This is a genomic window from Hymenobacter monticola (assembly GCF_022811645.1).
Classification (GTDB): Bacteria; Bacteroidota; Bacteroidia; order Cytophagales; family Hymenobacteraceae; genus Hymenobacter; species Hymenobacter monticola.
In genome coordinates, this window is record NZ_CP094534.1 from 4,423,565 (window position 1) to 4,481,235 (window position 57,671).

General features: G+C 63.3%; 46 protein-coding genes (1 of these 46 cut by a window edge). 27 read left to right on the top strand and 19 right to left on the bottom strand.

Features of this window, described 5'->3' with window-relative positions:
- Positions 1-91: 91 nt before the first annotated feature.
- Positions 92-1,351: an exonuclease subunit SbcD gene (gene sbcD, locus MTP16_RS18380; protein ID WP_243512715.1), complete on the top strand. Its 1,260-nt coding sequence runs from the start codon at positions 92-94 to the stop codon at positions 1,349-1,351.
- A gap of 81 nt (positions 1,352-1,432) precedes the next feature.
- On the opposite strand, the gene MTP16_RS18385 is transcribed toward sbcD, so the two are convergent.
- Positions 1,433-2,365, bottom strand: a complete 933-nt coding sequence (locus MTP16_RS18385; protein ID WP_243512717.1) for an alpha/beta fold hydrolase — start codon at positions 2,363-2,365, stop codon at positions 1,433-1,435.
- Positions 2,366-2,582: 217 nt separating this feature from the next.
- On the opposite strand from MTP16_RS18385, the gene MTP16_RS25925 reads away from it, so the two are divergent.
- Positions 2,583-6,299: an AAA family ATPase gene (locus MTP16_RS25925; RefSeq protein ID WP_262922643.1), complete on the top strand. Its 3,717-nt coding sequence runs from the start codon at positions 2,583-2,585 to the stop codon at positions 6,297-6,299.
- Positions 6,300-6,302: 3 nt separating this feature from the next.
- Here MTP16_RS25925 and MTP16_RS18400 read toward each other — a convergent pair whose 3' ends face one another.
- Positions 6,303-6,632, bottom strand: a complete 330-nt coding sequence (locus tag MTP16_RS18400) for an HNH endonuclease (RefSeq protein WP_243512723.1) — start codon at positions 6,630-6,632, stop codon at positions 6,303-6,305.
- A gap of 177 nt (positions 6,633-6,809) precedes the next feature.
- Between MTP16_RS18400 and MTP16_RS18405 the strand changes: the two genes are divergently transcribed.
- The 5 genes from MTP16_RS18405 to MTP16_RS18425 all read left to right on the top strand — a co-directional run bounded on the left by MTP16_RS18405 (position 6,810) and on the right by MTP16_RS18425 (position 11,518).
- The gene (locus MTP16_RS18405) at positions 6,810-7,259 is read left to right on the top strand and encodes a hypothetical protein (RefSeq protein ID WP_243512726.1); all 450 of its coding nucleotides are present in this window, start codon (positions 6,810-6,812) and stop codon (positions 7,257-7,259) included.
- A gap of 101 nt (positions 7,260-7,360) precedes the next feature.
- The gene (trxA, locus tag MTP16_RS18410; protein ID WP_243512729.1) at positions 7,361-7,690 is read left to right on the top strand and encodes a thioredoxin; all 330 of its coding nucleotides are present in this window, start codon (positions 7,361-7,363) and stop codon (positions 7,688-7,690) included.
- Positions 7,691-7,767: 77 nt separating this feature from the next.
- Positions 7,768-10,125: a TonB-dependent receptor gene (locus tag MTP16_RS18415; RefSeq protein ID WP_243512732.1), complete on the top strand. Its 2,358-nt coding sequence runs from the start codon at positions 7,768-7,770 to the stop codon at positions 10,123-10,125.
- A 2-nt stretch (positions 10,126-10,127) separates the two neighbouring features.
- On the top strand, positions 10,128-10,988 hold the full coding sequence (locus MTP16_RS18420) for a DUF4249 domain-containing protein (protein ID WP_243512735.1): 861 nt from the start codon (positions 10,128-10,130) through the stop codon (positions 10,986-10,988).
- 89 nt (positions 10,989-11,077) lie between these two features.
- A complete protein-coding gene (locus MTP16_RS18425; RefSeq protein ID WP_243512736.1) occupies positions 11,078-11,518 on the top strand; it encodes a lipocalin family protein in 441 nt (146 codons plus the stop codon).
- A gap of 75 nt (positions 11,519-11,593) precedes the next feature.
- Here the strand turns inward: MTP16_RS18425 and MTP16_RS18430 are convergent, their stop codons facing one another.
- Positions 11,594-12,433 carry a purine-nucleoside phosphorylase gene (locus tag MTP16_RS18430; protein WP_243512738.1) on the bottom strand — a complete coding sequence of 280 codons (840 nt, stop codon included), beginning with the start codon at positions 12,431-12,433 and terminating at the stop codon, positions 11,594-11,596.
- 279 nt (positions 12,434-12,712) lie between these two features.
- Here MTP16_RS18430 and MTP16_RS18435 point away from each other — a divergent pair, with 279 nt between their 5' ends.
- A complete protein-coding gene (locus MTP16_RS18435) occupies positions 12,713-13,414 on the top strand; it encodes a PKD domain-containing protein (RefSeq protein WP_243512739.1) in 702 nt (233 codons plus the stop codon).
- Positions 13,415-13,482: 68 nt separating this feature from the next.
- Here MTP16_RS18435 and sppA read toward each other — a convergent pair whose 3' ends face one another.
- A complete protein-coding gene (gene sppA, locus MTP16_RS18440) occupies positions 13,483-15,258 on the bottom strand; it encodes a signal peptide peptidase SppA (RefSeq protein WP_243512740.1) in 1,776 nt (591 codons plus the stop codon).
- A 195-nt stretch (positions 15,259-15,453) separates the two neighbouring features.
- Positions 15,454-16,782, bottom strand: coding sequence for a replication-associated recombination protein A (locus MTP16_RS18445; RefSeq protein WP_243512741.1), 1,329 nt, complete (start codon positions 16,780-16,782; stop codon positions 15,454-15,456).
- Between the two features lie 124 nt (positions 16,783-16,906).
- On the opposite strand from MTP16_RS18445, the gene MTP16_RS18450 reads away from it, so the two are divergent.
- Positions 16,907-17,836 carry a DMT family transporter gene (locus MTP16_RS18450; RefSeq protein WP_243512742.1) on the top strand — a complete coding sequence of 310 codons (930 nt, stop codon included), beginning with the start codon at positions 16,907-16,909 and terminating at the stop codon, positions 17,834-17,836.
- A 46-nt stretch (positions 17,837-17,882) separates the two neighbouring features.
- Positions 17,883-18,506: a hypothetical protein gene (locus tag MTP16_RS18455; protein WP_243512743.1), complete on the top strand. Its 624-nt coding sequence runs from the start codon at positions 17,883-17,885 to the stop codon at positions 18,504-18,506.
- Between the two features lie 64 nt (positions 18,507-18,570).
- Here the strand turns inward: MTP16_RS18455 and lpdA are convergent, their stop codons facing one another.
- Complete coding sequence (gene lpdA, locus MTP16_RS18460; RefSeq protein WP_243512745.1) at positions 18,571-19,965, bottom strand: dihydrolipoyl dehydrogenase; 1,395 nt, start codon at positions 19,963-19,965, stop codon at positions 18,571-18,573.
- Between the two features lie 223 nt (positions 19,966-20,188).
- On the opposite strand from lpdA, the gene MTP16_RS18465 reads away from it, so the two are divergent.
- Positions 20,189-21,142 carry a tetratricopeptide repeat protein gene (locus MTP16_RS18465; protein WP_243512748.1) on the top strand — a complete coding sequence of 318 codons (954 nt, stop codon included), beginning with the start codon at positions 20,189-20,191 and terminating at the stop codon, positions 21,140-21,142.
- Positions 21,143-21,325: 183 nt separating this feature from the next.
- Here MTP16_RS18465 and MTP16_RS18470 read toward each other — a convergent pair whose 3' ends face one another.
- Complete coding sequence (locus MTP16_RS18470; RefSeq protein ID WP_243512750.1) at positions 21,326-22,570, bottom strand: geranylgeranyl reductase family protein; 1,245 nt, start codon at positions 22,568-22,570, stop codon at positions 21,326-21,328.
- A 135-nt stretch (positions 22,571-22,705) separates the two neighbouring features.
- Here MTP16_RS18470 and fabG point away from each other — a divergent pair, with 135 nt between their 5' ends.
- On the top strand, positions 22,706-23,455 hold the full coding sequence (gene fabG, locus MTP16_RS18475) for a 3-oxoacyl-[acyl-carrier-protein] reductase (protein ID WP_243512751.1): 750 nt from the start codon (positions 22,706-22,708) through the stop codon (positions 23,453-23,455).
- 15 nt (positions 23,456-23,470) lie between these two features.
- Here the strand turns inward: fabG and MTP16_RS18480 are convergent, their stop codons facing one another.
- The gene (locus tag MTP16_RS18480; protein ID WP_243512752.1) at positions 23,471-24,001 is read right to left on the bottom strand and encodes a hypothetical protein; all 531 of its coding nucleotides are present in this window, start codon (positions 23,999-24,001) and stop codon (positions 23,471-23,473) included.
- A 224-nt stretch (positions 24,002-24,225) separates the two neighbouring features.
- Between MTP16_RS18480 and MTP16_RS18485 the strand changes: the two genes are divergently transcribed.
- The 6 genes from MTP16_RS18485 (at position 24,226) to MTP16_RS18510 (ending at position 30,816) form a co-directional block, all read left to right on the top strand.
- Positions 24,226-24,894 carry a YiiX family permuted papain-like enzyme gene (locus MTP16_RS18485; RefSeq protein WP_243512753.1) on the top strand — a complete coding sequence of 223 codons (669 nt, stop codon included), beginning with the start codon at positions 24,226-24,228 and terminating at the stop codon, positions 24,892-24,894.
- A gap of 67 nt (positions 24,895-24,961) precedes the next feature.
- The gene (locus MTP16_RS18490; protein WP_243512754.1) at positions 24,962-27,043 is read left to right on the top strand and encodes a VWA domain-containing protein; all 2,082 of its coding nucleotides are present in this window, start codon (positions 24,962-24,964) and stop codon (positions 27,041-27,043) included.
- Positions 27,044-27,222: 179 nt separating this feature from the next.
- Positions 27,223-27,915 carry an NAD-dependent epimerase/dehydratase family protein gene (locus MTP16_RS18495; RefSeq protein WP_243512755.1) on the top strand — a complete coding sequence of 231 codons (693 nt, stop codon included), beginning with the start codon at positions 27,223-27,225 and terminating at the stop codon, positions 27,913-27,915.
- A 116-nt stretch (positions 27,916-28,031) separates the two neighbouring features.
- Positions 28,032-29,162 (top strand): MBL fold metallo-hydrolase, encoded by a 1,131-nt coding sequence (locus tag MTP16_RS18500; protein ID WP_243512756.1) that lies wholly within the window; start codon positions 28,032-28,034, stop codon positions 29,160-29,162.
- Between the two features lie 84 nt (positions 29,163-29,246).
- Positions 29,247-29,834 (top strand): pseudouridine synthase, encoded by a 588-nt coding sequence (locus MTP16_RS18505; protein WP_243512757.1) that lies wholly within the window; start codon positions 29,247-29,249, stop codon positions 29,832-29,834.
- 67 nt (positions 29,835-29,901) lie between these two features.
- On the top strand, positions 29,902-30,816 hold the full coding sequence (locus tag MTP16_RS18510; RefSeq protein WP_243512759.1) for an alpha/beta hydrolase: 915 nt from the start codon (positions 29,902-29,904) through the stop codon (positions 30,814-30,816).
- Here MTP16_RS18510 and MTP16_RS18515 read toward each other — a convergent pair.
- Positions 30,813-31,466, bottom strand: a complete 654-nt coding sequence (locus MTP16_RS18515; protein WP_243512761.1) for a hypothetical protein — start codon at positions 31,464-31,466, stop codon at positions 30,813-30,815. The genes MTP16_RS18510 and MTP16_RS18515 overlap by 4 nt on opposite strands.
- Before the next feature lie 152 nt (positions 31,467-31,618).
- Between MTP16_RS18515 and dnaK the strand changes: the two genes are divergently transcribed.
- From dnaK to MTP16_RS18530, 3 genes are all read left to right on the top strand, one after another.
- On the top strand, positions 31,619-33,556 hold the full coding sequence (dnaK, locus tag MTP16_RS18520; protein ID WP_243512763.1) for a molecular chaperone DnaK: 1,938 nt from the start codon (positions 31,619-31,621) through the stop codon (positions 33,554-33,556).
- Positions 33,557-33,753: 197 nt separating this feature from the next.
- Positions 33,754-34,416 carry a hypothetical protein gene (locus MTP16_RS18525; protein ID WP_243512764.1) on the top strand — a complete coding sequence of 221 codons (663 nt, stop codon included), beginning with the start codon at positions 33,754-33,756 and terminating at the stop codon, positions 34,414-34,416.
- A 146-nt stretch (positions 34,417-34,562) separates the two neighbouring features.
- Positions 34,563-35,411, top strand: coding sequence for a bifunctional transcriptional activator/DNA repair enzyme AdaA (locus MTP16_RS18530; RefSeq protein ID WP_243512765.1), 849 nt, complete (start codon positions 34,563-34,565; stop codon positions 35,409-35,411).
- Here the strand turns inward: MTP16_RS18530 and MTP16_RS18535 are convergent.
- The 7 genes from MTP16_RS18535 to MTP16_RS18565 form a co-directional block, all read right to left on the bottom strand.
- Positions 35,408-37,159, bottom strand: coding sequence for an FG-GAP-like repeat-containing protein (locus MTP16_RS18535; RefSeq protein WP_243512766.1), 1,752 nt, complete (start codon positions 37,157-37,159; stop codon positions 35,408-35,410). The two genes, MTP16_RS18530 and MTP16_RS18535, sit on opposite strands and share 4 nt — an antisense overlap.
- A gap of 128 nt (positions 37,160-37,287) precedes the next feature.
- The gene (locus MTP16_RS18540) at positions 37,288-38,268 is read right to left on the bottom strand and encodes an acyl-ACP desaturase (RefSeq protein ID WP_243512767.1); all 981 of its coding nucleotides are present in this window, start codon (positions 38,266-38,268) and stop codon (positions 37,288-37,290) included.
- A gap of 189 nt (positions 38,269-38,457) precedes the next feature.
- On the bottom strand, positions 38,458-40,074 hold the full coding sequence (locus tag MTP16_RS18545) for a hypothetical protein (RefSeq protein WP_243512768.1): 1,617 nt from the start codon (positions 40,072-40,074) through the stop codon (positions 38,458-38,460).
- A gap of 141 nt (positions 40,075-40,215) precedes the next feature.
- On the bottom strand, positions 40,216-41,154 hold the full coding sequence (locus MTP16_RS18550) for a glycosyltransferase family 2 protein (protein WP_243512769.1): 939 nt from the start codon (positions 41,152-41,154) through the stop codon (positions 40,216-40,218).
- Between the two features lie 51 nt (positions 41,155-41,205).
- The gene (locus MTP16_RS18555; RefSeq protein ID WP_243512770.1) at positions 41,206-42,480 is read right to left on the bottom strand and encodes an MATE family efflux transporter; all 1,275 of its coding nucleotides are present in this window, start codon (positions 42,478-42,480) and stop codon (positions 41,206-41,208) included.
- Between the two features lie 48 nt (positions 42,481-42,528).
- Complete coding sequence (locus MTP16_RS18560; protein WP_243512771.1) at positions 42,529-43,230, bottom strand: hypothetical protein; 702 nt, start codon at positions 43,228-43,230, stop codon at positions 42,529-42,531.
- Positions 43,231-43,279: 49 nt separating this feature from the next.
- Positions 43,280-44,314 (bottom strand): hypothetical protein, encoded by a 1,035-nt coding sequence (locus tag MTP16_RS18565; protein WP_243512772.1) that lies wholly within the window; start codon positions 44,312-44,314, stop codon positions 43,280-43,282.
- Positions 44,315-44,458: 144 nt separating this feature from the next.
- Between MTP16_RS18565 and corA the strand changes: the two genes are divergently transcribed.
- The 3 genes from corA to MTP16_RS18580 all read left to right on the top strand — a co-directional run bounded on the left by corA (position 44,459) and on the right by MTP16_RS18580 (position 50,588).
- Positions 44,459-45,664, top strand: coding sequence for a magnesium/cobalt transporter CorA (gene corA, locus MTP16_RS18570; protein ID WP_243512773.1), 1,206 nt, complete (start codon positions 44,459-44,461; stop codon positions 45,662-45,664).
- Between the two features lie 106 nt (positions 45,665-45,770).
- Entirely contained in the window at positions 45,771-49,691 is a 3,921-nt protein-coding gene (locus tag MTP16_RS18575) for a T9SS type A sorting domain-containing protein (RefSeq protein WP_243512774.1), read from the top strand.
- Between the two features lie 228 nt (positions 49,692-49,919).
- Positions 49,920-50,588, top strand: a complete 669-nt coding sequence (locus tag MTP16_RS18580; protein WP_243512775.1) for a helix-turn-helix transcriptional regulator — start codon at positions 49,920-49,922, stop codon at positions 50,586-50,588.
- Between the two features lie 31 nt (positions 50,589-50,619).
- Here MTP16_RS18580 and MTP16_RS18585 read toward each other — a convergent pair whose 3' ends face one another.
- The gene (locus tag MTP16_RS18585; RefSeq protein ID WP_243512776.1) at positions 50,620-51,663 is read right to left on the bottom strand and encodes an AAA family ATPase; all 1,044 of its coding nucleotides are present in this window, start codon (positions 51,661-51,663) and stop codon (positions 50,620-50,622) included.
- Positions 51,664-51,707: 44 nt separating this feature from the next.
- Positions 51,708-54,473 carry a hypothetical protein gene (locus tag MTP16_RS18590; RefSeq protein ID WP_243512777.1) on the bottom strand — a complete coding sequence of 922 codons (2,766 nt, stop codon included), beginning with the start codon at positions 54,471-54,473 and terminating at the stop codon, positions 51,708-51,710.
- Positions 54,474-54,577: 104 nt separating this feature from the next.
- Between MTP16_RS18590 and MTP16_RS18595 the strand changes: the two genes are divergently transcribed.
- The 3 genes from MTP16_RS18595 (at position 54,578) to MTP16_RS18605 (ending at position 57,408) form a co-directional block, all read left to right on the top strand.
- Complete coding sequence (locus tag MTP16_RS18595) at positions 54,578-55,183, top strand: hypothetical protein (RefSeq protein ID WP_243512778.1); 606 nt, start codon at positions 54,578-54,580, stop codon at positions 55,181-55,183.
- Between the two features lie 111 nt (positions 55,184-55,294).
- Positions 55,295-55,831: a hypothetical protein gene (locus MTP16_RS18600; RefSeq protein ID WP_243512779.1), complete on the top strand. Its 537-nt coding sequence runs from the start codon at positions 55,295-55,297 to the stop codon at positions 55,829-55,831.
- A gap of 83 nt (positions 55,832-55,914) precedes the next feature.
- Entirely contained in the window at positions 55,915-57,408 is a 1,494-nt protein-coding gene (locus tag MTP16_RS18605) for an APC family permease (protein ID WP_243512780.1), read from the top strand.
- A gap of 107 nt (positions 57,409-57,515) precedes the next feature.
- Here the strand turns inward: MTP16_RS18605 and MTP16_RS18610 are convergent, their stop codons facing one another.
- Positions 57,516-57,671, bottom strand: the end of a protein-coding gene (locus tag MTP16_RS18610; RefSeq protein ID WP_243512781.1) for a carboxypeptidase-like regulatory domain-containing protein. Its footprint extends 570 nt past the window's final position; the window shows 156 of its 726 coding nt (coding positions 571-726); the start codon falls outside the window, past its right edge — the gene reads right to left on this strand; it ends in the stop codon at positions 57,516-57,518.

Below are 57,671 nucleotides of genomic sequence, written 5' to 3' on the forward strand. Positions count from 1 at the left end.
TGGATGACGCACTTTTACGGGGCTTGCAGGTGCCTGGCCGCGACAAACGCAATCCTCGCCGCGGGGGTATCTTTGAGATTCACTCTACCTTATGCGCGTCCTTCACACCGCCGACTGGCACCTCGGCCAGCACTTCCTCACCGGCCAGGAACGCACCACCGAGCAGCAGGCTTTTCTCGATTGGCTGCTGCGCACGGTGCAGGCCCAGGCCGTCGACGTGCTGGTCATTGCCGGCGACATTTTCGATACCCAATCGCCTTCTTACACGGCGCAGGAGCTGTATTATACCTTTCTGGTGAAGATGCAGGCCACCGGCTGCCGCGACATCGTGGTGGTGGGCGGTAACCACGACTCGCCAACCATGCTCAACGCCTCGCGGCAGCTGCTGCGGCGCCTGCGCATTCACGTAGTGGGCGGCGTACCCACCGACCCCGCCGAGCAGATTCTGTCGCTGAGCGCGGCCGACGGCCGGCCCGGGCTGGTGGTGTGCGCCGTGCCCTTTTTGCGCGACCGCGACATCCGGCTGGCCGTGCCCGGCGAAACCCTCGACGACCGCCAGCTCCGCATCCGCCAGAGCATTGCCGACCACTACGCCGCCCTGGCCGCCCACGACGCCGTGCTGCGCCTGCGCGAGCAGGACGTGCCCGTATTGGCCACCGGCCACCTCTACGCGGCCGGCGGCGAAGCCCGCGAGGGCGCCGAGCGCGACGTGCACATCGGCGGGCTCGGGCTGGTGGGGGCCGAGCATTTCCCGGCGGCATTCGACTACGTGGCCCTGGGCCACCTGCACCGACCGCAGCTGGTGGGCGGGCGGGCGCACATCCGCTACTCGGGCTCGCCGGTGCCCCTGTCCTTCACCGAAGCCAACGACAAGCAGCAGGTGCTGCTGCTGGAGTTTGAAGGGGCCGGCGCGCCCGTCATCACCCCCATTCCGGTGCCCGTGACGCGGCGCCTGCAGCGCTTCCACGGCACGCTGGAGGAAGTGGAGGCCGACATTCTGGCCTACGACAACGCCGCTTTCGAGCACGTGGCCTGGGCCGATGTGCTGGTGCGCTCCGACGAAACACCCGCCGAGGTGCAGCGCCGGGTGCAGGCCGTGCTGCAGCTGCAAAAGCAGCAGGTCATTGCCCCTAAAGGGGTGCGCCACCAGCGCGCCACCGAGGTTCCGGACTTGGCCGAAGCCGCCATTCCGCTGGCCCTGCTGCACGAGCTGACCGTGGACGAAGTCTTCGGCCGGCGCGTGGCGGGCCTGCCCCCCGAGCGGGCGGCGGCCCTCACCGCCACTTTCCGCGAGCTGCGCCAGTTGCTGGGCGAGGGCGACCCGCAGGCGTGGAACGGCGAAGCGTCGTAAAATAAGCTAGTTTATCAAGCTACTTCATAATAAAGAAAAACGTCCTGTCCAGCGCAGGTGGAACAGGACGCTTTGTTTAATTCAGTTCCTTTCCGCCCTCTTCATCGCCAGCAGCCATAGGCCGCCCAGCACCAGGGCACCCACTCCTGCTGCGACGGCTACCATCAAAACCGGCTTTTGCGTTGCCCCAACGGGCTGCTGCGCAATATCAGCGTCGCGAAAATCTTGTCCGGCAGTGACGGCCAGAATCAGCCGGACGGTTTCGGCGGGCTGGTCCCATTGCGGAAAGTGGCCGCAGTTTTCAAACCAATAGAGGCGGGCGTCGGGAAATTTTTTAAGGGCCCGCGAGGCCTGGCGTGGGAAGCACACCCGGTCCTGTCGCCCCCATCCAATCACCAGCGGCGCGCCAATGCTGCCGGCGGGCGCGCCCTGCTGCACTTCGCCATAGGCCAGATTATCCAGCAGCTCACTAAACGAAGGCGCGTGGGCAAAGCTGCGCATCTCATCGAGGGCCACGTGGGCCGGCAGCCGCCACGGGTGGGCCGAAAACTGGGCAAACAGCGCCGTGCGCGTGGCAGCATTGCCGGTGAGGAAGGGCATGGCGGGCTGCAGGGCCCGCACCAGCTGCGTGGAAATGGCCACGCTGTGAAAGAACACCGGCACTTCCCAACCCTGCCAGAACCCACCCGGGTCGAGCGATACCACCGCTCCCAGTACGCCGCCCCGCCGGGCCAGCTCCAGCACCAGCCGGGCGCCCATGGAGCTGCCCACGGCGTCGATGCCGAGCAAGTGCTGTTCGCGCAGGAATTCGGTCATGGCATCGGCCAGGGTGGCGATGGTGACGGGGCCGGCCAGCGGCGGCGTGCTGCCGAAGCCCGGCAAATCGACGGCAATGACCTCGCGCTCGGCGGCCAGGTCCTCAAGGATGGTTTGCCAGGAGCGCCAGCTGCCGCCGATGCCGTGCAGCAACAGCAACGGCCGGCCCGCGCCGCGCCGGATGTAATTCATAGTCATGGCCTTTCTTTTGGTTTACACGTGAGCCTTCCGCTTGCGGACGCCGGGGGCGCGCAAGGAGCATTTAAGGGCAACGGCTAGGCACGGAGCGGAGTTGTGCCCGCACCTGGGGCAGGCCATTGGTTTGCGGGAACCCAAACCGGCCAAATGGCCTTTCCCAGGCCGCTGCTGCCGCAGGCCGCCGTACCTTCGGGAAGTATTTTGGGAAAGAATTCGCATGAAAATTATTAGCGTCCGCTTCGCTAACCTGAACTCGCTGCCGGGGCCGTTCCTGATTCGCTTCGACGAGACGCCCCTGGCCGACACAGGACTGTTTGCCATCACGGGCCCCACCGGCGCGGGCAAAAGCACGCTGCTCGACGCCATTGCCGTGGGCCTCTACGGCCGGGTGCCGCGCCACGACCGCCAGGTGGGCGAAATGGTGAGCCGCCACGCCAAGGACGCTTTCTCGGAGGTAGAATTTGAAGTGCACGAAACCAACGCCGACACCGGCGCCGTGGACCGCGTGCGCTACCGCTCGCGCTGGGAAGTGAAGCGCAAAGTGCGCGGCGAGGACAAGGGCGCCCTCAACCCCGACGCCATGACGCTGGTGCTCAGCCCCTCCAACGTGGCCGTGGTGAGCGGCAAAGAGGCCGTGCCGAAGCGCGTCAGCGAAGTATCAGGGCTCGATTTTGGGCAGTTTGAGCAGTCGGTGCTGCTGAGCCAGGGCAAGTTTGCCCGCTTCCTGCACGCCCCCGAGAAAGAGCGCAGCGCCCTGCTCGAAAAAATGACCAACGTGGGCATCTACTCGCGGCTGAGCGTGGCCGCGTTTGAGAAAGCCAAAGAGGAAGAACTGAAAACCAAGCTTCTGCGCGCCAAACTGGACGCCACCCGCCTGCTCAGCGAGGAAGAGCGTGCCGACCTGGAACGCCAGCTCGACGTGCTGCACCAGCAGGCCGAGCAACACTACGAGGAGCAGCAGGACCTAACCATTTGCCTGACCTGGCGCACCATTCTCGACCAGCTCGACCGGCAGCTGGCCGATGCCGCCCGCGAGGCCGAGCGCCTACAACGCGATGACGAGCAGCTGCAGCCCGAGTTTGTTCGGCTCGAAGGCCACCTGCGCGCCGCCGCCGTCGACAAACCCCTGGAGCTGGCCGAGGCCGCCGAGAAGGAAGTGGCCAGCGACGAAAAGCAGCTGCGCGAGCTGGCCGAAGCCCTGCCCCAGCTAGCCACCGCCGCCGAAACGGCCGCCACTGCTCACATGGCCGCCACGGCCGCCCACGCCACCGCGCTAGCCGAGGAAGACCGCCTGCGCCCGCTGCTGAGCCAGGCCCAGGAGCAGGACGCGGCCATTGCCGCCGCGCGGCACCAACTGCAGCTGCAGCGCGATGCCCACGCCCGGCAGCAACTGGAGCACCAGCAAGCAGCCGACGAGCTGAGCCGCGAAGCGCAGGATATCAAGGCCCTGCAAGGCCAGAACGAAACGCTCGACCGCTGGCTTATCGAGCACAGCGCCGAGATTGAGCTGAAAAACCAGGTGCTGGCCCTGGACCGCGAAATCATCGACTTGCAAGGCGCGCAAAAGGAAACGGCCCGCATAGAGGCTGGCCGGACCGAGTTGCGCAAAGTGCAGGACCAGACCGCCGCCGACCTGCGCCGTCAGCAAACCCTCGAAACAGAAGCCAAAGCGCGCAAAAAAGCTATTGAAGACGAGGGCAAGCCCTGCCGCACCGAGCGCGACGCCTTGCTGCTCGGCACCACGGCCGCGGCCCTGGCCCAGCGCGCCGACGACCTGACCGCCCAGCAGCAGGCGCTGCAGCAGCTTCTGCCGAAAGCCGAGGCCGCGCACGAGCACCGGGCCCGCGCCGCCGCCCTCGCGGCTCAGCTGGAGCAGGAAGCTCCGGCCTTGGCCACGGCCGAAACCGCCGCGGCTCACCTCGAAACGCGCCGGGCCGACGGCCAGCGCCTGCTCGACAGCTACCGCCGCGAGCTGCGCGCCCAACAAGCCCTGGCCGACCTTAACCAGCACCGCCAGCACCTGCAGCCCGGCCAGCCCTGCCCGCTGTGCGGCGCGCTGGAGCACGCCTTCGCCGCCGATTTTGCCGCCGAAGCCGACGAGCAGGAGCAGCGTGTGACGCAGCAGCAGCTAGCGCTGGCCCAGTTGGACGAGGACCTGCGCCTCGCCACCACGGCTCTGGCCCGCCGCCAGACCGAGCAGCAGCAGCGCAGCAAGCTCCGCGAAGAAGCATTGGCCGCCGCCGATGCAGCCCAGCAGCAGGCCCTTGCCCTGGCCGCCACCTGCACGCCCGCCCCGGCCGAGCCCGCCAACCCGGCGGCCGTGCGCGCCCTGCTTGAAACCGCTACCCAGGAGCAAGCAGCCGCCGTGGCCGCCCGCCGCCGCGTGGCCGAGCTAGACGAGCAACTGGCCAAGCTGCGTGAGCAATACCTCCGGGAAGGCGAAGCCGCTACGGCAGCCGAGCGTGAGATTCCGCGGCTGCTGGAGCGGCAGGAAGCCACGGCAGCCGACCTGGCCAAGCTGGCCGAAGAGCTGCTGCATTGGCAGGAACAGTCCGATATATTCCAAGACTCAATTCGCGACTTCCTGGCGCCCCACCGCCTGCAGCTGCCCTCCCGCCCGCCCTACGACGGCATTCTGGCGACGCTACGGGAGCGGGCCGAGCACTACGAAGCGCAAGTGGTGGCCCTGAACGAGCTGGGTAAAACGCTGCTGGGCAAAACCAGCCAGCACCAGGCCCACACCGAAACCCTCGCCCAGCAAACCAAACAGCTCGCCGCCACTGCCGCCGCGCTGGCAGCGGAAGAGCAAGCTATTGCCCGGCAGCTGGCGGCCCGCCAGGCGCAGTACGCCGGCCTCCACCCTGCCGCCGAAGCCGAGCAACTCCGCCTGGCCACTCAGCGCCTGGCCGATGCCGCCGTGCGCGCCCAAGCGGAGCTGGCCGACCAGCAAAAGACGCTGGAAATTCAGCAAAACCGCCAAAAAGACCTGCAGGCGCAGCTGGCGGTGCACCGCGCCGCCCACGCCCAGCGCGAGGCCGAGCTAACGGCGGCCCTGGCCGCCGCTGGCCTGGCCACGGCCACCGAGGCGCGCGCCCTGCTCCTGCCCGCTGCCGAGGCCACACGCCTCACCCAGCGCCACCAGGACCACCGCACCGCCCAGGCCGCCGCCGCCCGCCGCCTCACCGACCTCACGGCCGAGCTACACCACCACGCCGAAGCCGGCCTCACGCCCCACACCGCCGCCGAGCTCACCGCCCAGCTCCAGGCGCTGTCGGCGGCCGATGACGTGCTGCAGCAGCAGCTCGGGGCCGTAAGCAACCAGCTCCGGCAGGACGATGATGCACGGGAGCGGCTGGCCGCGGGCCAGCACGAACTGACCCTGCGCCAGCAGGAAGAGCAACGCTGGCAGGATTTGAGCGAGCAGATTGGCTCGGCGCGGGGCGACAAGTTCAGCCAGTTTGCCCAGGGCCTCACCCTCACGCACCTGGCCCGGCTGGCCAACCTGCGCCTGCGCCAGCTCACCGGCCGCTACACCATCCTGAAAATGCCCAACCGCAACCTGGAGCTGCAAATCATCGACCACGACCAGGCCGACACCGTGCGCCCCATGGCCTCGCTCTCGGGCGGCGAAAGCTTCCTGGTGAGCCTGGCGCTGGCTCTGGGCCTGAGCGAGCTGGCCGGCCACAAAGCCCGCATCGAGTCGCTGTTCATCGACGAAGGCTTTGGCACCCTCGACCCCGAGGCGCTGAACACGGCGCTGGACGCGCTGGAGCGCCTGCAGCATTCGGGCAAGATGATTGGCGTCATTTCCCACGTATCCGACCTCAAGGACCGGATTAGCACCCAAATCAGGGTGCGGCCCGGGGCGGGCGGCAACAGCAGCGTGTACCTGGTGGGCGTGCGGGGCAACGAAACCAGTTGCGCGACGCCCTGATTTTCAGCGGCGGCTGCGCCGGTTGGTGATGCGTTCCACGCGCTGCTTGCGAATCCAGCCCAGGTAAGTTTGTAGGCCTTCGGCGGCGCGCAGCGCTTCCACGGTGGGGTACTGGCGGGCGAGCTCGCGGTTGGTGAGGAAGCGGTGCACGCTGCTGTGGCAGGGCTGGCACAGGTCGACGGTGGGACCGTGCTTGCCACCTTCCTCGCGCGGCACCAGGTGGTGGCGCGAGGTGGCCTGCACCAGGCGTTCGCAGAGGCCGCACTGAGAATGGGCGCGGTCGAGGGTAGCAGCGGGTGGGCCGGGGATTAGCCGGTCGCGTCGTTGGGCCATATGTTGCAACAAATGGGTTGGGCGGGGGCTAACCACCTAATGCAATGAACAGCATTCATTAGCGGCAAGTTGCGGATTCGTTTTCATGGCGTTAACTTGGCCAGCATTGGTGTGCTTGCTCACCTTTTTTTGGCCGTTTATTGCCGCATTGTCGTTTTTCGCCTCTAATCTTAACTCATGACAACACCTGTACTCCCTGTTTCCTCCTCGAAAGGCCTGATGCGCGCAGGCCGGCTGCTAGGGGCCGTGGGGGCCCTCTGGCTGCTGAGTGCCTCCGCCGCCCACGCCCAAACCTGGATGGTGAGCACCACGGCTCAAATCAAGCTGGGCATTCTGGACAAGTACGGCCAGTTGGGGCCCTACACCGCCACCTTCGTAGTGCACAGCGAGAAAACCGGCAAGGACTACTTTCTGGTAAAGCAGCTGGCCAAAAACCAAACCGGCATCGACGTGCTGTTTCCCACCGACCCGGCCGACCCCGATTATTTCAAAGCCGAAAGCGGTGAGGCCGCCGTCGCCGCCCCCGGCCGCTACACCTGGGAATGCCGCGTAAAAGGCGTGAAAGCCGTGAGCGGCCGCTTCGTTTTCCCGGAAGTGGCCAACGACGTGACCGTGATTACCAAGTAATTCTGACGCGTTGCGAGTCTCCTTTCCTGAAAAGCCCGGCCCTCGGCTGGGTTTTTCGCGTTTAAGGTTCTCTTACTTCCCGCTTCTCACTCTCCTGCATCATGCCCCGCAAGTCCTTTTCCGAGCTCATCAACAGCCCCGGCATGCCGGTTCTGGTTGATTTCTTCGCCACGTGGTGTGGCCCCTGCAAGACGATGGCACCCATTCTGGAGCAGGTGGCGGCCCAGCACGGCGGCAAGCTGCGCGTCATCAAAATCGACGTGGATAAAAACCAGGCCGTGGCGCAGCAATACCGCGTGCAAAGCATTCCGACCCTGATTCTTTTTCACCAGGGGCAGCCGGTGTGGCGGCAGGCAGGCGTGGTGCCGGCCGCCCAAATTACGCAGGTGCTGCAACCCTACGTGGGCAAAAGTGCGTCGGTAAACCGGTAGCGCGGCAGTTGGGCAAACTATCTGCCCAACCCTGGCGTTGGGGGTGGCTACCTTTGCGCTACCGTCTCAGTTCCTGTATGGCCTTTTATTATTCTGCGCGTTATCTATTTATTATTCTTTTATTTAGCTGGGTGGGGCTGCAAGGGGCCTGGGCTCAGCAGGAAACCCGGTTCACCGTGAGCGGCACGGTGCGCAGCGCCCGGGGCGAGGCCCTTCCTGGGGCCAGCGTGGCGGTGCCGGCCCTCGGCACGGGCACCGCGGCCGATTCGCTGGGCCACTTCAGCCTGAGCCTGCCGGCGGGCCGCCACCAGCTGGTTATTGCCTTTATCGGCTACCTGCAGCAAACCCGCGACCTCAACCTGACCCGCAACCAGCGCCTGACCTTCGCCCTGGAAGAAGGCGGCAACGAGCTGGGCGAAGTGGTGGTGGAAGGCGCCGCCACCCTGCAGGAAAAGCTGAAAACCACCCAGATGGGCGTCGAGCACCTCAGCATTCGGGAGGCCAAGCTGCTGCCGGCCCTATTTGGCGAGGTCGACATACTGAAAACCCTGCAGCTGAAGCCTGGCGTGCAGAACGGTGGCGAAGGCAGCAGCGGCTTGTTTGTGCGCGGCGGCTCCTCGGACCAAAACCTGGTGCTGCTCGACAATGCGCTGGTGTACAACCCCAACCACTTGTTCGGGCTGTTTTCGGTGTTCAATTCCGACGCGGTGCAGAGCGTGGACCTTTATAAATCGGGCTTTCCGGCGCAGTTTGGCGGACGGCTCTCGTCGGTGGTGGATGTGAAGCTGCGCGAGGGCGACCGGCAGCACTACGTGGCCACGGGCGGCATCGGGCTCATTTCCTCGCGCCTCACCTACGAGGGGCCCATCAACAAGGGCAAGGGCTCGTTCATTGTGAGTGGCCGGCGCACCTACTTCGACATTTTCACGCGGGCGCTCAACAAGGTCAACGAGGGCAAGGAAGATTACAGCCCCATCCCCGACTACTACTTCTACGACATGAATGCCAAGGCCAACTACACCCTCGGCGAGAAGGACCACCTGTTTTTGACGGGCTACCTGGGGCGCGACATCTTTGGCTTCGGCAGCACGGGCGGCTTCAACTTCAATTTCAACTGGGGCAACACCGTGGGCACGTTGCGCTGGAACCACGTTTTCTCGCCCCAGCTATTTGTGAACACGTCCGTGGCGGTGTCTGATTATCAGTACAACCTCACCAACAAGCTCGATACCTTCACCTTCGGCTTGGGCTCGAACATCCGGGACTACACGGCCCGCACCGACTTCGAATACACGCCCACCGACCGGCACCAACTCAAAGCCGGCGCGCTCGTTACCCAGCACCGTTTCGGCGTGGGCCGCCTCGACGCCAACTCCGGCGACGGCCGCGTGAACTTCGGCTCCGACGTGAATTATTACGGGCTGGAAGGCGCGCTGTATGCTTCCGACAACTATAAGGCTTCCGACAAGCTGCAGTTCGAAGGCGGCCTGCGCCTCACCGGCTTCCGCAGCGGCTCGGACCAGTACGGCGGCGTGGAGCCGCGCGCGGCCGCGCGCTACGCCCTCAACGACCGCACTTCCTTCAAGGCCAACTACGCCCTGATGTACCAGTACGTCCACTTGGTGACCAACTCCGGCGCCACGCTGCCCACCGATATCTGGTATCCCTCGCGCTTGTCGGTGCGGCCCCAGCAATCGCAGCAGGTGAGCTCCGGGGCCAGCTTTCTGCTGGGCGATGGCAAGTATTTGCTCACCGATGAGGTGTACCACAAGTGGGGCCGCAACCAGGTCGATTTCCGCGACGGCGCCCAGCTGTTTGTGAACCCGGAACTGGACGCGGAATTCATATTTGGCAAAAGCTGGAGCTACGGCAACGAGATTTATCTAGAGAAGAAGACCGGCAAAACCACCGGCTGGATAGGCTACACGCTGGCTTGGAGCTGGCGCAACTTCCAACCCCAGCGCGGCACTTCCGGCATTAACAACGGCCAGGATTTCCACCCCAACTATGACCGTCGCCATAACCTGACGGTGGTAGTGCTGCATCAGCTCAATCCCCGCATCAACCTCACGGCTAGCTTTGTATATACCTCCGGCAACCTGACCACGCTGCCGCTGGGCCGCTTCGGCCTGCAGGATATTCCGGGCTCCAGCGTGGGCCTCGACCCGCGCCCCGTGCCCATCTACCCGAACCGCAATTCCTACCAGCTCATCCCCTACCACCGCCTCGACCTGGGCGTGGTGTACAAAATTGGCACCCGCCTCAACCAGGACCTCACCCTGAGCATCTACAACGCTTACAACCGCCGCAACGCCTACTTCGTGTTCTTCGACACGGTGCGCGACAAAGCCAGCGGCCGCACCACCGGCTTTGCGGCCCGGCAGGTGTCGCTGTTCCCGGTCATCCCCTCGCTGACGTATAATTTCCGGTTTTAGCCATGCCCCTGCGCAAGAATTTATCGGTTGCTCTGCTCGTGGCCCTGCCAGTGCTGGCTGGCTGCAGCAAGCTGCAAAACGACATCAACGTGCCGCTGCCGGCTTACTCGTCCGAGCTGGTGGTGGAGTGCTACCTGAAGCCGGGCAAGGTGCCCAGCCTGTCCGTTTCGACCACCGTGCCCTACCTCAGCTCGGTGCTGCCGCAGATTCCGACCGATGTAACCGTGACGCTCACCATGCCCGATGGCACGCCGGTGCCCCTGGCCTTCCAGCCCAATTACCAGGCGCTGATTGACACGGTTTCGGGCGTAAAATTCCACTCCCACATCGGGCGCACGCCGCTGGTGGCCCGCCCCGGCGACGTGTTCAAAATCGACGTGGCCGACACCAAAGGCCGGCACGTGACGGGCACCACCACCATGCTGGCCCCTATCCCGATTGATTCCCTGAACTACAAGTTCAACGATAAAACCGGCTCCGAGCGCAAGGCTTATTTCCTCACCAATTTCCGCGACCCCATCAGCCCCGACGACTGCTACCGCCTGCAGCTGCACAAGGGCAACCCAGCCAAAGGCGCGCTGCTCAAAAGCCCGGAAACGGATATGTCGCTCGAAGACCGGCTGCTCAACGGGCAGCAGTTCGTGGTGGGCACCAGCTACCGCTTCCGCGCCGGCGACACCGTGACGGCCACCCTCTACCACATCGACCGCGCGTTCTACCGCTTCCGCCAATCGACGCGCGACGCCCGCAACGCCAACGGCAACCCCTTCGCCCAGCCTTCGGCCATCTACAGCAACGTGCAGGGCGGCGTGGGCATTTTCACGGTGCTGAGCGGTACTGTGAAGACCAAAGTGGTGCAGTAAGATAAAGGCGGTATAATTTTATAATCGAGGCAACGTTACGCCGACCACGGGCATCCTACGCCTGTATTCCACCTTCAACCCCTTGCCACATGTTCACACTTCGACTGCGTAATTGGCTGTTCCTTTCTGCCTTCGCCGGCCTGGCCCTCGGTAGCTGCAGCAAAAAGGACGATGCTCAACCCGTGACGCCAACTTCTGCCACTACCCAGCAACTGGCCACCAGCGGGAGCTGGCGCCTGGATGAAATCACGCAAAACAGCCAGGTGAGCAGCAGCGGCGCCGGCATCAAGGACCGGTACAGCCTCAAGTTTCGCGCCGACGGCACCTATAGCCAAACCTTGCTGGCCGACAACACCACCTACAACGGCACCTGGATGCTGATGAGCAACAATACCGTGCTGGACTTCACCGACCACAAAGGCGCCAACTCGGAGTACACCATTTCCAGCGTTTCGGGCACGGCGCTCCGATACCGTTTCACTAACAAAACCAACCAGACCGAAGAACTGGGCTTTTCGGCTCAGCCCTGAGCAGGCGAGTGCCAGGTTGTGGCATGAAAAAACCGATGCTGTCCGGCATCGGTTTTTTTGTGCGCATGGCGCGGCTCACAATCCTGCTACCACGGCCTTTATCAGCGCCGTCAGGCGCGGCTCGGCGGCCGCCGCGGCGGCAAAAATATCGGCCAGCACCACGGGCTTGAGGTGGCCGGGCGCGCACAGGTCGGTGATGACCGACACGGCCAGCACCGGCAGGCTCAGCTGGCGGGCAGCAATGACTTCGGGCACCGTGCTCATGCCCACGGCGTCGGCCCCGATGAGGCGCAGGTAGCGGTACTCGGCCGGGGTTTCGAGCATGGGGCCGGGCACGCTTACGTACACGCCGCGGCGGGTGGTATCGGCCTGGCCCAGCGCCTGGGCGGCGGCTTCGGCGCGGCGGAGCAGGTCGGCGTCGTAGGGCGCAAACATGTCGGGGAAGCGCGGGCCCAGCTCGTCGAGGTTGGGGCCGATGAGTGGGTTGGTGGGCTGCAGGTTGATGTGGTCGTCGATGAGCATCAAATCGGCGATGCGGAAATCGGGGTTCAGCCCACCAGCCGCGTTGCTCACCAGCAGCCGGCTGATGCCCAGCAGCTTGAGCACCCGCACGGGCATGGCCACCTGCTGCATCGTGTAGCCTTCGTAGTAGTGGAAGCGCCCTTGCAGCACGGCCACTTTTTTGCCGCCCATGCGCCCCAGCAGCAGGCGCCCGGCGTGGCTTTCCACGGTACTGAGCGGAAAATTCGGAATGTCGGCGTAGTTGATTTCGTACTCTACTTCGACCTCCCTGGCCAGCGCCCCCAGCCCGGTGCCGAGGATGATACCGGTTTCGGGCTGGAAGTTTTGGGAATTGGTTTTGATGTAGGCAGCGGCTTCGCGCAGCGCCTTTATAACGGGGTTAGCAGTGTTCATGGGGCAAAGCAACGGAATAAAAGCGTCTGCTTTCAGTTTGGCTTCTACCGAGCTGGTTGCACGGCCTTTACTCAAACACTTTGTGTGGCCCTTCCAGCCTGCTCTTAAAGGCCATATCCTTTTACCGCGGATGATAGTGAAAACAGGAATTATATAAAAAATGACATTACATTAGAGCGCTGAAAAAACCTTGGTGCGCGTTCTACGCCTTCGAGTTGGGTATTCTTGCGCAGCGCTTTAAATTGGCCTACTTTCCACCCCTCCACAGGCTTCCAACTTATGAAATACGCCCCGCTGCTATTGCTCGTATTGGGCACGGCCTGCCAAAAAAAGACGGAAGATTCTCCGGCGCCCACGCCACCACCAGCCCGCTCGACGCCGCCAGCGGCCCGCTTTAGCGTACCGGCTTCGATTGAATCAAACGTGTCCTTTCAGGTAACCAATCAGTCGACCGATGCCACCAGTTTCTTGTGGACCTGGGGCGACGGCACCACCTCCACGGGCACCTCGCCTTCCCACTCGTTCGATTGGTCTGGCAAACTCCGCATTCGGTTGGCGGCGTCCTCGGCTACTGCTACCGACACCACCAGCCAAATAATCCAGGTAAACCCCGGCGCAGCACCGGTTAGTGTCTTGTCGGCTGCACCGGGCCGCTACCGAGGCCGATTGTACCGGACGGTGTATACCAGCAGCAGTAGCAGTGGCACCACCACGTATCGGGACACCACGATGGCGCTGACGGTGCCGAGTCCCCGACAGGTTCACATTTTCAACAACAACTTTTCCTACATAGTGGGCAGCTTCGTGTCGCCCCAGCCCTGGGCGGGCCATGCCCCCCAACGGAGAAATGCGATGTTTTCCTCCCTTCGAAACTTCGTGCAACTGGAACCTTCAGGCGACAGCATCTATGTCTACTTGTACTCCGGTGGGGTGGTCCGAGCCGATGCTATTTGGAAGTTCTACGGCGGGAAACAACCGTAATCTACGCTTGCGGCGTGCAAAAAAAGGCTTACCCGAGTGGGTAAGCCTTTTTTTGCACGCCGCGGCCCCTACTGAATGTCCAGCGTGTAGGGCAGGCGGGCTTGCACGCCGCGCATCTGCATGAGTTGCTGGTACTGCGCGTAGGCCGGGTACAGCGGGCCAAGTTCGGCTTTCAGGGCGCGGGTTTTGGCCTCGTCGTCATCATCGCCGAGGCCGATGCGTGAAAACAGGCTTTCCAGGCTCGACTTCTGGCGGGGCAGGCGCTGCACGCGGTAGTCGTCGGCCTTGAGGTGGGCGCGGTTGGCGGCAATGTTGAGTGCGTCCTGGTAGTCACCCAGCACGTCCACAAGGCCGTTGCCTTTGGCTTCGAGGCCGCTCCAGACGCGGCCCGAGGCCAGGCGGCGCAGGCGTTCCACGGGCATGCGGCGTCCCTGCGCGGCCTTGCTGGTGAAGTCGGCGTAGATGCGGTTTACTTCCGCTTGCAGGGTGCGCTTCTCAAATTCCGACAGCGGGCGGGTGATGGTGGGCAGGTCAGAGAACTTGCCGGTGGTCACGCGGTCCACGGTGATGCCGAGCTTGTCGGCCAGCAGCGGCTGGATGTTGGGCAGCACGCCAAACACGCCAATGGAACCCGTGATGGTGTTCGGATGGGCCACAATGGTGTCGCAGGCCATGGCAATGTAGTAGCCGCCGGACGCCGCCACGTCGCTCATGCTGGCGATGATGGGCTTTACTTTTTTAGTGAGCAGGACTTCCCGGTAGATGATGTCGGAAGCCAGCGACGAGCCGCCCGGCGAGTTGATGCGCAGGACCACGGCCTTCACCTTTTCGTCGAGGCGGGCCTTGCGGATGGCCTCGGCAAACTTGGTGCTGCCGATGTTGTCGTCGGAGCCGCGCCCGGTCACGATGTCGCCTTCGGCGTAGATGACGGCAATGCGGTTGCCGCTGGTTTTGCCTTCTTTTTCGTTGGCGTCTTTGTCGTCGGTGTAGTCGCTCAGGCTCACCAGGTTGGGCTTTTTGTCTTTGGCCAGGCCCAGCTTGCCCCGCATAAAGTCCTGCACTTCATCGAAGTAGCCGAGCTTGGTCACCATTTTCAGGCGCAGGGCGTCGTCGGCGTTGTGCACCAGCATCGAGTCCGAAATCACCTTGAGGCGGGCGGGGGCGATGCCACGCGACTTGGCCACCTGCTCCACCATGTAGCCGTTGATGGAATTCAGGAACGACACGGTCTGGTAGCGGGCCGAATCGGAGAAGCTTTCGCGGAAAAACGGCTCCACGGCGCTCTTGAACGAGCCCACCCGAAAGATGTATGGCTGAATGCCGGCCTTGTCGAACAGGCGCTTGTAGAACATCACCTCCGAGCTCAAGCCATTAAATTCGAGCGTGCCCTGCGGGTTAAGGTAGATTTGGTTGGCCACCGAGGCCAGGTAGAAGCTTTTCTCCGAGGCGATTTCGTGGTAGGCCACCACAAATTTGCCACTTTTCTTAAAGTCCACCAGCGCGTCGCGCACTTCCTCCAGCGAGGCCATGCCGCCCTGCACCAGGCCCAGGTTCAGCAAGATGCCCTTGATGTCGGAATCGGACTTGGCGCGGCGGATGGCGGCTTTCAGGTCGACGAGGCCCGTGGAGGAGTTGTTGCCGCCGAAGCCGAATTTATCGTCGCGGCCGCGCTCGGTCAGCGGCTCGGTCAGCTTGAGTTCGAGCACGGAGTTGGCGGCAACGTCCTTTTTGTCGCCGGCACTGGCCGCCGCCCCGATGATGCCCGCCAGAATCAGAAACCCAATGAAACTGAACGCAACCAGCCCCACAATGGTGGCCAGCACAAATTTAAAGAATTGACGCATAAGACCACAGATTATGCAGATTTAACGGATAAGAACGGATTCAGGGATTCAATTCTGCACGATTGATTCCTATCCAATGAGCGGGCAAGTTACGCGCTGATGTATCGTTTGGCTTTGCTACGCATTACATCTATTGCGAAATCTCACAGAGCTTCTGGAATCCGTTCTTATCCGTTAAATCTGCATAATCTGCGGTCAGTAGCCGTACTTCTCGCCCCACCAGCCGCGCAGCCGCTCCTGAATTTTGGCCTCGCTGGGGTTGAGGCCGGGCTCATAGAAGCGCTTGCCGCTCAGCGCATCGGGCAAAAACTCCTGCTCTTCGAAGTTGCCTTCGCCGTTGTGCGAGTAAGCGTATTCCTTGCCGTAACCGAGTTGCTTCATCAGGCGCGTGGGGGCGTTGCGCAGGGGCACCGGCACGGGGTACACGCCGTTGGCTTTCACCTCGGCCTGCGCCGCCCGAATGGCCATGTAAGCCGCGTTGCTCTTGGGCGAGGTGGCGAGGTAGATGACCGTCTGGGCCAAAATCAAATCCGACTCGGGCAGGCCGATGACGGTGCAGGCCTGGAAGCAGCTGGTGGCCAGCATCAGGGCATTGGGGTTGGCATTGCCGATGTCCTCACTGGCCAGGATGAGCATGCGGCGGGCAATGAACTTCACGTCTTCGCCGCCTTCCAGCATCACGGCCAGGTAATAGAGCGCCGCGTTGGGGTCGGAGCCGCGCATGCTTTTGATGAAGGCTGAAATCACGTCGTAGTGCATTTCGCCGCCCTTATCGTAGCGCGCCAGCGGGCGCTGGGCCACCTGCTGCACCACGGCATCGGTGATTTCGATGACGCCTTTTTTGGTGGGCGGCGTGCTTTGCACCACAATTTCCAGGAGGTTGAGCAGCTTGCGGGCGTCGCCGCCGCTCAGGGCCAGCAGGGCCCGGTCTTCCTTCAGCACCACCTTCTTCTGCTTCAGTGCCTCGTCTTCGGCCAGGGCCTTGTCCACCAGCCCGCGCAGCGTTTCCGGGCTCAGCGCCTCCAGCACGTACACCTGGCAGCGCGAGAGCAAGGCCGGAATGACCTCAAACGAGGGATTCTCGGTGGTGGCTCCAATCAGCGTCACGGTGCCGTGCTCCACCGCGCCCAGCAGCGCATCCTGCTGCGCCTTGCTGAAGCGGTGAATCTCATCTATAAATAGCACCGTGCCGCGCTGCCGCTTCGCTTTCTCGATAACATCGCGCACGTCTTTCACGCCGGCATTGATGGCGCTGAGGGCCGAAAACGGGTGTTTCAGCTCGCTGGCCAGCAGGTGGGCCAGGGTGGTTTTGCCCACACCGGGCGGGCCCCACAGGATGAGACTGGGCAGGCGGCCGGCGTTGAGGTAGCGGCGCAGGACGCCGGTTTCTCCCACAAGGTGCTGCTGGCCGGCGTAATCGGCCAAGCGGCGCGGGCGCTGGCGCTCGGCCAGGGGTGCGTCGGGCCCGGGCGCGGCCGGCGGGGTGAAGGCAGTGGGTTCGTCGTCGGGAAATAAAGAGGCCATGGGAAGCGAAGCAGCGCAGAAGTAGCGCGAACTTTGTGGTTCGCGTTTTAGAACGTTCGGCGCCGAATCGGGTTCTGACGGCGCGAAAACGCGAACCACAAAGTTCGCGCTACTTCCGGCTACTATGTCCAATCAACTCCGCGTCCACGCGGCCCTTTTCCTGGTCACGCTCATTTACGCGGCCAATTATTCGCTTTCCAAGGATGTGATGCCCGTGTACATGACGCCGTTTGGCATCGTGACGCTGCGGGTACTGGGGGCCTCCAGCTTCTTTGCGCTCATCAAATACTTCGTGGCCCCGCAGGATAAAATCACCGGTTGGGCCGACAACCGGCGGTCCATCCTCTGCGGCATCTGCGGCATTGGGGTTAACCAGCTGCTGTTTTTTTCGGGGCTGAACCTGACCTCGCCCATCAGCGCCTCGCTGCTGCAAACCATCGCGCCCATCGTGGTGGTTATCGCCTCGGCCATCTTGCTGAGCGAGAAGATTACGCTGCCGCGAGTGCTGGGTATTGCGGTGGGCGCGGCCGGCGCGGCCACACTCATCCTCAGCCGCAACGCCCAGGCGGCCGTGTACCCGCACGCCACGCTGGGCAACCTGTTCATTCTGGCTAATGCCACCGTGTTCGGCCTCTACCTGGTGCTGGTGCAGCCGCTCATGCGTAAGTACCACGCCTTCACGGTGCTGGCGCGGGTGTTTCTGGTGGGCGCCATCATTGCGGTGCCCTTTGGCTGGCACGACGCCCTGACCGCCAACTATGCCAGCTTTCCACTAAAAATTTGGCTGGAAATCGGCTACATGGTGGTCTTTCTCACCATCTTGGCTTATTTGCTGAATAACTGGGCGTTGAAGTATGCCTCCCCCGCCCTACTGGGCGTGTACATCTACCTGCAGCCGGTGCTGGCCGTGCTCATTGCCGTGGGCCTGGGCAAAGACCACCTCACCTGGGGCAAGGCCGGACAGGCAGCCCTCATCTTCCTGGGCGTGTGGCTGGTGAGCCAGAAACCCAAGGCAGCGCAGGTGCCGGCGGTGGCGGCTGTGCAGAATGAGTGACCTTGGCATCCATCTGGTGTCAGCCATTTACTTTTCCCAAAACGCAATGAAACCCATTTTCTTTTTCTACCTCGTGCTCTTGCTGTTTAAACAGGAGGCCTTTGGGCAAGGTGCAAAGCCGGACAAATTCTACGTTTTTGTGGGCGAGAAAATCGAAGTCAAAGAGTTTCAGGTGGAAGCGAAACCCGGGACAATTATCATGAATCAGGGCTTTAAGGCCAAATACAAGGTGCTGAAGAACCTGTACGGCAATTTTTCTAAAGACACGATTGAATTTGACGCCTACGACCATTACGGGTTTCCTGGCTTTGCAAATTACTCCCACGTCCTGCTGTACGTTTCCGAATACAATGGACGACTATACCACGAGAAGTATCAATTCTCACCGGTTTATAAAACAGGCAACAACCGTTGGGCAGGCCCCTATGCCAAAATCGATTACGAACACCCTTACGCCAAGTCCACAACGTTAAAGCCTGAAAAGATTTCCTTTCCTGCCGAAGCCGCCGTTGATATCTCGAAATATTCGCCGGAGCGTATTCCAGAGTTATTTCCCCAGCCTTATTATACCGTGGGCAATGGTCGGGCAATGCCTTTGATGGGGAACTACATCGAAGAAATGTTTCAGCTGAAAAAAGAAGGAATTCTAAAAGCCCGGGGTATTTTCTGATAACTGGCCCCAACAAAAAAGCCCCTGCCGAAGCAGGGGCTTTTTTGTTGGGGCCGGAATCAACTTAAAGGTGAATCACCTCGCCATAAGCTGCTGCAGCCGCCTCCATGATGGCTTCGCTCATGGTGGGGTGCGGGTGCACGGCCTTGATGATTTCCATGCCGGTGGTTTCGAGCTTGCGGGCGACCACTACCTCGGCAATCATCTCGGTCACGTTCATGCCAATCATGTGGGCACCGAGCCACTCGCCGTATTTCTTGTCGAAGATGACTTTCACGAAGCCGTCTTTGGCGCCGGCGGCGCTGGCTTTGCCCGAGGCCGAGAAGGGGAATTTGCCCACCAGCACGTCATAGCCTTTTTCCTTGGCTTCGGCTTCGGTGTAGCCCACGCTGGCGATTTCGGGCGAGGCGTAGGTGCAGCCGGGGATGTTCTGGTAGTTGAGCGGCTCGGGGTGGTGGCCGGCAATTTTCTCCACGCAGATGATGCCTTCGGCCGAGGCCACGTGGGCCAGCGCGGGGCCGGGCACGATGTCGCCGATGGCGTAGATGCCGGGCACGTTGGTCTGGTAGAAGTCGTCCACAATCACGCGGCCGCGCTCCACTTTGATGCCCAGCTCTTCGAGGCCAATGTTTTCGAGGTTGGTGACCACGCCGGCGGCGCTCAGCACCACGTCGCAGTCAATCTGCTGCTCGCCTTTGGCGGTTTTGATGGTCACTTTGCAGCCTTCGCCGGCGGTGTCCACCTTGGTTACTTCGGCGCTAGTGAGCACGTTCACGCCGATTTTGCGGAACGACTTCTCCATCTGGCGCGACACTTCCTCGTCCTCCACCGGCACGATGCGGGGCAGGTACTCCACCACCGTCACTTCGGAGCCCATGGTGCGGTAGAAGTAGGCAAACTCGACGCCGATGGCGCCCGAGCCCACCACCACGAGCCGCTTGGGCAGTTGCTCCATGGCCATGGCCTTGCGGTAGCCGATGATTTTCTGGTTGTCGATGGGCAGGGCGGGCAACTCGCGGGCGCGGGCGCCGGTGGCCAGGATGATGCTCTTGGCTTCCACTGTTTCCTTGCTGCCGTCGGCTTTGGTCACTTCCACTTTGCCGGGGGCCAGCACTTTGCCGGTGCCCATGATGGCTTCAATCTTGTTCTTTTTGAACAGGAAGTTGATGCCTTTGCTCATGCCTTCGGCCACGCCGCGGCTGCGCTTGATGACGGCACCAAAGTCGTAGCCAACCCCATCGGCCTTCAGGCCGTAATCGGCGGCGTGGTTGAGGTATTCGAACACTTGCGCGCTCTTGAGCAGCGCTTTGGTGGGAATGCAGCCCCAGTTGAGGCAGATGCCGCCCAGCGACTCGCGCTCGATGACGCCCACTTTCAACCCCAACTGCGACGCCCGGATGGCGGCTACGTACCCCCCGGGGCCGCTGCCGACCACCACCAAATCAAATTGCAATGCCATAAAATGCTCGGAAAGAAAAATTTACATCGGGTCCGGCGGGTGGACCCATCCCGTTAGGGAAGCAAAGATAGCCGCGCCTTCGCACCGCACGGCTATCCAGGCCCTACCTCGTTATATTGCCTGTACTATTTTGGCCCGATGCGTGCTAGCAGCCAATCTTGTCACTCTTCCGTATAAGCCCCCGGCTGCGGTTTAGCTGCTCCGCGCCTTACTTTTTGACCTTATGAAATCACGTCTTCGCTTGCCTTTGGCCGCTCTTGGCCTGCTGAGCTTTCTCTCGAACTGCGCCACCACCGTCACGGAGAAGGAAAAACCTTCGGTGACGAGCCAGCCCATGGAAGCCCCCGTGGCCACCGGGGCCACCCGGCCCGACTCGACCGGTGCCGCCGCTACCGCCACCGATGCCCGCGTAGCCACCCCGGCGGCCGAAGCCGGTGCTGCCGCTACTGCTGCGGCCGACCTTCCGGCCGAAATGGCGGGCGCCCCGGCCACGGCCGCCGCCAACACCCCTAGCGCCGAAGTCGCGTCGGCCACGCGCGCCAAGGAGAAAAAAATGACCGCCGCCGACTACCGCCTGATGCTGGAATCGGCCGACTCGCGCCTGAAAACCAGCCCCAAGGACCCCGCTGCCCTGCTGCAGCGCGCCAAGGCCAAAAGCTACCTCAAGCAATACAAGGAAGCCATTCCCGACTACACGGCCGCCATCAAGTACCAGCGCAACAACCCCGACGCCTATTACAACCGGGGCGTGAACCGCCTGATGATGAAGCAATACAAGGCAGCCGCCACCGACTTTTCGGGCGCCCTTAAGTACCGCCCCGACGACAAGGAGTCCTTCTTCGGCCGGGGCGTGGCCAAGATGCAGATGTACCAGTACAAGCCGGCCGTGACAGATTTCACCAAGGCTATCCAGCTCGATTCGGCCTACGCCGACGCCTGGGAATACCGCGGCATCAGCTATTCGTCGTTCGACAAGCTCTCCGAAGCCCGCCGCGACCTGGAACGCGCCGCCAAGCTCAACCCCGAGGCGGAAAAGAGCCTCAAGCGCTACGTGGGCAACGACGGCCGCGAGCCCATTAAGGCCGCGCCGGTGGCCAAGCCGGGCACTGGCTACCATCCCCGGCCGGGCTACAAAAAACCGGCAACTACCACGCCGACAACCACTCCGGCGCAATAACTAAAAAAGGCGCGAAACTCACGTTTCGCGCCTTTTTTAGTTATTGCGCCTGTCATCCTGCGCGCCGCGAAGGACCTTCTCCCGTTAGCACTTAATCGGTCAGCAGTGATAAGGTCCTTCGCGGTGCTCAGGATGACACTATTTGAAGCGAAGCCCGGCATGATGCTTTCATTGCATCCTTCCCTACTTCCCACCGAAAAACAGCTTGAAGTAGAAACTGGGCTTGCGCAGTTGCTCACGCAGGTCCAAATCCATGAACATCATGGAGAGCGTGGCGGCCAGCGTGGGGTTGCTCACCGCGCGGTTGGCCACGATGTTGAACAGGCTGGGGAAGTTAAGCAGCCGCTGCATCACGCGGCTCAGGCGCAGCTCCTGGCCGAGGCGGTTGTACACGGCCTTGTCGTAGTTTTTGAGGAATTCGGGGCTGAAATCGGCTTTTTTCACCGCTTCGGCGGCCCAGATGGCGGCGTGGCGCCCGCTCACCATGGCGTGCGAAATACCCTCGCCCGAAAACGGGTCGATGAGCGAGCCAGCGTCGCCGAGCAGGAAATAATGGGCGCCCGACAAGGCGCGCCGCTTCGAGCCCAGTGGCAGGCCAAAGCCCTTCACCGAACCCAGCCGCGTGGCCCCCGCGAAGCGCGGGGCCAGTTCCGGGTGCGTCGCGAGTATCTCGTCGAGGCGCTGGCGCAGGTTTACCTTTTTGTCGGCCACGGTTTTGGAGAGCATGCCCACGCCCACGTTGGCTTGGCCGTTGGGCAGCGGAAACACCCAGAGGTAGCCGGGCAGGAAATCCTTGATGAAGTGCAGCTCGATGAAATTATCGGGGCTCAGGCCGGCCACGCCGTCGTAGTAGGTGCGCAGGCCGGCGCAGTGGTGGTCGGGCTCCAGCGCATGGCCGGCCACTTTGCGCGCAAATTCCGACTGGGCGCCGTTGGCGACGAGCAGCAGGCGACAGGTGGTGATTTCCTGGCCTGCTTTGTCGAAAAGCTGCCAAGCGCCGTCAGGCCGTCGTTCGGTACGGGCCACGTCCACGTTTTCGCGGAAGTCGATTTCCGGGCGCTGGCGTACTTCTTCGACCAGGAAATTATCGAAGTCGATGCGTTTTGCGACGTGGCCGGCGGTGGCGTCGTGGGCCTTGTCGAACTTGGGCTTGAAGGGAATGCTGAGCTTGCGGCCGTTGGGCGCAATGAAGTCGATGCCCCAGCTGGGAATCTGGATGGGCGAGGCGGCCAGCTTGGCGTGCAGGCCGGGCTCGATGCGTTTCAACTCGTTGATGACCTTGCCGCTGAGGGCGTCGCCGCAGGTTTTGTCGCGCGGGAAGGCGGCGCGGTCCAGCAGCAGGCAGCGCTGGCCGGCGTTGGCCAGGTGCAGGGCGGCGGTGGCCCCGCCGGGGCCCGCGCCCAGGATGCAGATGTCGTGATGGGGCATAATCTGCGGCGAAGTTAGGCCGGGCCGTTGGGTAGTAGCGTGAACTTTGTAGTTCGCGTCCCCGCGCCGTTAAAAGTCGTTCTGGGACGCGAACTACAAAGTTCGCGCTACGATTGCGCTACTTACCTTCGCCCCATGACCAACACACTCACCGGAAAAGTGGCCCTCGTGACGGGCGCTTCCAAAGGAATTGGCCGCGCCATCGCGGCGCATTTTGCCCAGCTTGGCGCCGATGTCGCCTTCACCTACCTTTCTTCCGTCGAAAAGGGCCAGGCCCTCGAAACCGAGCTGTCGGCCGCCGGCACCAAGGTGAAGGGCTACCGCTCCGACGCCTCCGACTACCAGCAGGCCGAACAGCTGATTGACGCCGTGGTGGCCGATTTCGGCAAGCTCGACATCCTCGTCAACAACGCCGGCATCACCCAGGACGGCCTGCTCATGCGCATGAGCGAGCAGCAATGGGACCAGGTGCTGCAAGTCAACCTGAAGTCGGTGTTCAACCTTACCAAAGCAGCTACCAAGCCCATGATGCGCGCCAAGTCCGGCTCCATCATCAACATGACCAGCGTGGTGGGCATCAAGGGCAACGCCGGGCAGGCCAACTACGCCGCCAGCAAGGCCGGCATCATCGGCTTCACCAAATCGGTGGCGCTGGAGTTGGGCTCGCGCAACATTCGCTGCAACGCCATCGCGCCCGGCTTCATCGAAACCGAAATGACCGATGCCCTCGACCCCAAGCAGGTGGACGAGTGGCGCAAGGCCATTCCGCTCAAGCGCGGCGGCCGGCCCGAGGACGTGGCCAAAGCCACGGCATTTCTGGCGTCGGATGACTCGGCCTACATCACCGGCCAGGTGCTGCAGGTGGATGGCGGCATGCTGACGTAGGGGATTATTTTCCTTTTAAAGCTTCGCGTACTCCTTCCAACGTACTTGAATCAGGCTGTCATAATCACTGCTCCGTCTTTTGGGAATGGGGTAGAGATAATAACAGCCTGATTCTGTTATGAGTGTGTGGCGGCTGTAAGGAGCAAGGCCTCCTGCTGCTGTAGAAATAACCTGGAAGTGCCTTGGGCTCACATGCAGTAGTTGCAGCGAAAAACTACTGCTACCATTTGCCAGGCACGTAACGATGCTGCTTTGCACTACTGAGTCGCTATATTGCTGCAAATGATTTTTATGCATTTGTACACTCAGTTCCTTCTGAAAATGTAAGGCTCCGGCAAACCCCATATCTGGAAAGCAAGCGGTTACGTTGGGAGGCGGCGGCTTGACAATAATTTCAGACGGAAAAAACTGATAGCCGCTTTTTACCCAGCCGTAGCCAGCGCTAATAAAGCCGCCCGCGAAACCCAGAATCAACATCAATGGGAGCGTTACCCAATTTGAGGTAAGCGTTTTCAAATACGGCTCTTGTAAATTCTTCCTCTTCATAGCAGGGCAAGCTAATCTTACATGGGACGAATTGGGGGTATCACGCTTCAAACCATAGCTTGGGCAGTTGTAATAACGCTTACTTTGCTTCTTTCAGTATTCTTTTATGCCCGCGTTTATGGTCTCTATGCCAAGCGGAAGGCAGTAGAGCTTCGCATTCAGCAATTCAACTTAGGAAGTCGCTAAACCAAATTTATTTGCTTTCCAATTCCGGATTCGCTTACATGCACACCACCCGCAAACCCCTGCTCCTGCTCATTGTACTCGGGCTCCTGCTGGCCACGGTAGCCCTGCGGCCCGTGCGGCGCGCCTACAGCCACCGCTTTGGGCAGGCGGCTGCCGACCGTAAGCTGTTCCGCGACGGCGACCTGGTTTTTCATACCAGCCGTTCGGAGCAGAGCCAAGCCATTCAGCTGGCCACGCAATCGCCCTGGAGCCACTGCGGGTTGCTTTACCAGGATAAAGGCCAGTGGTGGGTGCTGGAGGCCATGCAGCCGGTGAAGGTGACGCCGCTGATGGAATGGACCGGCCGCGGCCGGGGCGACCATTACGTGGTGAAACGGCTGCACGACGCGGCTACGGCCCTCACGCCTGCCGCCTTGCAGCAGATGAAAGCCGTAGGAAAAACTTTAGTCGGCCGCGACTACGACGGCACCTTTGGCTGGTCCGACGACCGGATTTATTGCTCCGAACTGATTTATAAAGTATACGAGCGCGGCCTACACCGCCGCCTGGGAACTTTGCAAAAGCTGGGCGATTTCAACTTGAACCATCCCGCCGTGCAGGCCAAGCTGAAAGAGAGGTACGGCAACCAGCTGCCGCTGAACGAACCGGTGATTTCGCCGGCCAGCATCTTCAACAGCCCCGAACTGGTTACCGTGCTCAGCCGTTGAGGCAGCAGGCGGCTGCAACTTTGGCGGCGCGGGCCGACCTTTAGCGCTGATTCAATCCGATTTTCGTTTGCTGACCACCCAATATTCTCCCTGGCTTATCCTCGTTTGCCTGCTCGTGGGCGCGGGCTACGCCGCCCTGCAATACTCGGCCAAAGCGCCCTGGAGCCGGCAGTTGAACTACGCGCTGGCGGCCCTGCGCTTCGCCGTGGTGAGCTTTTTGTGCTACCTGCTGCTCGGGCCGTTCATCAAAAGCACCACCACGCACACCGAGCAGCCCACCGTGGTGCTGGCCGTCGACAATTCGCAGTCGGTGGAGCTATTTACGCCCAAGAATGTGCTTAGCCAAGCCACCAGCGGCCTCGCCCGGCTGGCGGAGACCCTGCGCGGCAAGGGCTTCACCGTAGAAACCCGCACCTTGACCAGCGCGCCCGGCCGCCCGGCACGGCCCGATTCGTTGCGCTTCTCGGCCGCCAGCACCGACCTCGACCAGCTGCTCAGCGGCACCCGCGAAACTTACGACGGCCGCAACCTGGCCGCCACTGTGCTGCTCTCCGACGGCCTCGTGAACCAAGGCCGCAGCCCGGCTTATTCTGATTTCAGCTTCCCGATTTACAGCGTGGCCGTGGGCGACACCGTGCCCAAACGCGACTTGCGCCTCACCGGCCTCACCTACAACCGGGTGGCGTTTAGCGGCAACAAATTCCCGATTGAGGTCGAGTTGGGTTTTGAGGGCTACGCCGGCGGCGCGGCCACGGTGGAGCTGCGCGAGGGCGGCCGGGTGCTTGACTCGCGCCGGGTGGCGCTGCCAGCGGGCCGCCGCCGGGTGCGCACCACCTTTCAGCTCACGGCGCCCGCGCCGGGCAAGCGGCGCTACGAGGTGCGCATCACGCCCCAGCCGGGCGAGTTCACGGAGCTCAACAACGCGCGCACGGCCTTCATCGAAATCGTGAAAGGCAAGCTGCGCGTGTTGCTGGCCGGCGCGGCCCCCCACCCCGACCTGAAAGCCCTGCGCGCCGCCATTCTGGCCAACGACAACTTCGACCTGACCCTGGCCCTGCCCGGCGTGCAGCCGCTGAAAGCCGATGCCGACTTTGACGTGGCCATTCTGCACCAGCTGCCGGCCCAGGGGGGGCTGGGCAATGAGATTCTGGCCCAGGTGAAGGCCCGTAAAACGCCCGCATTCTACGTCCTGGGCGCCCAATCGGACCTGGCGGCTTACAACCAGCAGGGCGCTGGCCTCACCATTCAGCCGCGCGGGGCGCAGACGGACGAGGTAACGCCCCTGCCCAACCCCGGCTTCGCCCGCTTTGCGACCGATGAGGAATCGGCCCGTCGCTTTGCGCAATACCCACCCGCGCCCGTGCCGTTTGGCGATTACCGCCTCGGGTCCGGAGCCGAGGCGGCGCTCTGGCAGCAGGTGGGCCGCGTGCCTACCCAGAAACCCTTGCTGGTGTTCGGCGGCCCGCAGGACCGGCGCCAGGCCACCCTGCTGACGGACGGCAGCTGGCAGTGGCGCCTGAGCGAGGCCGTGGCCCACGACGACCGGCCCGAAGCCTACGACCGCCTCGTCATCCGCACGCTGCAGCTCCTCACCCAGAACGCCAACAAAAAGCGCCTCGACGTGTACCCCACGCAGGACGCCTTCGGCACCCAGGACGACGTGACGCTGGGCGCCGAAACCTACAACGCCGTATTCGAGCGCCTCTACAACCAGAAAATTGACCTCACCCTGACCGACGCCAAGCAGCAAACCCGCCGCTTCAGCTTCGCCAATGCCGAAGACGGCTCGCCCCTGCACCTGGGCCCGCTGCCGGCCGGCCTCTACAAGTACCAGGCCCGCGCCACCCTCGGCGGCCAGGCCCAGCAGGACAAGGGCGAGTTGCTGGTGCAGGCCCAGCCGTTGGAAGCGTTGGAGTCGAAAGCCGACCACAACCTGCTGGCGCAGCTCTCGCGCCGCAGCGGCTCGCGGCTGTACTACCCCTCGCAGCTTGATAAGCTGGCGCAGGACATTGAAAAGGCCAACTACAAGCCCGTGATTTCGGCGGAGGAAGACCTAAAGGATTTGATAAACCTGAAGTGGATTTTCTTCGTGATTCTGGCCTTTTTGACGGTGGAGTGGGCTGTGCGGAAGTATTCCGGCAGCGTGTAATTCTGAACGGTGTAGAGACGCGACACTTTGCATCTGCTCGTTGAACGACTTGCGTTGAACGCACCCATGCGGCGCAAACGCTCAAACGCGAAGTGTCGCGTCTCTACACCGTTCAGTTGGCTTGTCTGTAAAGTAAATGAGCCATTGGTACGTCCTCTCTCCTACTTTACCGAACGGATATGAAAATACGAGCCATTATCACGGGCGCCACCGGCATGGTGGGCGAGGGCGTCTTGCTCGAATGCCTGCAAAACCCCAACGTGGAGCACGTGCTGGTGCTCACCCGCAAGCCTACGGGCCGCACCCACGCCAAAATGCGCGAAGTCGTAACGCCCGACCTGGCCAACCTGAGCGCCGTGGAAAGCCAGCTGACGGGCTACAACGCCTGCTTTTTCTGTGCCGGAATTTCCTCCGTGGGCATTTCCAAGGAAGAGTACGAGCGCATCACCCACGACCTGACCCTGCGCGTGGGCGAAACGCTGGCCCGCCTCAACCCCGACCTGACGTTCATCTACGTGTCGGGCGTGGGCACCGACAGCAGCGAAACCAGCCGCCAGCACTGGGCCCGCGTGAAAGGCCGCACCGAAAACGAACTGTTGGCCCTACCCTTCCGCGCAGCCTACATGTTCCGGCCGGGCTTCATGAAGACCACAGCCGGCCAGCGCAACATCCTGAAGTGGTACCCGGCCCTGGCTTGGCTCTACCCACTGGCCCGGCGGCTGACCCCGCAGTTCGTGAGCACCATGCAGGAAGTGGGCCAGGCCATGATTAACGCGGCCGATTTTGGCTACTCCAAGCCCGTGCTCGAAGTGCGCGATATTGTAGCCCTGGCGCGGGCACGGGCAGTTGAGGGAAGCGCTATGTTATCGTGAGCATTCTGCGAATGCAACAGAAACGAAGGACCTGCTCACGTTAGAAGTGCTAGCGCGAGCAGGTCCTTCGCTGCACTCACGATGGCAGCCGTTTTGATTGCTCTACTTCCCCACCAATGCGCAAATTCTTTAAAATCTTACTTATGACGATTGGCGGCATTCTCGGCACCTTGCTCGTTGCCGTGGTGGCTTTCACCGGCCTTAGCCCGCAGCTGGGCGGCAAGCCCACGAAAGCAGACAAGGAAACTTACGTTAAATCAGGTCATTACAACGAGAAAGAGGGCGAGTTTGTGAATCTGATTCCGACCCGGGAAATGACCGGCGGCAGCATGCCCTCGGTGATGTGGAAATTCCTGTTCCACAAATCACCGCAGGCCGCTCCGCCTAGCCCGCTGCCCACCCAGCCGCTGGATTCGCTGGCCATCACCCGCAAAACACCCGAGATGGTGCGCGTGACGTGGTTTGGCCACTCGGCCAGCCTGGTTGAAATTGCGGGGCAGAACGTATTGCTCGACCCCATGCTGAGCGTGGAAATGGGCCCCGTGAGCTGGGCCACGCCCAACCGCTACAACCGCAGCCTGGCCATCGCGCCCGAAAAGCTGCCGCCCATTGCGGCCGTCCTCGTCTCGCACGACCACTACGACCACCTCGACTACGCCACCGTCCGCAAAATCAAGGACAAGGTGGGGCATTTCTACGTGCCGCTGGGCATCGGGCCCCACCTGCGCCGCTGGGGCGTGCCCGATTCGAAAATTGTAGAAATGAACTGGGGCGACACGGCCCGCGTAGCTGGTGGCCTCACGGTGCGCTGCACGCCCAGCCGTCACTTTTCGGGCCGCGGGCTGGGCAACCGCAACTCCACGCTGTGGTGCTCTTGGGTAATGCAGGCACCGGCCAAGCGGGTGTTTTACACCGGCGACGGCGGGTACGGACCGCATTTTGCCGCCATCGGCCAGCAGTACGGCCCCTTCGACCTTGCGCTGGTGGAATGCGGGCAGTACAACGAAAGCTGGGCCGACATTCACATGAAGCCTGAGCAGAGCGTGCAGGCGGCCCGCGACGTGCGCGCCGCCGTGATGATGCCCGTGCATTGGGGCGCCTTCACCGAGAGCCTCCACGCCTGGAACGAGCCCGTGACCCGCGCCACCGCCGAGGCCGCGCGGCTGGGCCAGCCCATCACCACGCCGCACCTGGGCGAACCGGTAACTTTGGGCACCGAGCTGCCGAAGTCGCGCTGGTGGGAGTAAGCATGTAGCGTGGACGCTGCGAGTCCGCGCTTGGGCGAACCTCCTGCTCTGCGCGGACTCGCAGCGTCCACGCTACAGTTGCCCATGCGTTACCTCCTCCTCAACAAGCCCTACGAAGTCCTTACCCAATTCACCGACGAGCACGGCCGGGCCACGCTGAAAGACTTCGTGCCCGTGCCCAACGTGTACCCCGTGGGACGGCTCGATTTTGACAGCGAGGGCCTGCTCCTGCTCACCGATGACAAGCAGCTGCAGCACCGCCTCAGCGACCCCAAATTCAAAGTCCCGAAAACCTACTGGGCCCAGGTGGAAGGCACCGTTACGGAAGCTGCCCTGCAGCACCTGCGCCGCGGCGTGCAGATAAAAGACGGCCTCTGCGACCCGGCCCGCGCCGCCGAAATACCAAAACCGGCGGGCCTGTGGGCGCGCAACCCGCCCATTCGCTATCGGGCCAGCATTCCCACCAGTTGGCTGGAAATCCAGATTTCACAGGGCATGAACCGGCAGGTGCGCAAGATGTGCGCCGCCGTGGGGCTGCCTTGTCTGCGGCTGGTGCGGGCCGCCATTGGCCCCTTGGAATTTGGCGAGTTGCAGCCCGGCCAATGGCGGGAGCTGGCGGCGGGCGAAGTACTGGAGCTTCGCAAAACAAGCGGCACGCAGCGGCGTTTCTAGGCCCCAAATGAAGAAACGTTTCCGCTTTCGTCGCCTTGCTATTCTTCTGCTAATCGGTTTCGGCCTTATGAACGCCGTAGCTTTCTTCCACGCCTGGCGCTTCACGCACTTCGCCAACGAGCCCGGCCTGCACTCGCCCAACCCCGAGCAGCTCAGCCCCGGCCAGAAGCTATGGCTGCTGCTCACCGGCATCCGCAACCCCAAGCCCCAGAACGGCCCCAAGCCCGCCTTCCCGGTCGAAACCGTCACCATTCCCAGCCCCAACGGCCCCCTCGAAGCCTGGCTGGCCCGCCCCGACAGCGGCCAGGCCCGCGGCACCGTGGCCCTGTTTCACGGCTACACCAGCAGCAAGTCGCACCTCACCCACGAGGCCGGCTACTTCCGCCGCCTGGGTTACAACGTGCTGCTCGTGGACCAGGCCGGCAACGGCAACTCCGCCGGTTTCCGCACCACCGTGGGCTACCGCGAGGCCGACGACGTGGCAGCGGCATTTCGCTGGCTGAACGATTCAACGTCGACCAAAAACCCAACACCTGAAACCCAAAACCTAATTTTATACGGCGTGAGCATGGGCGCCGTGGCCATCATGCGGGCCGAAGCCGAGCTGGGCATCCGGCCCAGTGCCAACATACTCGAATGCCCTTACGGCAACATGCGCCAGACGGCCTACAACCGTTTCGCCTCCATGCACGTGCCCGGCTTCCCCATGGCCGATTTGCTGGTGTTTTGGGGCGGCGTGCAAAACGGTTTCTGGGCTTTCGGCCTCAACGCCGAGCACTACGCCACCCAAATCCACACGCCCACCCTCCTGCTCTGGGGCACCTCCGACCCGCGCGTGACCCGCGCCGAAACAGATGCCATCTTCGCCAACCTCGCCGGCCCCAAAGCCCGCCACGATTTCCTCGGCGTGGGCCACGAGCCGTACTGGAAGCGCTATTTGGCGGATTGGGAGCGGGAGGTGCGGGGGTTCCTAGGCCGCTAACTGCCTATCTGCTTCAGTGCGCCAGAAGCGAAGAAAGTATTCATTCTGTCCAAAAGAGGCTCAATTGGCTTCCGACCAATCATGATACTGTAAAACTGATTGTTGACAGACATATTGGCGACTTGCCCATCCTCGATTTTTAACAAATATGGAAAGCCTTTTCGCTCTTTGATATCATAGAGCATTCTTGAAATGTACTTGCTATCAGCGCCAAACTCAACCTCCTTACCATTCACAAATACAATATGCACCGAAGTTGCTAACTCCGGTACAATAACGTCACGGGCAAATTCGACGCTGCTTTTGCGACTATTGTAGCAGAAGAAACAAGCACCTGCCATTCGCTCCAAAAACTGGCTGTAATCCTTCTCAAATTGCTTGTCGCTAAAATGTGCATGCAGCATGAAAAATGGAATGATGGGAATGAGCAATACGATACCCAGAAAAACCATTCCTATAACGACCAGTAGAATAATTGCTTCCGATATCTGTTCTCTCAATTGTTTCATTGGATGTACAGGCAAGCCTTTTATTAAAGAAGGAACTTCAGCTTCTAAAGTAGCATCTGTAACGGTCGCAGCGACCCAATGAACGCCCCTTCCCGCCCCCCTGTCAGGAAAATTTTGGCTGCTTGTAACAAATCCCGCCACCGCGTCGGATAACCTCCGCCGTGAGCGCCGAATCGGTGACAATCTGTCACCAAAACGGGGCTGGTACGTTGCTTGTAATCCCCGGTCAGCGGCTGCAAAGCTGCTTTCGACTGACACATTCCACTCTCAATCTTAACCAACACACCCCTCTCATGGGCAAAATAATCGGCATTGACCTCGGCACCACCAACTCGTGCGTGGCCGTGATGGAAGGCAACGAACCCGTTGTGATTCCGAACAGCGAAGGCCGCCGCACCACCCCCAGCATCGTCGCGTTTCTCGACGGGGGCAAGGGCGAGCGCAAAGTGGGCGACCCCGCCAAGCGCCAGGCCGTGACCAACCCCAAAAACACCATCGCCAGCATCAAGCGCTTCATGGGCCGCCACTTCAACGAGGTAGGCGCCGAAACGAAGCACGTGGCCTACGACGTGGTGGGCGGTACCAACAATACCGTGGCCGTGAAAATCGGCGACCGCAACTACACGCCGCAGGAAATCTCGGCCATGGTGCTCCAGAAAATGAAGCAAACCGCTGAGGACTACCTCGGCACGACCGTAACCGAAGCCGTTATCACGGTGCCGGCTTACTTCAACGACGCCCAGCGTCAGGCCACCAAAGAAGCCGGCGCCATCGCCGGCCTCGACGTGAAGCGCATCATCAACGAGCCCACCGCCGCCGCCCTGGCCTACGGCCTCGATAAGAAGCACAAAGACCAGAAAATCGCCGTGTATGACCTCGGCGGTGGTACGTTCGACATCTCCATCTTGGAGCTCGGCGATGGCGTGTTTGAAGTGCTGAGCACCAACGGCGACACCCACCTCGGCGGCGACGACTTCGACCAGGTTATCATCAACTTCCTGGCCGACCAGTTTAAGTCGGACAACGAAGGCCTCGACCTGCGCAACGACCCCATGGCCCTGCAGCGCCTCAAAGAAGCCGCTGAGAAAGCCAAAGTGGAGCTCTCCAGCTCGACCGAAACCGAAATCAACCTGCCCTACATCACCGCCACGGCCTCGGGCCCCAAGCACTTGGTGGTGAAGCTGAGCCGCGCCAAGTTTGAGCAGCTCGCCGACGACCTCGTGCGCCGCTCGATGGACCCGGTGAAAAAAGCCCTGCAAGACGCCGGCCTGAGCACCAGCGACATCGACGAGGTTATCCTCGTGGGTGGTTCGACCCGCATTCCCCGCATTCAGGAGGAAGTGGAGAAGTTCTTCGGCAAGAAGCCTTCGAAAGGCGTGAACCCCGACGAAGTGGTGGCCATCGGCGCTGCCATCCAGGGCGGTGTGCTCACCGGCGAGGTGAAGGACGTGCTGCTGCTCGACGTGACTCCCCTTTCCCTCGGTATCGAGACGATGGGCGGCGTGATGACCAAGCTCATCGAGTCGAACACCACCATCCCGACCAAGAAATCGGAAACCTTCTCGACGGCTTCGGACAACCAGCCTTCGGTAGAAATCCACGTGCTGCAAGGCGAGCGTCCGCTGGCTGCTCAGAACCGTACCATCGGCAAGTTCCACCTCGACAGCATCCCGCCCGCACCCCGCGGCGTGCCGCAGATTGAGGTAATCTTCGACATCGACGCCAACGGCATCCTGAACGTAACCGCCAAGGACAAAGGCACTGGTAAAGAGCAGAAAATCCGCATCGAAGCCAGCAGCGGCCTGAGCGACGCCGACATCAAGCGCATGCGCGACGAGGCTGCCGCCAACGCCGAAGCCGACAAAGCCGAAACCGAGCGCATCAGCAAGGTGAACGCCGCCGACTCGATGATTTTCCAGACCGAAAAGCAATTGAAAGAGTACGGCGAGAAGCTGAGCGGTGGCAACAAAACCGCCATCGAAGGCGCGCTGGCTGACCTCAAGTCGGCCCACGAAGCCAAAGACCTCGCCCGCATCGACACCGCCATGGAGGCCATCAACGCTGCCTGGCAGGCTGCCTCGCAGGAGATGTACGCGGCCGGTGGCGCTGACGGCCAGGGCGGCCAGCCCGGCGGGGGCTTCCCCGGCGGCGACGGCGGTGCCCAGGGCGGCCAAGGCCAACCCGCCGACCACGTGACCGATGTGGACTACGAAGAGGTAGACGGCAAATAAGGACCACGGATTCGCTCGGATTTTTCGGATTCTGCGGATTTTGTGAACGATGACAAAAGGCCGGGAGCGTGTGCTTCCGGCCTTTTTTGTTGCCAGCGTTTTACCTTTAACCCTGCATAGCCATTCGCGTAAGCAAGGCACTACCTGCGCACGCAATGGTTTTTAGCAGCTTTTCGGCTCGCATCCCATTTATTCTTATGAAAGTTATTTCCTCTCTGTCTTCTGCCCGCGCGCTGGCTTTTGGTGGTCTGCTACTGGCGGCTGCCTCGTGCAGCGTTAGCGAACAAGTTAAGGACAAGCCCACCGGCAAAAACGTGTCGGCCGAAGCCCTCGAAAACGAGGCCTATACCCTGATGCAGTACCGCCTCAACTTCGTGGACGAAGCCAAGCTTGGCGGCCAGGACATCCTGTTTGTGCGGCAGGCGTCAGACATCGAATCGGCGCAACAGCAACAACTTCAGGCCGCCCTGGCGAAAGGCAGCCTACCCCTGCACCTCAAAATGCGCGTGTACGCCAAAAACCCCAGCGCCACCAACGTGCAGCTCAAGCAGCTCGACTACAAGCTGCTGCTCGACGGCAAGGAGCTGACCACCGGCACCACCGGCGCCAACACGCAGCTCGAAGCCAGCGCCATTGAAACGCTGCCCATCGACGTGGACTTGAACGTGAAACCGGCCCAGCTCAACGGCAGCACTCCGGCAGCCTTCGCGGCTGGCTTCACCGATTTCACGGCCGCCAATCGCCGCCTCACCGTGCAGATTCGGCCCTTGTACGTGGGCGCCAGCGGCCGCCAGGTGCCGGCCTCTAATTTTGAGCCTCTGCAGCTGGTGACGGTGAAAAAGGCCGTTTCGGCGAAATAAACCGGTACCGCCGTCTGCTCACTTTTAAAAACGTCATGTCGCGCGCCGCCGGGACATGACGTTTTTTATTCCGAAAGAGCGCAAGAATCGGGTGGTGGGCGGTGGCTGCGCAGTGGAAATTTGTAGTCAATCAGCAGCTCCACCCCATGACCGATTACCAGCGCATCGAAGCCGCCCTCCGCTACGCCCAGGCCCATTACCAAACGCAGCCGGATTTAGAGGAAATGGCGGCTCAGGCCCACTGGAGCCCGTTTCACTTCCAGCGCAAGTTTCAGGAGTGGGCAGGCGTGTCGCCGAAGAAGTTTTTGCAGTACCTCAGCCTCGACCATGCCAAGCAGCTGCTGCGCCAGCAGGCCTCGGTGGCGGAGGCGGCCTACGAAGCCGGTCTCTCCGGGACCAGCCGCCTGCACGACCTGTTTGTGACGCTGGAAGCCATGACGCCTGGTGAATACCGCCATGGCGGCGCGGCCCTGGCCATTCGCTACAGCTTCGGCGAAAGCCCGTTTGGCCGCTATCTGGTGGCTTCCACGGACAAGGGCATCTGCAAGCTGGCGTTTCTGGAGGACGAGGAAACCGCCGTGCAGGAACTGCGGCAGGAATGGCCCAACGCCACTTTTGCGGCCGAGGAAACCGCCGGCCACGCGCAGGTGGCGCGGTTTTTTGCGCGCGACTTCTCCCCCACCGACCGGCTGCATTTGCACCTGAAAGGCACCGCTTTTCAGCTCAAAGTATGGGAATCGCTGCTGCGGGTGCCGGAGGGGCAGCTGCGTACCTACTCGCAGCTAGCCAAGGCGGCTGAGAACGGCGCGGCCGTGCGGGCCGCCGGTACTGCCATCGGGGCCAATCCGGTGGCCTACCTCATCCCCTGCCACCGCGTCATTCGCGGCACCGGCGCGCTGGGGCAATACCGCTGGGGCGCCCCGCGCAAGGCCGCGCTGCTGGGCTGGGAATCGGCCCGGGCTGCCGGGCCGATAGCAGAAGCCCTAGACGCTTAGCGCACCATCAGCCGCTTGCTTACTACGGTCGAGCCATCGCGCAAACGCACGGTGTAAACGCCAGAGGACAAGCCAGCGGTGGACAGGGAGCCGCTGACCTCACCTTTCTGCACGGGCAGTGAGACGGTGAGCATTGTTTGCCCCAATGCATTCAGCACCGTGGCTTGTACTTCGCGAGTACTAACGGGAACAGAAAGGCTCACGTGCACAAGGCCAGCGGCCGGGTTAGGCGACAGCGAAAGGAGTGATTGGGCTTGTAGCGGGCTGGTGGCCAGTGTAGCGACATTCAGCAGGATGCTAACGCCAGCGCCGAAATAGTTAGCGGAGAAAACATCCAAATCGCCGTCGTTATCGGCATCCGCAAGAATCATGTTCATGGGCTGGGCCCCGGTGGTCAACGTGGGCAATGCTGTGAAGCGGCCGTTGCCGTCGTTCAGCCATACATCAAGGGCCAGCGCGGTGGTAGTATTCGGGGCCAGAAAGTCCAAGTCGCCATCCCCGTCCACATCGCCCAGCGCTGAACTCAACACCAGGTTGCTGGTGGACGGCAGCACTTGCCCAGCCACAAAGGTTCCATTGCCCGCATTGAGCTGTACAGTTGACGTAAACTGGTTTACACCACCCCTGGTAGCAATCATGTCCAGCCGGCCGTCGCCGTTCACATCTCCTATCGTGCCCATATCCACCGTACCACTGGCTGGGGTGAACTGTCCCTGTCCATTGTTCCAATAACACCGGCTTGGGCCCACAATATCCAGGTCGCCATCTTGGTCCATATCGGCTACTTCTACCCGGGCATTGGAATTGGGCCAAGCACCCGCCGGGAAGCTGGCAACCACGGCATTGCCGCTAAATACGCCTTGGCCACTGTTGGTGAGCACCTCCAGCACCATGTCGCCGTACGACACCAGGTCTAGGTCGCCGTCGCCATCAAAGTCGCCCAGGCGCACTTGCAGGGGTTTCATGCCGACGGGTACCGTCCGGATGGTTGAAAACACCCCATTTCCGCCATTCAGGCAAACGTGAAGGGTGTTACCGGGCTGGGCATTGTCACCCGAGCAAACCGTGACAATGTCTAGGTCGCCGTCGCCGTCCACATCGCCAACATCCAGGCTGATAGGACCCAGCGCCACCTGTATCGTAGCGACGGAATAGGAACCGGTGCCCGAGGCGAGGCCCACGTACAGGAGATTGGTGGTATTAAAAGCACTGGGTCCACCCGAATTCGTCGCAATATCCACGTATCCATCCCCATTAAAATCCGCCACCCGCAATTCGTTAGAGTAGCTGCTGGCCCGCGTAGCCACCCGGGTTCCGGCTGAATATCTACCCGACCCGCCCGTGGCCGCCGCCGTGAACTGGTACACGTGCGGCACCGCCCCCGCTCCGGCCGCGCTCAGCAACGCCGCTGGTACGCTCACCGTCACGGTTTCGCCCGGCTTGAAGGCGGCCGACTGCCCGGCGGGCGCCGTGGGCGCGAGCGTCACAGTGCTACCGCTGGTGCTGGCGGTAGTGGTGCGCTGCCCCTGATACTGCGAGGAAAAAACCTTGATGTTAAGCGCTGTGGCGGGGTTAATGGGCTGCGAAAACGGAATGACCACCGGGGCGGTGCGCGGGGCGGCCACGGCATTGCGGGCCGGGCCAAGGCCGGAGCTGACCACGGCGGGACTTTGCGCCTGGGCAATGGTGCTATTAAAGCAGCCGGCCAAAATCAGGCAGAGGCCGAATCGGTGGTAAAAGTGCGTCATTATGGGCAGAAAGGCAGTTGTGAGTCGGGCAAATGTAATGATATGAAGCAGTTTAGCTTTATTTCAAAACCGAACGCCCCGCTTGGCAAAACCAAGCGGGGCGCGGGCAATTGAAGGCGCGGCGGGCGCTACGAAATCCACTTGAACTTGTACTCCAGCTTGGGCACGGGCATGCGGTCGGCCACGCGACGCAGGCGGTTGGGCAGGGCCATGATGTAGTCGCGGGCCTTTTCGGCTTCACCGGTGAGGTCTTTGACGTTGGCAATGTCCCAGTCCACGATGAGCGAGTCCAGGATGTCGGTGTAGTCGTTGCTGGTGTACACGCCCAGGCGCTGGGCGGCGTCGGTGAAGTGGCCGAATGTCTTGCCCATTTCCACGCCCATTTCGCGCATGTAGTGGGCCGGCATCACAATTTTCTTGCGCATCATGTCCTCGAAGGCCAGCATCATCTCGCTCGGGTCGAGCTCGAAAATCTTGCTCACGAAGGCCTTGTACACGCGGGCGTGGCGGGTTTCGTCGCCGGCAATCATGCCGCAGATTTTGGAGAGCTGGTCGTCGCCGGCTTTGCGGGCCAGCTGGCCCACGCGGCGGTGCGAGATGTTGGTGGCCTGCTCCTGGTAGCTCGTGTACACGAAGGCACGGTACGGGTCGTTGGCCGTGCCCAGGTCGAAGGCGTCGTTGATAAGGTACTGGGTGCTGACCTCAAACTCGCGCATGTTCACGCGGCCCGAGAGATAGAGGTAGCGGTTGAGCAGGTCGCCGTGGCGGTTTTCCTCGGCCGTCCACCCTCGAATCCACTCGGCCCAGCCGTTGTTGCGGTCGCGGTTGATGTTGTCGAGCTCGTGGAACCAGGCCTCGTAGTTGGGCAGGGCTTCCTCGGTGATGGTGTCGCCGATGAGCACGGCCAGCAGGTCGTAGCTCAGGCTGCCGGCCTTTTCGCGCAGCTCCTTCACCTCGTCAAAAAACGTGTCGCGGCGCGAGTCGGGCAGGTAGTCGGCCGGCTGCCAGCTGTCTTCCACGCTTTTGAGGAAGGTGCTCATGTTTTCTTTCAGGTAGCCCTCCATTTGCTGGAGGACTTCGCCGCGGGTTATCGAGATGGACGTTTGCATGGGGTGAGCGAAAAAGCGTGAAGGGGTGATGAAAGAAACGCTTTTCGCGCAACAAAGGTCCGGCCCAACCGTAGGGGGCCGGGTATAAGATTATGGCATTAGCCGGATTCGACGGGCAGACAGGAGCCCTTTTTGTGGCCGGAAGCGCCTTTTTTCGCCTGCGGAAGGCGATTTCTGTCCCACCACGGGTTAGTTCCGGGCCGGGCCAGTCCTATTCGGGGCTTCACCCAAGGCCTGGCGGCGCATCAGCCACCGGGCGGCGTCGGGCGTAAGCAGCCACCAGGCCGACGCCCCAGCGGCCGGTTCAGTTCGGGCCAGCCGCCGGAGGCACTCGGTCTGGTCGGCGGTGCCGCTCAGGGCCCGGCGCAAAGCGGCCTGCGAAGCGTCGGCGGATTGCCAGCCCGTGAGCAGCAAGACCGGGCCGCGCCCCAAGTTGTAAGTGCGAAAGGGCGACAAGCTTTTCAGCCAGTCGTTGTGGCCCGCGAGTACGGGAATGGCGCTTTGGCGTCGGTGGGCAACGTAGGCAAGGTCCCGTTCATTGGTGCGTTGCTCGAAGTGCAGCGCGCGCTGCCGGTGCCAAGTCTTGGCCCCGTACAAGCCCAGCACCAAAGCCCCGCCTGCCAGAACCGCCCCACGCCAGCGCGGCGCCAGCCCAAGCCAGAACGAGGCCGCTTGGCCGGGGGCGGGCTCAGAGCCAGGCCCCAGCCAGTAGGCCAAGTTGCTGAGCAACCAGAAATCGAGCAGCGGCAACTCCACCCGGGGGGGTAGCTTGAGCAGGCCCGCCAGCACCAGCAGCCCGTTCGCAAAAGCCATTTGCACGACCCAAAACCAAGCCAGCCGCTCCCGGCGGCGCAGTCCCAGCCCGCCGGAAACCGCCAGTGCCAGCAACACGGGAAAATAGTCGCGCTCCAGCAGCCCTAGGCGCAGCCCCACCTTCGCGGGCACTTCCTGGCCGAAGAAGCGGGCTGCATCAAAATGATAGGCCTGCTGAAAGAGCCTCTCGTTTACTACCGACGAGTCGCCCAGAAGCCATAGGCCAACGGCTGCAGTGCCGAGGCTATCGAGGGGCGTGTGCGGCTGGGGCTGTAATTGATTGTAATCTAGAATACGGGTTAGTGAAGCGTCGCGGCGCCGGGCAGCGGCTTCGGCAGGCGTTTGCAGCCAATGCAGGACGCCGGTGACTAATAGCAGCCCCAGCGCCGCGCTGCCCAACACGGGCGCGGCCCGTCGCCAGCCGCCGGCCAGCAGCAGCGCTGCCGGCACCACGGCCACAGCACCCAGCACCGCCAACCCGGGCCGCACCAGCCAGGCAGCCACCAATGCCAGCAGCCCCAGCGCCAATGCGCCACGCCGCCCCGGGCGTTGAGCGGCAAACAGCACGCCCGCCCCGGCCAGCAGCAGCGCCGCTCGCCCGTGGCTGAACCACAGCCAGTGTTCCAGCCAGGCCAGGCCAAAAAACAGCGTCAGCACCAACGCCAGCGGCACCGGCCGCAGATGTGGCCGCAGCAGCCGGTCGAGCACCGCGAAAACCAGCACAGTGGCTGTTGCCAGCAGGAAACCGAGCAGCAGTCCCAGCCAGGGCACTCCTGGGTCCCACGCGTACGCCGCCGCCAGCAGGTGCCCATAGCCGTGCATGTACAGCGGCACCGAGGCCACCGGCTTGAGCGCCAGCACCCCCGAAAACAACCAGGCCAGCGTCTGGTCGTCACTGGTTTCGGTGTAGCTGCCGAGCCCCTTCACCGTGGCCGCTATGAGCACCAGGGGCAGCAAAACGACGCGCGTAGCTCGGCCAAAAAACCAATTCATGGCCGCAAGAACGGGAGGATTTTGGTGGCTGGTGGCCGGTATTGGGTTTTAGGTGTTCGGTTTTAGGTGTTCGGTGTTCGGTAATATTATCAGACTCCATCCAACACCGAACACCTAAAACCTAAAACCGAACACCTTGACTTACCCCAGCGGCAGGCGCGCCAACACGCCCAGCAGGCGGTCAAGCGGCCGGACGTGCCCCGTGAGGCACAGCAGCGCGTACAGCTCTCGGCCCTGGGCCACGTGGCGGTGACGCAGGGCCTGGCGCAGTTCCCAGCGCAGGCGCACGGCCAGGGATTCGCGCTCTTCGGGGGTGCGGCACAGGTCCAGGGCTTTGTCGCACACGCGGATGGTAGAGGCCAGGAAAGGGTCGTGGCGGCGGTAGGCTTTGGCGCTCATGCTGCGCGGGTGCTTGCGCTTGCGGGTGGTCACGGCGTCGAGGTACAGGAACTGCCAGTCACGGCTGGCCCGCACCCAGAAGTCGAAGTCCTCATAAGTCAGGGTTTCGTCGTAGCCGCCCAGGCTTTCGAGGCAGGCGCGGCGCATGAGCATGGTGGGCGTGCTGATGAAGTAGCGAGCCAGCACATCGGCAAATACCCAGCCGCTGGCGGGCGCGGGCGTGAGGCCGCCGTGGCCGTCGGGCCGGTGGTGCAGGCCCAGCAGTGCGCCGGCTTCGCTTATCAATTCACAGTTGGAATACACCATGCCCACGGTGGCGGGCGCGGTTTGAAAGGCCTGCACCTGCTGGGCCACCCGTGCGGGCAGCAGCACGTCGTCGGTGGCGAAGTCAATGACAAATTCGCCTTGGCTCAGCCGGAAAGCCTGGTTGAAGGCGCGGCAGTTGCCCACGTTTTCGGGCAGCAGCACCAGGTGCCACTCCGGGTGCGAAGCGGCGTATTCCTGCAAAATGGCCGGGCTGCCGTCGGTGCTGGCGTCATCCACCAGCCACACTTCCAGGTGCGGGTAGGTTTGGGCCAGAATGGAATCGAGGGACTCGCGCAAGAAGGCCGCGTGGTTGTGGCACAGGGCCACGACGGTAACAAGCGGCGCGGGCGCGGCGCTTGTTGCAGAGGGAAGCACGAGAGATGAGGAATTTGTCATGTTGGGAAGTGGCAGACGACGCAAAATTCCTTATTCTTCCTTTTTCATTCGCAATTGCAGAGCAAGGCAAGCCCCCAGCACCAACCCGTAGCGCGCGGCGTGGGCCAGCAGCGCCCCTTCCAGCCCGTAGCGCGGCAGCAGCACTGCCAGCAGGGAGGCAAAGACGGCCGCCGAGGCCGCCTGCACGGCAATGTAGGGCCCCGTGCGCGCCCGCGCCATGAGCTGGAAAATGAACAGCCAGCTCAGGAACTTGGCCCAGTCACCGAGCAGCTGCGGCGCCAGCAGCGCCCGGGCGGCCAGCAGACGCGGGGCAAACAGCAGCGGCAGCAGCCAGTCGCGGCACACAAAAATCAACCCTAACCCCACGGCCAGCAGCGGCGCCAGCAGCGCCAACACGCTATGCAGGTAGCGCCGGGCTTCGCGCGGGTGGCCTACCAGCGCCGCCAGCCGGGGGTAAAACACGCTGCTCATCAGCGCGCTGAACACCATGGTGTAATTGTCCGACAGCTTGGCCACGGCCTGCCACAAGTCGGTGGGGCCCGGCCCGAAAGTGCCCAGCAAATAGCTGCGCAACGCGTAGTCCACGGCCTTGCCGAAGAGCAGCGTGCTCACGGCCATGAGCAGAAAGCGGCCCAGGCCGCGCAAAGCCGCCCGGCTGACGCGCGCCCTTAGGCGCAAGCCCTGCAGCAGCCCCGCCCGCGCCGCCAGCGCCGCAGCCGGCGCCAGCGTCAGGCCCTGCGCCAGCAAGTAGGCCAGCAGCACTGTGGGTAGTTCATAGCCCTGCCACAAAGCCCCGGCCACGGCCGCCGTGCCCAGCGCCGCCAGCGTCACCGACAGGGTGATATAGGCCCGCAGGCGCCCCGCGGCCAGCAGCGCGGCGCTCAGCAGCCCCTGGCCCGTGAGTAGCGCAATGCCCAGCATAAATACCGCCAGACTGCCCCAGCTCCAGGGCAGCAGCCCTTTGGTGGCTAGCACGGCAGCTCCCACCAGCAAACCCGCGGCGTTGAGCGCCGTGGCGGCGCCCAGCCAGGTGCGAAAGCGCGGGCTGCCCGGCCGCAGCGGCGCCAGGTATTTCACCAGGCCCACATGCACGCCGTCGTTGGGCAGCGTGGTGAGCAGTGCCATCAGGTTCTGGAACTGGGCCAGCAGCGTGAGGCCGCCCGCCGGTGCGTACAGGGCAAACAGCTTGTTGACAATGAGTGAGCCTGCTGCCCGGGCCGCCACGGCCACGCCCGTGCCCAGCGAGCCCCGCACAAAGCTGCGAATGGACGAGGCAGGCGGCGAAGCGGGTGGCGGGGTGGGCATGGGGCTGCAAAGAACGGACGAGGCCGCCATTGCCCGGCTGCGGGCGGGCTACTTCCGGTGGGTGCCCCTGGCCTGGTGCCGCACCAGCGCCTGCCGGACGGCGGCGGCCGTGGGCAGGCCCTGCAGGTAGGGCCGCGGGGTGGCATCGGCCCGGTACCAGGGGCGGCCGGCCCGGCTCAGGCCCGCGTATCGGAACACGTAGGTGTGCCGTCGCGACATGCGGGCATACGCCTGTTCCGTCGTGCCGTCGCCGTGCTCAAGGGTACCCGCCTCCTGCACTTCGGCGTACACCAGGGCCAGCAGCTCCTTTTGCCCGTCCTCGTCCACATCGGCAAAGAACAGGGCCGAGAGGTTGGTGATGTCGCCAATGGGTGCTAGCAGGAGCTTTTGCACGGCGTAGGTATTGGGCTGAAAAGGGTCGAGTACGAACAGTTCGGTTCCTTCTCCTTCCTGCTGATACTGGTCTACTTCGCGGCGCGAGAAAAGCAACTGCCGGCCATGCGCCCCCGGTCGCCAGGCATAGGCCACCAAACTTTCGACAGAAAATGACCCCGGGAACAGCCGCTTGAGAAAAGCTACATCCGTCTCCCCTGGCATCCGAAGCACGCTGCCTTTGCGCACCAATGCGTTTTCGGCGGCATACTGCTGTGAGAAAGTGGCCGCGGCTGTTCCCGAAACGGGCTGAGCCCTCCCAGCGGCAGCAGGAAACCAGCCAAGGAAGGTCAGGGCAAACAGCAGGCGGGTTTGCATAGCGTGCATTAAGGCCTAAGCGGAGGCATTCGACTAGTAAAATCCTTTTCTATAGCGCCTTCTCCCAGCTCAGCCGCAGGCCCGCCACGCCGCCCAGGTGGCGCTTGAAGCGCAGCAGCGAGGCGTTGGGGCCGATGTCGAGGGTGCTGGTGCCGAGGTCGAGCACGGCCAGGGCGCTGGCCCGGGCAAAGGCGTGCAGGCCTTCGTTGAGCATCACCACCGGGCTCAGGGCGTTGCAGCGCAGCGGGCTGGCGGGGTAGAAATTATACAGCGCGCCCTCGCTCACCCGAATGGCCACCGTGAGGGCCGCCCATTCGCCGTCGGGCTGGCGCACCGAAAACAAAAAATGCTCGCGCGGAAACGCCTTGAACAACGCCTGCACCCGCTCCAGCGGCAGCGACAAGGCCTGCCCCCGCTCCTGCCGGCACGCCTGGATAAATTCGTAAGCCGCCGGCAGCAAAAAAGGGGGCTCTTGCTCGAAGTGCAGCCCGTGGCGGCGGCACTTCTGCAGGCGCCGCCGCTCCGAGGGGTGCAAATGCGCCTCGTAGTCGCGGGCGGGGTCGAGGTGGTAGTTCTGCTCGGCCAGGGCCACGCGGTAGCCGCGCTGGCGTAGGGCTTCGGCCAGGGTGGCCGCGCCGGAGGGGTCGTAGGCAAAGGGATAGCCACGCAGCGCGAATCGGCGCAGGCCCCGGCGCCGGAGTTCTGTTTCCGCCGCATCCAGCAGTGGGCGCAGGGCCAAAGTGCCGAGGCCCGCGGCCAACTGCACGGCGCCGAAAGGCGCCTGGGCGGGGCTGTGCGCCGTGCCGGTGGCCACGTTCAGGACCACGTGCAGTTGGGCCACGGTGCGGCCGGCGGCAGCGTCTTCCAGGTAAAAGCTCAGCACCGGGCCGGCGCCGGCTTGCAGGCGCTGGTGCTCGGGCCGCAGGTACAGAAACGACTCAAAGGCCAGCGGCAGCCGCGGGGCCGCCGGGCCGTTATCGGTCATCCAGACGGCCAGAGCTGCCGGGTCCGGAGGGGCGGCGGCTTCGGGGGTAAGAGTGGATTCCGGACTTTTCAAATGCGGGTGGCGTAGCTGGAAGGGCAAAGTACGGCACGGATTAGCGGTCGGCGGCGCGCGGCCGACTGCCAATTTCCAAGGTTAAGCTTATGGCGGCACATCTTCACGCGGCCGCCATGCGTAGGCTGCCACATTGCGCCGTTGCATTCAACCTTTTCCGCCGCCTGCCCCATGAATCCGCTCAACTCGTCTTCATCGGCCGCGCCCAACCGCTCGCCCGCGCCGGCCGAAGCGCCCGGCGCCGACCCCATCACCATCACCGACCGCGAGGCCACCCGGCAGGCGCGCTACCAGCAGGTGGGCCAGCGCCCCGGCACGCTCAACATCCGCGAAGGCGCCCTCAAGCCGCGCCTGTTCCTGACGTCGTACAACGACGACACGTGCTCCGAAGGCGAGTTCACCGACCGCTACGACGAGCTGCTGAACCACCTGCGCCAGCACCCCGAGCTCAAGCACTGGATTGACGTGCGCGGCTACGGCGACCTGGCCCTTATTGAGCGCCTGATGCAGGACTTCGGCCTCCACCCCCTGCAGATGGAAGACGTGCTGAACGACTACCAGCGGGCCAAAATCGAGGTTTTCGACGACCACCGCCTCTTCATGGTGTCGCGCATGACCGACTTCACGGCGCTGCTCGAAGTCGACGACGACCAGCTTTCCATCTTCACCGGCCCGAACTACGTGCTCACGTTTCAGGACGACTACGAGGACTGCCTCGATACGCTGCGGGTGCGCATCCGGGCCAATTTCAGTACCCTGCGCCGCCACCCGTCCCTCTACCTGGCCTACGCCCTCACCGACGTGGTGCTCGACCACTACTACCCCACCATGGCCGCCATCGGCGACTACATCGAGGAGCTTGAAGAAGCCATTTTCGCCGACAAGCGCCCGCGCCGCCTGCTCAACCGCATCCTGCGCATCAAGAAAGACGTGGTGCGCTTCCGCCGGCTGGTGTACCCCGAACGCGACAAAATTGCCGAAATTCTGCGCCTGCCCGAGGAAATCATGCCCGAAACGCTGAAAATCTTCTACCGCGACGCCTACGACCACGCCATCCAAGCCCTGGACCTCGCCGAAAGCTACCGCGACAACATCTCCTCCCTCACTGACCTCTATATGTCGGACCAGAGCAACCGCATGAACGAGGTGATGAAGGTACTCACCATCATCAGCACCATTTTCATTCCCCTGAGCTTTGTGGTGGGCCTCTACGGCATGAACTTTCAGCGCCACGACGACCACGGCCGCTTCCTGCCCTTCAACATGCCCGAGCTCTACAGCCCCTGGGGCTACCCCTTCGTGCTGGGCATCATGGCCCTGGTGGTGGCCAGCCAACTCTATTACTTTTACCGCAAAGGCTGGCTCACCAACCGCTAGCGCGGGGCCGAAAACCACTCAAAAATACCCGCTGGCGGGTATTGTGAAGGGCAGATGAAGAATGGAAACTTTGCTGAAGTTTTTATTCCACTCATTGTGCCTTTTGATGCATACTATTACCAAACGCATTAATTCATTCCTGCGAAGCTGCGGTGTGGGCGGGCTTTTCGTGCTGCTGCTGAGCCCGGCCTGGGCGGCCCCGGCTCCCGGCGCTTCTCCCTCACTTGCCACCGCCCTCGCCCCCGACGGCACCCTGCGCCCCGGTACTTCGGGCTCCTTCGATGCCCACGAGTACCGCATGCTTACGGCCCCCGACGGCCACCCCATCTTCCGGCCGGCCGGCGTGCGGCGCACCACCGGCGCCGGCGACGAAAACTGGCAGAATGGCCTCGGGTCGGGTGGCGTCGACGGCGGGGTACAGGCTGTGCTCGCGGTGGGCAACGATGTCTACATTGGGGGCGACTTTTCGGTCGTGGGCGGCGTTCCTGCATCCAAGATTGCCAAGTGGAACAGCGCCACGTCTACCTGGAGCCGCGTCGGTGCGGGCGCAGGCATTACCGGGTTTGGAAATGTGAACGCGTTGGCGATGATAAACTCTGTCCTCTACGTAGGAGGCGGTTTCAGCACTGTCAGCACCGCCACAAGTTCGTTGACGGTCAGCAGATTAGCCAAGTGGGATGGTACGACTTGGAGTTCTGTCGGCCAAGGTGTGTCGGGGGACGCGGTATCCTCCCTGGCGGTGAGCGGTAACTCGCTCTACGTAGGCGGCACGTTCACGTATGTAGGCGGCGGCACTGTGGCTGCCAACAACGTGGCCAAGTGGGATGCCAGCACCAACACCTGGAGTAGCCTGGGTACGAGCACCGGCAACGGGGTAAGCGGCTCAGTCAATGCCTTGGCTTTTAACGGCACCGGAACCGAACTATACGTGGGCGGGGAATTTACTTCTGCCCGCAGCGGAGCGACCACCGTAACTGCCAGAAACGTGGCCCGGTACATCGTTGCTTCCAACGCTTGGTCCCCTCTTGGCACCACCAGCAATGGGGTCGGGGGCCAATACGGAGGCGAGCGGGTGATGGCATTAGCTTGGTCGACTGCGACGTCGTCGATGTACGTAGCAGGGTATTTTGCGCGCGGAGGCACCTTAGGCGCTGCCAACTCCATTGTCCGGTTTATTCCCAGCAACTCTAGCTGGGCTGCTGTGGGCAGTGGGTTTACTCACAATAACGGTCAAACCGCAGTGTACAGCCTCGCCGTGTCCGGCACCACGGTGTACGCGGGTGGGTCCTTCACGAGTAGCGGCGCCACCCCCCTGACCAGCGTGGCCCAGTTCAACGGCACGTCATGGGCAGGTATGGGCGACGGCATGAGCATTGGCACCGAAGGGCACAACAGCAGCGTGCAAGTCTATGTGGTGGCCCTAGTGGGCAGCAGCGTGTACGCGGGCGGCCCATTCCGACGGGCGGGCACGGTGGCATCCAACGGCCTAGCCCGTTGGGACGGGACCACCTGGAGCTGCCCGGCCCCCGGTAACGGCGCCGACGGCTACCTCTACGCCGTCGCTGTCGACGGGACCAGCGTGTACGTGGGCGGCTATTTCACGCACATCGGCGGGGTGGCCGCCAACCGCGTGGCCAAGTGGAACGGCACTACCTGGAGCAGCCTGGGCACTGGCGCGGCCAATGGCGTGGGCACCTACCCCAACTCCGTGACCGCGCTGGCGGTGGCGGGCAATGGCGACGTGTATGTGGGCGGCAACTTCACCCTGGCCGGCGGCGCAGCGGCTAACAACGTAGCCAAGTGGAACGGCACTACCTGGAGCAGCCTGGGCACCGGCGCCGCCAACGGCGTCAACAACGCCGTGAAAGCTTTAGCCTTGATAGGAAGCGACGTGTACGTGGGCGGCAGCTTCTCGCAGGCCGGCGGCGTGGCCACGCCCTACCTGGCCAAATGGAACGGCACGGCCTGGGGCGCCGTGGGCACCGGCGTGAACGGACCCGTATTTGCCCTGGCCCGGGTGGGCACCACGCTTTATGCAGGCGGCCAGTTTTCGCAGGCCGGCGGGGCCACCGTCAATTTTATTGCGCAATGGAACGGCACGGCCTGGAGCGCGCTCGGCACCGGCTTCGATAATTCAGTGACCGCGCTGGCAGTTTCGGGCGCCAATCTGTACGCAGGCGGCACCTTCACGACGGGGAGCAACCTGGCCCTCAACCACGTGGCCAAGTGGAATGGCACCGCCTGGAGCGCCCTCGGAACCGGTAATGGCAACGGCACCAACGGCACCGTCTATGCGCTGGCCGCCATTGGCAACGACTTGTACATCGGCGGCAATTTCTCGGAAATGAACGGGTATTACCCCGACGGCATCAGCGCCAAGAACATTGCCCGCTGGACCGGCTCCGGGTGGAGCCCCCTGGGCACCGGCCTCTCCTACGGCCAGTTGGACAACGGCCGGGTACACGCCCTGGGCGTGGACGTGGACTACCGCGTGTTTGCCGGGGGCGACTTCACCACCGTGGGCGACAACAGCAAGGCTACGGGCTTCGTGGGCCTCTTTGCCGATATGCCGCCCAGCCTCGTCGTCACCGCCGCGCAGCCCCTCGATGGCAGCTACAACAACCTCACCATCAGCAATACGGCGGCGGCCACCCTTACGGCCCCGCTGCGGGTGCGCGGCACGCTCACCATCCAGTCGGGCGGGCGTCTACTCACCGCCAGCCAGCCCATCACGGGTGCGGGCAGCTTTGTGCTGGCTCCCGGCGGCACCCTCGGCATTGCCGACGCGGCGGGCATTGCCGCCACGGGCGCTACCGGGGCCGTGCAGGTGAGCGGCCCCCGCACCTTCGATGCCGGCGCCAACTACATCTACTCGGGCACCACGGCCCAGGTGCCCGGCCCGGCCCTGCCCGCCACCGTGGCCAGCCTCACGCTGAGCAACCCCGCCGGCCTCACCCTGGGCCAGAACCTGACCACTACCCAGGCGCTGGTGGTGAACAGCGGCGAGTTGCGCACCGGCCCGGCGGCCGTCATCCTCGGTCCCACCGCCACCCTCAGCGAATCGGCCACCGGCTATGTGACCGGGGCTGTGGAAACCAGCCGCCCCGTGGCTACCCCCGGCCAGTCGCAGGACTTCGGCGGGTTGGGCCTGATGCTCACCCCGGCCAGCTCCAGCACCGCCCTACCGGGCGCCACCACCGTGCGCCGCCTCACGGGCACGGCCGCCACGGGCTCCACCAGTGTGGGCATGAAGCGCTACTTTGAAATTCACGCCGCCACCAACGCGGGCCTCGACCTGACCATGCAGGCGCAGTACCGCGACGATGAGCTCAACGGCGTGGATGAGGCTAACCTCATGTTCTACCGCGCCACCAGCAGCGCGGCTGGCCCCTGGGTGGCCCAAACCGGCGCCTACGCGCGCGATGCCGCCAACAACCGCATCTCGCTGAGCGGCGTGAGCGGCTTCTCGGTGTGGACGCTGGGCAGCAGCGCCCCGCTGCCGGTGGAACTCACCGCCTTTGCGGCCATCGCCCGGACCGGCGCCGTGCAGCTCAGCTGGCGCACCGCCTCGGAGCACAACAGCGCCCACTTTGCCGTGGAGCGCAGCACCGACGGCCACGCCTTCGCCGCCCTCGGCCAGGTGCCGGCTCAAGGCAACCGCACCACGCCCACCAATTACACGCACCGCGATGCCAACCTGCCGGCCGGCGCGGCCCTGCTCTACTACCGCCTGCGGCAGGTAGATGCAGACGGGTCGTTCAGCTACTCTCCGGTGCGCACCGTGGCGCCGGCCCCGACCACGGGCCTGGCCCTGTTCCCCAACCCGGCGCACGCCACGGCCACGCTGCAAGTGACCGCCGCCACCTCCGACCGGGAAGTGCGCGTGCTGGACATGCGCGGCCGCCAAGCCGCTCGCCTATTGCTCCCCGCCCACGCGGCCTCCGCTGTGCTGCCGCTGGCTGGGCTGCCCGTGGGCGTCTACGCCGTGCGCGTGGGTGCGGCCACCGCCCGACTGGTGGTAGAATAACGTGCACGAGCAACCCGGCGCAGCCTTCGCTCAAACCATACCTCAATCTTAGAAAAATCCTGACTATAAAGTCAGGATTTTTCTGTTAAATGATTACGGCCAACCAGATTAAAAACACGTTAATTCACCTTAAATCGGCAAATGCGCGCTACCTTGGCCACCATTATATACTCGTATATCTTACTTGTTTAGGGCGTATACCGTCCGTAGATTTTTCATAATTTCTCAATGACTGACGAACAGCTAATTACTGGTAGAATTGCGGAGGTCGCTTCCTTTGCCGATGAATACCCCGGGGCGGTCATTATACTAAACGGCGATGCCAGTCGGGTGCTTTTCATGTCAGCCCGCGGGCTGCAGGACCTAGGCACCAGCCTAGGGGAACTCATCGCCATGGGACCGGAATACCACACGCGTTACTTCAACCCTGACGAAGCCCACGAGTATGTGCCGCAGGTGGTCAGTCTGCTGGAGCGCAACGATTTGAGTTTTGCCGTCACGCTCTTCCAGCAGGTGAGAACCGGGCCGCAGCAGGCTTTTGTCTGGCACCTGACCACGGCCCGGCTCCTGGCCCAGGGCCGCTCAGGGCAGCCCCTGCTCGTTATTTGCTTCTCCACCCCCATCGACCCCAAGAGCCATATCACGGCCAAGGTGCAGCGGCTGCTGGACGAGAACACCTTCCTGCGCCAGCATTCGGCCACCTTCGCCAGCCTCACCACCCGCGAGCGCGAGGTGCTGGCCTGCCTGGCGCTGGGCCACACGTCGCAGGAAATCGCGGTGGCTTTCAACATTTCGGCCCAAACCGCCGACACCCACCGCCGCAACATCCGCCAAAAGCTGGGAGCCACCACCAACTTCGACCTGGGCCAGTACGCCCGGGCCTTCGACCTGATTTGATAATCGGAGCGTGGGGCTGGCTACTGGCGCCTCACGCCCCCAGCGCGGCCCGCACCTGGGCCACCCGCTCCGCCACTGTGCCTTCCACGAGCGTGAACGGGATGCCGAAGTAGTCCAGCTGCATGAGTATCATGCCGTGCTGGAAGCTGCGCAGGGCCTCGGGGCCGCGCCAGCCGTCCTGCTCGAAGGGCACGGTGGGCGCGCACACGAAGGTGTGGGCGTAGCGCTGCCCGCACACGGCCGCCATGGCCTGCAGCGCCGGGTCGCAGCGGTGAAAGTAGTAGTAAGAATACAGCGCCGTCGTGGCCGCGTTGGTGTCACAAAACAGCACGCCGTGGGCCTGCGCGGCGGCTTCATCTTCCAGCTCGGCGTGGCGGCGGGCAATGTAGAGCAGGTCGTCGTAGTCGAGGTTGCCGTTTTTCTGCTCGTGCAGGGTACGCCCATACTCGGGCACCCAGGCCGTGCCGCAGGCCTCGGCCAGCGCCGCGCACAGCGTCGATTTCCCGCTGCTCTCGGCCCCCAGAAACACCACGCGCGGCACCGATGCGGGCGGCACCACGCCCAACTGCGCGGCCACCAGCGGGTGCAAAAAAGCCGCGTGTTCCGCCGGGTTGGCGCGCACCCGCGTTCCGGAAACCGGCACCTGGCGGCGGGCGTTATCCACGGCCACGTGCGCCACGCTCAGGTGCGCCGCAAAGCCCGGGCCGTAGGCCTCGCTGCTGAAAACGACATCAACCGGAATGCCCTGCCGCACTAGCCATTGCCGCACAAATTCGCGCTGGGTAGTATCGTCGGCGGCATCGGGCGGCACCCCATCGGCTGCGGCCGAGAGGACGAAGATGCGAAGTGGCGTTTGGCCGATGCGCGGCCCGGCGCTGCCGTCGTCGCCACGATAGAGCATCCGCAGCCAATCGGCGCGCACGGCGGCCGGCTGGCTGGCCGAATCGGGGTTGGCGTACACCAGCACCACCAACTCCGTTACCTGAGCGGCGGCAGTTTCGAGCAGCAGCTGATGCCCCCGGTGCGGCGGCCAGAACTTGCCCACTACAAGGCCGGTGCGGGAAGGAGTATTCATGGGATGTTAGGATAGTGGATTGGCGGATTGAGGAATCAATGCGCCTACTGCTGTCCGACGCGCAGTTCCGTTCGGCGCAGCTCACGCCCCACAATTCGCACCAGCTGATAAGTGGCCGTGGTGGCGTCATAGGTCAGCCCCACGCCGGTGCCGGTGCTGGGCAAAGCTTCCTCGCCAAGCTGTTGGCCCTGCCCATCGTAGAGAAACACCTGGCCCGGGCCGGGCTCCGTGACGGCCACCAACCGGCGGCGGTTGCCGAAATCGAAGAATTGTACCGCCTTCTCGCCCGAAGTCACGAAGCGCTGGGTGACAAGCGGGGCCGTCTGCGTAGGCAGGTACACATCGAGCTGGTTGCCGTCTTCCCGCGTGAGCACGAAGCTGCGCCCGCGCAAATCGGGTACCAAGCGGAAGCGGGCGGTGCGGCTCCAAGTGGCCACGCGTCGGCGGCTGAGCACGTCGCCGCTCAGGTTGAAGCTTATTAGCTCGCCGTGCTGGTTTATCATGGTGAGGCGCGTGCGGGCCAGGGTGCTACTGGCTTGCACCAGCACATCGCCGGCCAGCCGCGCGCTTAGGCTCAGGGGGAAGCCCGGCAGCAGGGCGCCTTCCCCGTCGAACGCGTACACATAGCCGTTTTGCAGGGGCGCCACCACCACGTCGCGCCCGCCCACCGTGAGCACCGCCGGCTTCCCGGCCAGGGGGAAATCGAGCCGCTTGGGTTTCCACCCGGGGTATTGGCGCCCCTTGGCGTCGAGCAAGGTCAGGGCATTGCCGGCCGCGACGGCCAGCAGGCGGGCCGGGGCGGCGAGGTTGTCGGCGGCGGTCAGCAGGGCGGCTACGCGCACGGTATCGGGCAGGTTCAGGGGGAAGGGCAGCACCTCGCCGCCGTCGTTGGCCAGCAGGTGGAGGCGGTGGCCGGCCCCCAGCAGCAGGCCACCCGGCACGCCGCCGGCCGCGGGCAGCAGGGTGGCGCCCACCGCCGGCCCGGCCAGCGTGTCGGACCACAGCACGGCGTTTTCGGCGCTCACGTAATGCAGCGTGCGCAGCGAATCCTGCACCACCACCGCCGGCACCCGCGTGCCCAGCGCCGGCAGCAAGGTGGGCGTGCCGGTCAGGCCGTGCTTGAACGCCAGCACGCGGCCGTTGGCGGCAGCGCCCCCGGCCTGCGTGGTGGCCGGCCCCAGGTTGGGCCGGTGCAGCAGCAACTGGGTGAAGTACTGGGCTTCGGGCGCGTCCTCGTTTTCGGGCGGGGCCAGTTGCAGGGCCATTTGGGGGAAGCGCTTGAACAGGGCTTCGTTGCGCAGCAAGCCGGCCCGGCGGTCTTCGGTGAGCACGCCCAGCAGGGCGTTCCAGCTGTTGCGCGTGTCGATGAACACACTCAGGCGGGCCCGGGGCAGAGTCTCCTGCAGAAAGGCCACCTGGGCCGGCGTCTGGGCCCAGGTGCTGCCGGCCACCACGTCGGCCAGGTAGGCGTTCAGGGTTTGCTCGTCGGACAGCACCAGGTAGTCATCTACAAGCACCCCGGCGCCGGCCACGGCCTCCACGGCGTAGGGCCGGTCGGGCGCCAGCAGGGGCCCCAGCACCGAAGCCTCGGTGAAGCCGGTGGGGTGAATTTCGTAGCGACCCACGCGGGTGAAGGCCGGCGAGTTGCCCTGCAGTCGGCGCAGCCGGGCCAGCCAGCTGGCCGTGCGGGCCGGCGCCGGGCAGCGCACAAAGGCCAGTCGCCCCGGCCGGCTGCCGGGCGCGGCAGTGGCCAGGTAGGCCACCGCCATCTCGCCGCCGAAGGTGGCCCGCAGGCTGTCGAGCGCGCCGGCGATGCCGAGCGAATCGGTGCCACCGCTCGAAACGGCGGGCCAGGAACGGCCCGGGTTAGCAGCCAGGTGCAGCAGCAGGGCCGTGCGCGTGCTCAGCAGGCCGGTGAGGCCCAGGGGCCGGGCCGGCTGCCCGCGCAGGCGCTGCTGCATGGCGCCCTTGGCCGTTTCGGGGTTGGAAAAGCCTTGAAACACCGACTCGCGGCCGGTGAGCTTCACGCCCAGCAGCCCCTGCGATACCAGCCCGGTGAGCAGGTCGAACTGCCCGTGCGCATCGCGCCGAAACAGCACGTCCAGAAACTGCGGCAGCCGCCGATAGTTGACTAACAGCGAAGCATCTACTCCCTTTAGCTTCAACAAGTCCGTGGAGCCGAAAGCGGCCAGCACCGTGGGCGCATCGGGGTGGGCCAGGCGGCGCACGGCGGCCTCTACCAGGCTGGGATTAGCGCTTAGCAGAAGGTGGTTGCGGTAGTTGAGCAGGGTGATGCTGCGCTCGCTGCGCTGCTCGGTGAGCACCGTCAGCTCCTGGTCCTGGTAGTCGCGGGTGCTGAGGCGGTAGCGGGCGTCGCGGCCCAGGGTTTCGAGCAGGCTGCGCACCTGCCGGTACTCGCTCACCCGGTTCAGCGGCACCTGGTAGAGCACGTCGAACTCGCCTGGCCCCGTCACGTGCAGGGAGGTCACGACCAACTTGCGGCCCAGCAGGCTGAGCAGGCCGTTGCGGCGGCGGGCGTTGCTGCCGGCCAAGCTGTCGGCCAGGGCCAGGTGGCCGGCCGCCTGCTGGAAGTAGCGCACCGCCGTGAGGTTGTCCCACAGTTCGGTTTCCTGCAGGTGGCGCACCAGCGCGGGGTGGTCGTGGGTGCTGAGCACCAGCACGGCATCGTCGGGCACCAGCGCGTAGGGGTCGACGGGCACGGCCGCCAGCGTGCGGCGGTAGTACACGTAGGTGGCCAGCGTGAGCAGCAAAACAAGAGCCGTGAGCAGCGCCAGAAGCTTGCGGGACATGCGGAAAGAAGCGGATGACGGGCGACGAAAGTACGGCCCCGGGCGCGGCCCGCCAGCGAAAGCGGCCGTATCTTTCGGTTCAACCCCTAGCCTGGCAACCGGTTATGAAGCCTCAGCGCAGCTATTTCACACGCCCGCACCGGCTCCGCGGCCTTGCGCTGCCGGCCCTGCTCAGCCTGCTGGCCCTGCCAGCCTGCTTCCAGCTGCGCGAACCCGAGCCCGCGGCGGCGGCCAGTGAGTGGGTGCAGCCCACGCAGATTGACATCCTGCTCAGCAACTTCATCACGGCCGTGCAGCGCGTGAACGTGGCCAACTACGAGCGCACCTTCAGCGGCCCCAACTACCGCTTCGTGCCCGACCCCACCAGCGCCGGCTCCTCGCCCGCCCTCTTTGCCAACTGGAGCGTGCCCGAGGAAACCACCTACTTCAGCAGCCTGCGTCGGCGCACCGCTACGGGCACCAATAATACGCTCACGCTCAGCGACCGGCGCGACCAGCTTTACACCACCGATTCAGTAGAGGTTTCGGCCCTGTACCAACTCAAAATCACGCAGCTGGACACAGCTTTCCACGCCGGCACGCTGCAGGGCAATATCCGCCTCATCCTGCGCCGCCGCAACAACGAGTGGCGCATTGTGGCCTGGCGCGACCAGCGCACCACCCCCGGCCTGTGCTGGACTGATTTGAAAAAGTACTTCAGCTCGCACTGAAGCCTGCGGCTTAAATAAGGAATGAGGAATTTCTGACCTGGTTTTGACAATTTCCTAATTATTCACTCCTCCTTCTTCATTCCTCATTAAGCGAACCGTATATTTCGGACCATGAAGCTCCGGCGTCCGTCGTATCCTGTTTTGCTGCTGGTAGGCATTGGGCTGATGCTCACCGTGCCGGCCTGCAATCCGTTTGCGCCGGCCCTCGACGAGGTGCCCACCGACCAAAACGCGCTGCTGGGCAACCCCGTGACGGTGCGCGGCTTTTTCGACCGGTTTCGGGCTTCGTATCAATTGCGGGATTCTACCCTCTACGGGCAGCTGCTCTCGCCCAAATTCAAGTTCACTTACCGCGACTTTGCGGCCAACGTGGACCGCACCTGGACCCGCGACGTGGACGCCAACACCACCTACCGTCTCTTCCGAGCCGCCCGCTCCACCAATTTGCAGTGGACGCAGTATTTGCCCAGCTCCGACACGCTCTCGTCGGACACGTTGGCCAGCGTGGAACGCTCCTTCCTGCTCACCATCGAGCAGCGCGACGAGCAGCGGTTTTCGGGCTCGGGCACGGCGCGCATCGTGCTGGTGCGCAAAAACCGCAACGACCCCTGGCGCATGCGCAGCTGGTACGACCGCAGCGAGTTTTAGCCGCTTGCGGCTACCAAATTTTCAAGGCCTGCCGGTTTCGGCGGGCCTTTTCGTTTTCTTTGACAAAATTCTTGAGCCATTCTATGACCGAACCCCAACCCGACCAGCCGCATTTTAAGCGCGCCATCAATCTTTTCGACGCCATCATGCTCGTCACGGGCAGCATGATAGGCTCGGGCATCTTCATCGTTTCGGCCGATATTTCGCGGCAGGTGGGCAGCGCGGGCTGGCTGCTGGTGGTGTGGCTGCTCACCGGCTTCATCACCATGGCCGGGGCCATCAGCTACGGCGAGCTGGCCAGCATGTTCCCCAAGGTGGGCGGGCAGTACGTGTACCTGCGGGAGGCCTTCGGGCGCCTCACGGCCTTTCTCTACGGCTGGACGCTGTTTCTCGTCATCCAAACCGGCGTTATCGCGGCCGTGGCCGTGGCTTTTGCCAAGTTCACCGGCGTGCTGCAGCCTTGGTTCAGCGTGAAGCACATTCTGTTTGAAACGAACATCGGCGGCTGGAACTTCACGTTTTCGTCGGTGCAGCTGCTGGCCATTTTGCTGATTGTGGGCATCACGGCGCTCAATGCACAGGGCGTGCGCACCGGCAAGCTTATCCAGAACGTGCTGGGCAGCACCAAGCTGGTGGCGCTGGCTTTGCTCATCATTTTCGGCCTGGCCCTGGGGCTCAACCACGAGGCCATTCAAGCCAACTTTGCCGACATGTGGGCGGCCATGCGCTACTCGGCCCCGGGCGTGAGCGCCGCGCCGCTGCCCATCAGCGGCAGTGCGCTGCTCATTGCCATCGGCATGGCCATGACGGGCTCGCTGTTCTCGTCCGATTCGTGGAACAACATCGGCTTTGCGGGCGAGGAAATCCAGAACCCCGAGCGCACGCTGGTGCGCAGCATGGCCATCGGCACGGCCATCGTCACGGGCCTCTACATTCTCATCAACGTGGTGTATTTGCTGGTGCTGCCGCTGCACGGCTCGCCCGAGGCGGCCACGGTGGCCGGCCGCGGCATTCAGTACGCCACCGACGACCGGGTGGCCACCGCCGTGGCCGAGTCGGTGCTCGGTCAGAACGGCGCCTATGTGATGGCCGTGCTCATCATGCTCAGCACGTTTGGCGCCAACAACGGCATCATCCTCAGCGGGGCACGGGCCTACTTCGCCATGGCCAAAGACGGCTTGTTCTTTCCCGGCCTGGCCCGCCTGAACCGGGCCAACGTGCCCGGCCGGGCGTTGTGGGCGCAGTGCTTCTGGGCCTGCGTGCTCTGCCTGAGTGGCAAGTACGGCGACTTGCTCAACTACGTGATGTTTGCCGTCATTCTGTTCTACGTCATCACCATCATCGGCATTTTTGTGCTGCGCCGCACCCGCCCCGAGGCGCCCCGCCCCTACCGCGCCTGGGGCTACCCGCTGGTGCCGGGCCTCTACATCTTGCTGGCCACCACGTTCTGCATCATCCTGCTCATTGCGCCCGATACGGCCGAATTTTCGCAGCGCGGCCTGCTGCTGATGGCGCTGGGCCTGCCGGTGTACTTCCTATTTGGCCGCCGCTTCGGCCGCTCGGCCGGTCAGGCGTAAGCTACCCGAACGTCAGGCCGCGGCTACGCGCTGCAAGACGTTTATTAATCAAAAAGCGCCCGGACTTCCTGTAAGTCCGGGCGCTTTATCGTTTTGAACAACCAAGCTTAGCGGCGCTTCTTCTTGGCGCGGGGCGTGAGGGTCACGTCCACGGGCTGGGTGCCGCGGCTGCGAATTTCCTGGTCTTCGTAGCCGCCGTAGCCGTAGATGAGGGTGTTGTCGCTGCCGGCGGGCACTTCCATGCTGTAGTTGCCATTGGCGTC

Coding starts and splice junctions, on each gene's coding strand:
- MTP16_RS18540 (WP_243512767.1), bottom strand. CDS start 38,268: ATGCAAACGTCCATCTCGATAACCCGCGGCGAAGTCCTCCAGCAAATG.
- MTP16_RS18575 (WP_243512774.1), top strand. CDS start 45,771: ATGCATACTATTACCAAACGCATTAATTCATTCCTGCGAAGCTGCGGT.
- MTP16_RS18505 (WP_243512757.1), top strand. CDS start 29,247: ATGCGTTACCTCCTCCTCAACAAGCCCTACGAAGTCCTTACCCAATTC.
- MTP16_RS18510 (WP_243512759.1), top strand. CDS start 29,902: ATGAACGCCGTAGCTTTCTTCCACGCCTGGCGCTTCACGCACTTCGCC.
- MTP16_RS18595 (WP_243512778.1), top strand. CDS start 54,578: ATGAAGCCTCAGCGCAGCTATTTCACACGCCCGCACCGGCTCCGCGGC.
- MTP16_RS18480 (WP_243512752.1), bottom strand. CDS start 24,001: ATGAAGAGGAAGAATTTACAAGAGCCGTATTTGAAAACGCTTACCTCA.
- MTP16_RS18530 (WP_243512765.1), top strand. CDS start 34,563: ATGACCGATTACCAGCGCATCGAAGCCGCCCTCCGCTACGCCCAGGCC.
- MTP16_RS18465 (WP_243512748.1), top strand. CDS start 20,189: ATGAAATCACGTCTTCGCTTGCCTTTGGCCGCTCTTGGCCTGCTGAGC.
- MTP16_RS18590 (WP_243512777.1), bottom strand. CDS start 54,473: ATGTCCCGCAAGCTTCTGGCGCTGCTCACGGCTCTTGTTTTGCTGCTC.
- MTP16_RS18470 (WP_243512750.1), bottom strand. CDS start 22,570: ATGCCCCATCACGACATCTGCATCCTGGGCGCGGGCCCCGGCGGGGCC.
- MTP16_RS18495 (WP_243512755.1), top strand. CDS start 27,223: ATGAAAATACGAGCCATTATCACGGGCGCCACCGGCATGGTGGGCGAG.
- corA (WP_243512773.1), top strand. CDS start 44,459: ATGAATCCGCTCAACTCGTCTTCATCGGCCGCGCCCAACCGCTCGCCC.
- MTP16_RS18445 (WP_243512741.1), bottom strand. CDS start 16,782: ATGGCCTCTTTATTTCCCGACGACGAACCCACTGCCTTCACCCCGCCG.
- sppA (WP_243512740.1), bottom strand. CDS start 15,258: ATGCGTCAATTCTTTAAATTTGTGCTGGCCACCATTGTGGGGCTGGTT.
- MTP16_RS18500 (WP_243512756.1), top strand. CDS start 28,032: ATGCGCAAATTCTTTAAAATCTTACTTATGACGATTGGCGGCATTCTC.
- MTP16_RS18385 (WP_243512717.1), bottom strand. CDS start 2,365: ATGACTATGAATTACATCCGGCGCGGCGCGGGCCGGCCGTTGCTGTTG.
- MTP16_RS18420 (WP_243512735.1), top strand. CDS start 10,128: ATGCCCCTGCGCAAGAATTTATCGGTTGCTCTGCTCGTGGCCCTGCCA.
- MTP16_RS18450 (WP_243512742.1), top strand. CDS start 16,907: ATGTCCAATCAACTCCGCGTCCACGCGGCCCTTTTCCTGGTCACGCTC.
- MTP16_RS18580 (WP_243512775.1), top strand. CDS start 49,920: ATGACTGACGAACAGCTAATTACTGGTAGAATTGCGGAGGTCGCTTCC.
- trxA (WP_243512729.1), top strand. CDS start 7,361: ATGCCCCGCAAGTCCTTTTCCGAGCTCATCAACAGCCCCGGCATGCCG.
- MTP16_RS18425 (WP_243512736.1), top strand. CDS start 11,078: ATGTTCACACTTCGACTGCGTAATTGGCTGTTCCTTTCTGCCTTCGCC.
- MTP16_RS18560 (WP_243512771.1), bottom strand. CDS start 43,230: ATGCAAACCCGCCTGCTGTTTGCCCTGACCTTCCTTGGCTGGTTTCCT.
- MTP16_RS18435 (WP_243512739.1), top strand. CDS start 12,713: ATGAAATACGCCCCGCTGCTATTGCTCGTATTGGGCACGGCCTGCCAA.
- MTP16_RS25925 (WP_262922643.1), top strand. CDS start 2,583: ATGAAAATTATTAGCGTCCGCTTCGCTAACCTGAACTCGCTGCCGGGG.
- dnaK (WP_243512763.1), top strand. CDS start 31,619: ATGGGCAAAATAATCGGCATTGACCTCGGCACCACCAACTCGTGCGTG.
- MTP16_RS18400 (WP_243512723.1), bottom strand. CDS start 6,632: ATGGCCCAACGACGCGACCGGCTAATCCCCGGCCCACCCGCTGCTACC.
- fabG (WP_243512751.1), top strand. CDS start 22,706: ATGACCAACACACTCACCGGAAAAGTGGCCCTCGTGACGGGCGCTTCC.
- MTP16_RS18455 (WP_243512743.1), top strand. CDS start 17,883: ATGAAACCCATTTTCTTTTTCTACCTCGTGCTCTTGCTGTTTAAACAG.
- MTP16_RS18545 (WP_243512768.1), bottom strand. CDS start 40,074: ATGAATTGGTTTTTTGGCCGAGCTACGCGCGTCGTTTTGCTGCCCCTG.
- MTP16_RS18405 (WP_243512726.1), top strand. CDS start 6,810: ATGACAACACCTGTACTCCCTGTTTCCTCCTCGAAAGGCCTGATGCGC.
- sbcD (WP_243512715.1), top strand. CDS start 92: ATGCGCGTCCTTCACACCGCCGACTGGCACCTCGGCCAGCACTTCCTC.
- MTP16_RS18585 (WP_243512776.1), bottom strand. CDS start 51,663: ATGAATACTCCTTCCCGCACCGGCCTTGTAGTGGGCAAGTTCTGGCCG.
- MTP16_RS18525 (WP_243512764.1), top strand. CDS start 33,754: ATGAAAGTTATTTCCTCTCTGTCTTCTGCCCGCGCGCTGGCTTTTGGT.
- MTP16_RS18535 (WP_243512766.1), bottom strand. CDS start 37,159: ATGACGCACTTTTACCACCGATTCGGCCTCTGCCTGATTTTGGCCGGC.
- MTP16_RS18605 (WP_243512780.1), top strand. CDS start 55,915: ATGACCGAACCCCAACCCGACCAGCCGCATTTTAAGCGCGCCATCAAT.
- MTP16_RS18485 (WP_243512753.1), top strand. CDS start 24,226: ATGCACACCACCCGCAAACCCCTGCTCCTGCTCATTGTACTCGGGCTC.
- MTP16_RS18600 (WP_243512779.1), top strand. CDS start 55,295: ATGAAGCTCCGGCGTCCGTCGTATCCTGTTTTGCTGCTGGTAGGCATT.
- MTP16_RS18430 (WP_243512738.1), bottom strand. CDS start 12,433: ATGAACACTGCTAACCCCGTTATAAAGGCGCTGCGCGAAGCCGCTGCC.
- MTP16_RS18415 (WP_243512732.1), top strand. CDS start 7,768: ATGGCCTTTTATTATTCTGCGCGTTATCTATTTATTATTCTTTTATTT.
- MTP16_RS18555 (WP_243512770.1), bottom strand. CDS start 42,480: ATGCCCACCCCGCCACCCGCTTCGCCGCCTGCCTCGTCCATTCGCAGC.
- lpdA (WP_243512745.1), bottom strand. CDS start 19,965: ATGGCATTGCAATTTGATTTGGTGGTGGTCGGCAGCGGCCCCGGGGGG.